Source organism: Mesorhizobium sp. B2-3-6 (assembly GCF_006442305.1).
In the GTDB taxonomy this organism is placed as follows: domain Bacteria; phylum Pseudomonadota; class Alphaproteobacteria; order Rhizobiales; family Rhizobiaceae; genus Mesorhizobium.
Window position 1 is genome coordinate 222,024 of sequence record NZ_VFVW01000008.1, and the last position, 56,213, is coordinate 278,236.

Annotated in this window: 54 protein-coding genes, 1 tRNA gene and 1 pseudogene (2 of these 56 cut by a window edge); 24 read left to right on the plus strand and 32 right to left on the minus strand. The window is 62.7% G+C overall.

The window, feature by feature from the left end:
- A protein-coding gene (locus FJ953_RS23135) for an invasion associated locus B family protein (protein WP_140498608.1) crosses the window boundary here: on the plus strand, positions 1 to 33 show its 3' end. It extends 597 nt beyond the left edge of the window; only the last 33 of its 630 coding nucleotides appear in the window; its start codon lies off the left edge, out of view; the stop codon is at positions 31 to 33.
- Positions 34 to 125: 92 nt separating this feature from the next.
- Here the strand turns inward: FJ953_RS23135 and hspQ are convergent, their stop codons facing one another.
- Together hspQ and FJ953_RS23145 are read right to left on the minus strand one after the other, a co-directional pair.
- On the minus strand, positions 126 to 449 hold the full coding sequence (gene hspQ, locus FJ953_RS23140) for a heat shock protein HspQ (protein WP_181165343.1): 324 nt from the start codon (positions 447 to 449) through the stop codon (positions 126 to 128).
- A 159-nt stretch (positions 450 to 608) separates the two neighbouring features.
- On the minus strand, positions 609 to 1,823 hold the full coding sequence (locus FJ953_RS23145) for a UbiH/UbiF family hydroxylase (RefSeq protein WP_140498607.1): 1,215 nt from the start codon (positions 1,821 to 1,823) through the stop codon (positions 609 to 611).
- 112 nt (positions 1,824 to 1,935) lie between these two features.
- Between FJ953_RS23145 and FJ953_RS23150 the strand changes: the two genes are divergently transcribed.
- From FJ953_RS23150 to FJ953_RS23185, 8 genes are all read left to right on the plus strand, one after another.
- Positions 1,936 to 2,832: a DUF2182 domain-containing protein gene (locus FJ953_RS23150; RefSeq protein ID WP_181168623.1), complete on the plus strand. Its 897-nt coding sequence runs from the start codon at positions 1,936 to 1,938 to the stop codon at positions 2,830 to 2,832.
- Between the two features lie 14 nt (positions 2,833 to 2,846).
- A complete protein-coding gene (locus FJ953_RS23155; protein WP_140515399.1) occupies positions 2,847 to 3,461 on the plus strand; it encodes a DUF1326 domain-containing protein in 615 nt (204 codons plus the stop codon).
- Positions 3,458 to 4,276 (plus strand): phosphatidylcholine synthase, encoded by an 819-nt coding sequence (pcsA, locus tag FJ953_RS23160; RefSeq protein ID WP_140498605.1) that lies wholly within the window; start codon positions 3,458 to 3,460, stop codon positions 4,274 to 4,276. Before FJ953_RS23155 ends, pcsA begins: the two co-directional genes overlap by 4 nt.
- A gap of 27 nt (positions 4,277 to 4,303) precedes the next feature.
- Positions 4,304 to 5,281: a quinone oxidoreductase gene (locus tag FJ953_RS23165; protein WP_140625140.1), complete on the plus strand. Its 978-nt coding sequence runs from the start codon at positions 4,304 to 4,306 to the stop codon at positions 5,279 to 5,281.
- 215 nt (positions 5,282 to 5,496) lie between these two features.
- A complete protein-coding gene (locus tag FJ953_RS23170) occupies positions 5,497 to 7,074 on the plus strand; it encodes an ABC transporter ATP-binding protein (RefSeq protein ID WP_181165345.1) in 1,578 nt (525 codons plus the stop codon).
- A complete protein-coding gene (locus FJ953_RS23175) occupies positions 7,071 to 8,201 on the plus strand; it encodes an ABC transporter permease (protein ID WP_140498602.1) in 1,131 nt (376 codons plus the stop codon). The genes FJ953_RS23170 and FJ953_RS23175 overlap by 4 nt, the downstream gene beginning before the upstream one ends.
- Positions 8,201 to 9,121, plus strand: a complete 921-nt coding sequence (locus FJ953_RS23180) for an ABC transporter permease (protein ID WP_140498601.1) — start codon at positions 8,201 to 8,203, stop codon at positions 9,119 to 9,121. The genes FJ953_RS23175 and FJ953_RS23180 overlap by 1 nt, the downstream gene beginning before the upstream one ends.
- Before the next feature lie 51 nt (positions 9,122 to 9,172).
- The gene (locus tag FJ953_RS23185) at positions 9,173 to 10,240 is read left to right on the plus strand and encodes a BMP family ABC transporter substrate-binding protein (RefSeq protein ID WP_140498600.1); all 1,068 of its coding nucleotides are present in this window, start codon (positions 9,173 to 9,175) and stop codon (positions 10,238 to 10,240) included.
- A 45-nt stretch (positions 10,241 to 10,285) separates the two neighbouring features.
- Here the strand turns inward: FJ953_RS23185 and FJ953_RS23190 are convergent, their stop codons facing one another.
- The gene (locus FJ953_RS23190; protein WP_140625141.1) at positions 10,286 to 11,392 is read right to left on the minus strand and encodes an acyltransferase; all 1,107 of its coding nucleotides are present in this window, start codon (positions 11,390 to 11,392) and stop codon (positions 10,286 to 10,288) included.
- A 99-nt stretch (positions 11,393 to 11,491) separates the two neighbouring features.
- The gene (rimO, locus tag FJ953_RS23195; protein WP_140498598.1) at positions 11,492 to 12,805 is read right to left on the minus strand and encodes a 30S ribosomal protein S12 methylthiotransferase RimO; all 1,314 of its coding nucleotides are present in this window, start codon (positions 12,803 to 12,805) and stop codon (positions 11,492 to 11,494) included.
- A 314-nt stretch (positions 12,806 to 13,119) separates the two neighbouring features.
- On the opposite strand from rimO, the gene FJ953_RS23200 reads away from it, so the two are divergent.
- On the plus strand, positions 13,120 to 13,545 hold the full coding sequence (locus tag FJ953_RS23200) for a hypothetical protein (RefSeq protein WP_140584412.1): 426 nt from the start codon (positions 13,120 to 13,122) through the stop codon (positions 13,543 to 13,545).
- A 29-nt stretch (positions 13,546 to 13,574) separates the two neighbouring features.
- On the opposite strand, the gene FJ953_RS23205 is transcribed toward FJ953_RS23200, so the two are convergent.
- The 5 genes and pseudogenes from FJ953_RS23205 to FJ953_RS23220 all read right to left on the minus strand — a co-directional run bounded on the left by FJ953_RS23205 (position 13,575) and on the right by FJ953_RS23220 (position 16,251).
- Positions 13,575 to 14,261, minus strand: a complete 687-nt coding sequence (locus tag FJ953_RS23205; RefSeq protein WP_140498596.1) for a TerC family protein — start codon at positions 14,259 to 14,261, stop codon at positions 13,575 to 13,577.
- 197 nt (positions 14,262 to 14,458) lie between these two features.
- Positions 14,459 to 14,866, minus strand: coding sequence for a DUF930 domain-containing protein (locus FJ953_RS23210; protein WP_140498595.1), 408 nt, complete (start codon positions 14,864 to 14,866; stop codon positions 14,459 to 14,461).
- 45 nt (positions 14,867 to 14,911) lie between these two features.
- Entirely contained in the window at positions 14,912 to 15,610 is a 699-nt protein-coding gene (locus FJ953_RS23215; RefSeq protein ID WP_140625142.1) for a DUF2161 family putative PD-(D/E)XK-type phosphodiesterase, read from the minus strand.
- Between the two features lie 47 nt (positions 15,611 to 15,657).
- Positions 15,658 to 15,915, minus strand: a pseudogene (locus tag FJ953_RS31015) (FAD-dependent oxidoreductase); the annotation flags it as partial.
- Positions 15,916 to 16,161: 246 nt separating this feature from the next.
- Positions 16,162 to 16,251 (minus strand) — tRNA-Ser (locus tag FJ953_RS23220).
- 327 nt (positions 16,252 to 16,578) lie between these two features.
- On the opposite strand from FJ953_RS23220, the gene FJ953_RS23225 reads away from it, so the two are divergent.
- The 9 genes from FJ953_RS23225 to FJ953_RS23265 all read left to right on the plus strand — a co-directional run bounded on the left by FJ953_RS23225 (position 16,579) and on the right by FJ953_RS23265 (position 26,625).
- Positions 16,579 to 17,796 carry a septal ring lytic transglycosylase RlpA family protein gene (locus FJ953_RS23225; protein WP_140625143.1) on the plus strand — a complete coding sequence of 406 codons (1,218 nt, stop codon included), beginning with the start codon at positions 16,579 to 16,581 and terminating at the stop codon, positions 17,794 to 17,796.
- 83 nt (positions 17,797 to 17,879) lie between these two features.
- On the plus strand, positions 17,880 to 19,046 hold the full coding sequence (locus FJ953_RS23230) for a D-alanyl-D-alanine carboxypeptidase family protein (RefSeq protein WP_140625144.1): 1,167 nt from the start codon (positions 17,880 to 17,882) through the stop codon (positions 19,044 to 19,046).
- Between the two features lie 183 nt (positions 19,047 to 19,229).
- Positions 19,230 to 19,904 carry a dTMP kinase gene (gene tmk / locus FJ953_RS23235; RefSeq protein WP_140561191.1) on the plus strand — a complete coding sequence of 225 codons (675 nt, stop codon included), beginning with the start codon at positions 19,230 to 19,232 and terminating at the stop codon, positions 19,902 to 19,904.
- Positions 19,901 to 20,956, plus strand: coding sequence for a DNA polymerase III subunit delta' (locus FJ953_RS23240; protein ID WP_140625145.1), 1,056 nt, complete (start codon positions 19,901 to 19,903; stop codon positions 20,954 to 20,956). Before tmk ends, FJ953_RS23240 begins: the two co-directional genes overlap by 4 nt.
- A gap of 83 nt (positions 20,957 to 21,039) precedes the next feature.
- On the plus strand, positions 21,040 to 22,593 hold the full coding sequence (gene metG, locus FJ953_RS23245) for a methionine--tRNA ligase (protein WP_140515407.1): 1,554 nt from the start codon (positions 21,040 to 21,042) through the stop codon (positions 22,591 to 22,593).
- On the plus strand, positions 22,593 to 23,387 hold the full coding sequence (locus tag FJ953_RS23250) for a TatD family hydrolase (protein ID WP_140515408.1): 795 nt from the start codon (positions 22,593 to 22,595) through the stop codon (positions 23,385 to 23,387). The genes metG and FJ953_RS23250 overlap by 1 nt, the downstream gene beginning before the upstream one ends.
- 3 nt (positions 23,388 to 23,390) lie before the next feature.
- On the plus strand, positions 23,391 to 24,212 hold the full coding sequence (locus tag FJ953_RS23255) for an MBL fold metallo-hydrolase (protein ID WP_140515409.1): 822 nt from the start codon (positions 23,391 to 23,393) through the stop codon (positions 24,210 to 24,212).
- 280 nt (positions 24,213 to 24,492) lie between these two features.
- Positions 24,493 to 24,978: a heme-binding protein gene (locus tag FJ953_RS23260; protein WP_140498580.1), complete on the plus strand. Its 486-nt coding sequence runs from the start codon at positions 24,493 to 24,495 to the stop codon at positions 24,976 to 24,978.
- A gap of 270 nt (positions 24,979 to 25,248) precedes the next feature.
- The gene (locus tag FJ953_RS23265; protein WP_181171558.1) at positions 25,249 to 26,625 is read left to right on the plus strand and encodes an ISNCY family transposase; all 1,377 of its coding nucleotides are present in this window, start codon (positions 25,249 to 25,251) and stop codon (positions 26,623 to 26,625) included.
- A 406-nt stretch (positions 26,626 to 27,031) separates the two neighbouring features.
- On the opposite strand, the gene FJ953_RS23270 is transcribed toward FJ953_RS23265, so the two are convergent.
- Positions 27,032 to 27,799: a putative nucleotide-diphospho-sugar transferase gene (locus FJ953_RS23270; protein ID WP_210239466.1), complete on the minus strand. Its 768-nt coding sequence runs from the start codon at positions 27,797 to 27,799 to the stop codon at positions 27,032 to 27,034.
- A gap of 358 nt (positions 27,800 to 28,157) precedes the next feature.
- Positions 28,158 to 28,418, minus strand: coding sequence for a DUF1127 domain-containing protein (locus FJ953_RS23275; RefSeq protein WP_181167320.1), 261 nt, complete (start codon positions 28,416 to 28,418; stop codon positions 28,158 to 28,160).
- 135 nt (positions 28,419 to 28,553) lie between these two features.
- On the opposite strand from FJ953_RS23275, the gene FJ953_RS23280 reads away from it, so the two are divergent.
- Positions 28,554 to 30,071, plus strand: coding sequence for a winged helix-turn-helix domain-containing tetratricopeptide repeat protein (locus tag FJ953_RS23280; RefSeq protein WP_181171559.1), 1,518 nt, complete (start codon positions 28,554 to 28,556; stop codon positions 30,069 to 30,071).
- A gap of 48 nt (positions 30,072 to 30,119) precedes the next feature.
- Here the strand turns inward: FJ953_RS23280 and FJ953_RS23285 are convergent, their stop codons facing one another.
- The 5 genes from FJ953_RS23285 to FJ953_RS23305 all read right to left on the minus strand — a co-directional run bounded on the left by FJ953_RS23285 (position 30,120) and on the right by FJ953_RS23305 (position 33,709).
- Positions 30,120 to 30,512 carry a GFA family protein gene (locus FJ953_RS23285; protein ID WP_140498579.1) on the minus strand — a complete coding sequence of 131 codons (393 nt, stop codon included), beginning with the start codon at positions 30,510 to 30,512 and terminating at the stop codon, positions 30,120 to 30,122.
- 78 nt (positions 30,513 to 30,590) lie between these two features.
- Positions 30,591 to 31,475 (minus strand): aldose 1-epimerase family protein, encoded by an 885-nt coding sequence (locus tag FJ953_RS23290; RefSeq protein WP_140547595.1) that lies wholly within the window; start codon positions 31,473 to 31,475, stop codon positions 30,591 to 30,593.
- Positions 31,476 to 31,680: 205 nt separating this feature from the next.
- Positions 31,681 to 32,397, minus strand: a complete 717-nt coding sequence (locus FJ953_RS23295) for a Bax inhibitor-1/YccA family protein (protein ID WP_140525179.1) — start codon at positions 32,395 to 32,397, stop codon at positions 31,681 to 31,683.
- Between the two features lie 23 nt (positions 32,398 to 32,420).
- A complete protein-coding gene (locus tag FJ953_RS23300) occupies positions 32,421 to 33,191 on the minus strand; it encodes an anti-sigma factor (RefSeq protein WP_140625146.1) in 771 nt (256 codons plus the stop codon).
- On the minus strand, positions 33,188 to 33,709 hold the full coding sequence (locus FJ953_RS23305) for a sigma-70 family RNA polymerase sigma factor (protein WP_246671044.1): 522 nt from the start codon (positions 33,707 to 33,709) through the stop codon (positions 33,188 to 33,190). The genes FJ953_RS23300 and FJ953_RS23305 overlap by 4 nt, the downstream gene beginning before the upstream one ends.
- A gap of 205 nt (positions 33,710 to 33,914) precedes the next feature.
- On the opposite strand from FJ953_RS23305, the gene FJ953_RS23310 reads away from it, so the two are divergent.
- Positions 33,915 to 35,099 carry an amino acid aminotransferase gene (locus FJ953_RS23310; RefSeq protein WP_140498574.1) on the plus strand — a complete coding sequence of 395 codons (1,185 nt, stop codon included), beginning with the start codon at positions 33,915 to 33,917 and terminating at the stop codon, positions 35,097 to 35,099.
- Positions 35,100 to 35,188: 89 nt separating this feature from the next.
- Positions 35,189 to 36,013, plus strand: coding sequence for a nucleoside triphosphate pyrophosphohydrolase (gene mazG, locus FJ953_RS23315; RefSeq protein ID WP_140625147.1), 825 nt, complete (start codon positions 35,189 to 35,191; stop codon positions 36,011 to 36,013).
- Positions 36,014 to 36,019: 6 nt separating this feature from the next.
- Here mazG and hflX read toward each other — a convergent pair whose 3' ends face one another.
- The 8 genes from hflX to dusB form a co-directional block, all read right to left on the minus strand.
- Positions 36,020 to 37,408, minus strand: coding sequence for a GTPase HflX (hflX, locus tag FJ953_RS23320; RefSeq protein ID WP_140498572.1), 1,389 nt, complete (start codon positions 37,406 to 37,408; stop codon positions 36,020 to 36,022).
- Positions 37,409 to 37,654, minus strand: a complete 246-nt coding sequence (gene hfq / locus FJ953_RS23325) for an RNA chaperone Hfq (RefSeq protein WP_006202172.1) — start codon at positions 37,652 to 37,654, stop codon at positions 37,409 to 37,411. It lies immediately after the preceding gene.
- Positions 37,655 to 37,799: 145 nt separating this feature from the next.
- Positions 37,800 to 38,663 (minus strand): D-amino-acid transaminase, encoded by an 864-nt coding sequence (locus FJ953_RS23330; RefSeq protein WP_140498570.1) that lies wholly within the window; start codon positions 38,661 to 38,663, stop codon positions 37,800 to 37,802.
- A gap of 183 nt (positions 38,664 to 38,846) precedes the next feature.
- Positions 38,847 to 40,208: a sigma-54 dependent transcriptional regulator gene (locus tag FJ953_RS23335; protein WP_140557244.1), complete on the minus strand. Its 1,362-nt coding sequence runs from the start codon at positions 40,206 to 40,208 to the stop codon at positions 38,847 to 38,849.
- A complete protein-coding gene (locus FJ953_RS23340) occupies positions 40,198 to 42,483 on the minus strand; it encodes a PAS domain-containing sensor histidine kinase (protein WP_181171560.1) in 2,286 nt (761 codons plus the stop codon). The genes FJ953_RS23335 and FJ953_RS23340 overlap by 11 nt, the downstream gene beginning before the upstream one ends.
- Before the next feature lie 129 nt (positions 42,484 to 42,612).
- Entirely contained in the window at positions 42,613 to 44,073 is a 1,461-nt protein-coding gene (gene ntrC / locus FJ953_RS23345; protein ID WP_140625148.1) for a nitrogen regulation protein NR(I), read from the minus strand.
- On the minus strand, positions 44,070 to 45,212 hold the full coding sequence (locus tag FJ953_RS23350; RefSeq protein WP_140625149.1) for a nitrogen regulation protein NR(II): 1,143 nt from the start codon (positions 45,210 to 45,212) through the stop codon (positions 44,070 to 44,072). Before FJ953_RS23350 ends, ntrC begins: the two co-directional genes overlap by 4 nt.
- Positions 45,209 to 46,231, minus strand: a complete 1,023-nt coding sequence (dusB, locus tag FJ953_RS23355; protein WP_140625150.1) for a tRNA dihydrouridine synthase DusB — start codon at positions 46,229 to 46,231, stop codon at positions 45,209 to 45,211. Before dusB ends, FJ953_RS23350 begins: the two co-directional genes overlap by 4 nt.
- A gap of 239 nt (positions 46,232 to 46,470) precedes the next feature.
- Between dusB and FJ953_RS23360 the strand changes: the two genes are divergently transcribed.
- Positions 46,471 to 47,700 carry a bifunctional 2-C-methyl-D-erythritol 4-phosphate cytidylyltransferase/2-C-methyl-D-erythritol 2,4-cyclodiphosphate synthase gene (locus FJ953_RS23360; protein WP_140625151.1) on the plus strand — a complete coding sequence of 410 codons (1,230 nt, stop codon included), beginning with the start codon at positions 46,471 to 46,473 and terminating at the stop codon, positions 47,698 to 47,700.
- Positions 47,697 to 48,203, plus strand: a complete 507-nt coding sequence (locus FJ953_RS23365) for a CinA family protein (RefSeq protein ID WP_140625152.1) — start codon at positions 47,697 to 47,699, stop codon at positions 48,201 to 48,203. The genes FJ953_RS23360 and FJ953_RS23365 overlap by 4 nt, the downstream gene beginning before the upstream one ends.
- Here FJ953_RS23365 and FJ953_RS23370 read toward each other — a convergent pair.
- The 8 genes from FJ953_RS23370 to pdhA all read right to left on the minus strand — a co-directional run.
- Entirely contained in the window at positions 48,182 to 48,637 is a 456-nt protein-coding gene (locus tag FJ953_RS23370; protein WP_140498563.1) for a type II toxin-antitoxin system RatA family toxin, read from the minus strand. The genes FJ953_RS23365 and FJ953_RS23370 overlap by 22 nt on opposite strands.
- Positions 48,638 to 48,750: 113 nt before the next feature.
- On the minus strand, positions 48,751 to 49,716 hold the full coding sequence (lipA, locus tag FJ953_RS23375) for a lipoyl synthase (RefSeq protein ID WP_140625153.1): 966 nt from the start codon (positions 49,714 to 49,716) through the stop codon (positions 48,751 to 48,753).
- Between the two features lie 135 nt (positions 49,717 to 49,851).
- On the minus strand, positions 49,852 to 50,109 hold the full coding sequence (locus FJ953_RS23380; RefSeq protein ID WP_140625154.1) for a GlsB/YeaQ/YmgE family stress response membrane protein: 258 nt from the start codon (positions 50,107 to 50,109) through the stop codon (positions 49,852 to 49,854).
- Positions 50,110 to 50,208: 99 nt separating this feature from the next.
- Positions 50,209 to 51,654 carry a dihydrolipoyl dehydrogenase gene (gene lpdA / locus FJ953_RS23385; RefSeq protein WP_140625155.1) on the minus strand — a complete coding sequence of 482 codons (1,446 nt, stop codon included), beginning with the start codon at positions 51,652 to 51,654 and terminating at the stop codon, positions 50,209 to 50,211.
- A gap of 15 nt (positions 51,655 to 51,669) precedes the next feature.
- Positions 51,670 to 52,305 carry an SGNH/GDSL hydrolase family protein gene (locus FJ953_RS23390; protein WP_140515426.1) on the minus strand — a complete coding sequence of 212 codons (636 nt, stop codon included), beginning with the start codon at positions 52,303 to 52,305 and terminating at the stop codon, positions 51,670 to 51,672.
- 123 nt (positions 52,306 to 52,428) lie between these two features.
- Positions 52,429 to 53,823: a pyruvate dehydrogenase complex dihydrolipoamide acetyltransferase gene (locus tag FJ953_RS23395; protein ID WP_140625156.1), complete on the minus strand. Its 1,395-nt coding sequence runs from the start codon at positions 53,821 to 53,823 to the stop codon at positions 52,429 to 52,431.
- An 18-nt stretch (positions 53,824 to 53,841) separates the two neighbouring features.
- Positions 53,842 to 55,233 carry a pyruvate dehydrogenase complex E1 component subunit beta gene (locus FJ953_RS23400; RefSeq protein WP_140515428.1) on the minus strand — a complete coding sequence of 464 codons (1,392 nt, stop codon included), beginning with the start codon at positions 55,231 to 55,233 and terminating at the stop codon, positions 53,842 to 53,844.
- 15 nt (positions 55,234 to 55,248) lie between these two features.
- Positions 55,249 to 56,213 carry the 3' portion of a pyruvate dehydrogenase (acetyl-transferring) E1 component subunit alpha gene (pdhA, locus tag FJ953_RS23405; protein WP_140525504.1) on the minus strand. 73 nt of this gene lie beyond the right edge of the window, so 965 of the gene's 1,038 nt are visible here — the last part of the coding sequence; the start codon falls outside the window, past its right edge; the stop codon is at positions 55,249 to 55,251.

Here is a 56,213-nt window from a genome sequence, read left to right on the forward strand (position 1 = left end):
GAAGAGCAGGACAAGGCGAAGACCGCGAACTGATCGGTTCGGGCATTCTCAAAGCCACAAAAAAGCGGGGTCATGCCCCGCTTTTTTGCTTCTGCACCTGACTCACTGATCAGTGCCTGAGGTGATCAATGCCTGGACTGCCGTTTCGGTTCGTAGCGTCCGTCCGGCTTTTTGTCGAACATTTCCTTGATCTGCGGGTGGCGGACCGGTTCTCCCGATTGGTCCTCGAGCAGATTCTGCTCGGACACATAGGCGATGTACTCGGTTTCCGAATTCTCGGCGAGCAGATGGTAGAACGGCTGGTCCTTGCGCGGGCGCACGTCGACGGGGATCGCCTCGTACCATTCCTCCGTATTGGCGAATTGCGGATCGACATCGAAAATGATGCCCCGGAACGGAAACAGCCGATGGCGAACCACCTGTCCGATCGCGAATTTGGCTGTTCTCATCGTACTCACCACTGAATTCCTTAGCTTTATTTGGCGCAGACTCCGAATCAATTCAATCCCGAAGCTTTGAGCGTCCTCAAGCTGCGTGTGATACGGAGCAAAGATTGTGGGCGAGTTGCCGGCCATCGATGCCTGCCGGCAGCAAATGTGTTCGCAAGCTCACTGCTGGCGCGCTTGCTTTCCCAAGCCACCGCCAAGCGCCGCAAACCCGCTGCCGGGACGGAGCCCTTCGCGCATGAAGAAAGCGCGAAGCGGTGCAAAACCACCAAGCACGCCGAGCCCGGCACCGCGCGCCATCTGCGCCGGCAGCAGGTCGGAAAGCAGCGACATGTTCAGTAGATTGACCGCGCTGCTGCGCGCCAGAATATCGGGCCGGCGCTTGAAGTCATAGATGGCGAGGGCTTTCGCGGCCCCTGGGTCTTCATAATTTTCATTCGCGATTCCAATAAGATCGTCGATATCCCTGATGCCAAGATTGAGCCCTTGCGCGCCGATCGGCGGAAATACGTGGGCGGCTTCGCCGACAAGCGCCACCCGGTCGCGCGCAAAACGCAGCGGCGTCGCCGTTGCAAGCGGATAGACCTGCCGGCCTGGCTCGACCGTCACCCGGCCCAGCATGGACTGCATCCGCTGTTCGACCCGCAGCGACAACGTCGCATCGTCCAGCGCGGCAAGTTCCGTGGCGGTTTCCGGCTTGACCACCCAGACCAGGCTCGAGCGGTTGCCGGGCAGCGGAACCTGCGTGAACGGACCGGTTTCGGTATGGAACTCGGTCGAGGTGAAGGCATGATCGCGGCCGTGGGAGAAGTTGAGCACCAGCGCTGCCTGGGGATAAGTCCGGGCGGCGGTCGAGATGCCCGCCGCCTGGCGCGCCGGCGACAGGCGTCCGTCGGCGGCAACCGCCAGGGATGCTTCGATCACGCTGCCGTCGGCAAGGGCCGCGCGAGCCTTATCGGCGCCGAGATGCCAGGCATCGACCATGGATGTCAGCCACGCGATCCCGGAATGCGCGGCAACCCTGCCGGCGAGCGCGGGAATGAGGACGCTATTGGGCAGGTTGAGCCCGAACTGATCCTCGTCGATCTCGCTGGCGCGGAAGGTGACGACCGGACTGCGGATCAACCGGTTGGTCGCGTCGACGATGCGCATCACCTTGAGGGGCGCGGCCTGCGGCTTGATGTCGGCGAGGACGCCCAGCCGCTCAAGCACCTTCAAGGCAGGGTTCATCAGTGCCGTCGTGCGGCCATCGCGGGCGGATGCCTCCGGCCCGACGAGCGTCACCGGAAAGCCGGCATCGGCGAAACCGAGCGCGGCGATCAGCCCTGCCGGCCCCGTGCCGGCGATGAGTATCCGTGCTGTTTTCTGATGCTCCAAGATCGACTTCCGGCTTGCGATGCGGGGCAGCGCACGCGCCCCGCCACTCGATGAGCATATAGGTCAGGTCATACGGCTTGATCAACGGGGCGATTCGGCCCATTCGAAGGTCATGACCGGCCGCCAGGACGACTTCAGCCATCTCGACAGCGCAGGCCGTGCGACGGCCGATATCGCACGCAACCCGCGTTTGACGGTGAACCTCGTTGTCGGCGCCGGCATCCTGCTTGCCTGGCTGTCCCTGGCCGCAATGGCGGTCCGCGCCGCGGAGGGACGCGCCGCGGGTATCGGCGCGCCCGGCGACGCCTTGTTGAAAACCCTGCCGCAGCTGCCGTTGCCCGATTCGCTGGCCCGGTTCTTCGCCCTCTGCCTCTCGGCCGCGCCCCTGGACGGAGATATCGGCCCGCGCGCCGGTGCGCTGACGGCAATGTGGTTCCTGATGGCGACCGCGACGATGCTGGCCTCGGCGGCGCCGATGATCCGAACCTATTGCGAGATCGCCGATACGGCCAGGATCAGGCATGAGCCGGTCGTCCATCCGCTGGTGCTGGTCGCCGGCTATCTCTCGACATGGCTGGCCGCGTCGGCTGGGTTTGCGGCGCTGACGCTCGCCATCGATGCGTTCGCCTCGTCAGGCCAGATGTTCGATCCGGTTCTGGGCATTGCCGGCGCTGTCGCCTTGCTGGTCGCCGGCCTCTACCAGTTCAGTGGCCTGAAGGAGGCCTGCCTGAAGAAATGCAGGAACCCCTTCGCGATTCTGTTTTCCAACTGGAGCGCGCGGCCTGCAGCCATTTTCCGGCTCGGCGTCGCGCAAGGCATCTGGTGCCTTGGCTGTTGCTGGGCACTGATGCTGGTGATGTTCGCCGTGGGCGTGATGAACGTCTTCTGGATGGCGCTGATCGGCCTGTTCACCCTGATCGAAAAACAAGCCGCGAGCAGGCTTCCAACCCGGCTGGCCGGTGCGATACTGCTTGTCTGGGCAGCCGCGCTGCTAGTAGTCTCGCTATGAGTGGGGGAAACTCGATGACGGATCCGAGCTGGGCAATGAAGGGGGAGCTCGTACTCTCCTGCAATTGCACGGTTTTTTGCCCTTGCGTGCTGTCGCTGGGCAGCCATCCTCCGACCGAAGGCTATTGCCAGACCTGGGCGGGTTTCCGTATCGATGCCGGTCATTTCGGAGAGGTCGACCTGTCAGGCCTTAATCTCGGGCTGATCATGGAAATTCCCGGCTATATGAGCCGCGGCAACTGGACCGCCGGCCTGTTCATCGACGTCAGAGCCTCGATCTACGCCGTCAAGGCGTTGACGAAGATCTTCACCGGCAAGGCGGGCGGGACGACGTCGCTGCTTTCGATCCTCGTCGGCAAATTCCTCGGTGTCGAACAAGTGCCGATTACCTATGAGACACGCGACAAGACGCGTATCTTCCAGATACCGAAGATCATCGATGGGGCGGTCACGCCAATTGCCGGCAAGGACCGCGACAAGGACACGGTGATCAGCAATTCCGAATATTGGATCGCGCCGGAGATCATCGTGGCCAAGTCCGACAAGAGCAAGATGCGAGCCTTTGGTCGCAACTGGAATTTCGGCGGCCGTTCAGCCGAAATCTGCAAGCTGGACTGGCAGGGCCCGTGAGCAAGAACACAACGGCCAGGAAAGCCGCCAAGAAAATCGCCGACCGGATTCCGCGGCCGAAGAAGAAAGTCACCTGGCCGCAGGCGCGCGCCTTTTCGGTGCATCTCCTGACCGCCTCCGGTTCGTTCCTGGCCTTCCTGTCGCTGGTGGCGGCGAGCGAGGAGCGCTGGACGGCCATGTTCTGGTGGCTGGGGCTGGCGCTGTTCGTCGACGGCATAGACGGGCCGATCGCGCGCAAGCTCGAGGTCAAGGAAATCCTGCCAACATGGTCGGGAGAGCTCCTCGACAACATCATCGACTATGTCACCTATGTGCTGATCCCGGCCTTCGCGCTCTATCAGCGCGGCTTCATGGGCGAGGGCCTGTCGTTCCTGTCGGCGGCCATCATCGTGGTGTCCAGCGCGATCTACTATGCAGACACCGGCATGAAGACGAAGGAGAATTTCTTCAAGGGATTCCCCGTTGTCTGGAACATGGTGGTGTTCACGCTCTTCGTCATCGAGCCGGGACAATGGGTCTCGTTCGCGGTGGTCGTGGTGGCGGGCATCCTGACATTCGTTCCGATCAACTTCATCCATCCGGTTAGGGTGGTGCGGCTGCGGCGCATCAATCTCGCAATGACTCTTTTGTGGTGCGCTTTCGGCGCGCTTGCGCTTGCGCAAGCGGCACTCGCCGCCTTCTATGACCAGATCGGCGTGCTGGGCGCGCAGGTCAGCACCTTCATAAAGATTGGCATTACCGTTACCGGGCTCTATCTCGCCTGTATCGGCGGCATCATGCAGTTCTTTCCAAATCTCGGTGCCAAAAAAGCCTGATCGGCCCATTTCTCAAGGAAGCCCACCATGCCCAAAGCAGTCCGCATCCTCGCCCATGGCGGTCCGGAAGTCCTGACCTATGAGGACACCGATCCCGGCCAACCGGGATCAGGGCAGATCCTGGTCAGACACACGGCAATTGGCCTCAATTTCATCGACGTCTATCATCGCTCCGGTCTCTATCCGCCGCCCGGCGGGTTTCCGCTCATTCCCGGCAGCGAGGCGGCCGGTTTGGTGCTGGCTGTGGGCGAGGGCGTCGACTGGCTGAAGCCCGGCGACCGGATCGCCTATGCCGTCACCACAGGCGCCTATGCGCAGGAGCGCGTCATCGATGCCAGCAAGGTCGTCAAGGTGCCGGACGGCATCAGCGACGAGCAGGCGGCAGCAATGATGCTGAAAGGCATGACCGCCGAATATCTCTTGCGCCGGACTTTCAAGGTCAAGGCAGGCGACACCATCCTGTTCCATGCGGCAGCCGGCGGCGTCGGGCTCATTCTCGGCCAATGGGCGAAGCATCTGGGCGCGACCGTCATCGGCACGGCAAGTTCGAGCGACAAGATCGAACTCGCAAAGGCACACGGCTTCGACCATGTCATCAACTACAAGGAGCAGGATTTCGTTGCCGGCGTCGCGGCCATCACCGGCGGCAAAAAATGCGATGTCGTCTACGATTCCGTCGGCAATGACACATTCCCGGCCTCGCTCGACTGCCTGAAGCCGCTCGGCATGTTCGTCAGCTTCGGCCAGTCGTCGGGACCGATCCCGCCATTCTCGATGTCGCTGCTGGCGCAGAAAGGATCCTTGTTCGCCACAAGGCCGACGTTGTTCGTCTACAATGCAAAACGCGAGGATCTGGACGCCTCGGCCGCGGCCTTGTTCGAGGTCGTGCTCAGCGGCGCCGTCGAGATCAAGATCAACCAGCGTTATGCACTCAAGGATGCGGGCAAGGCGCACGCGGATCTTGAAGGGCGCCGCACGACAGGCACGACCATACTGGTTCCCTGACGGATACTGCCCTGGTTTTCAGCTCTCTCACACAGGTGCGGGCAAGGTTTGCACGAAAAGCCGGCCCGCCGCGTGGTTGCGCGAAGAAGACTGATCTTTGCCCTTGAGTTTCCGCTGAAATTCTTGAAGCTCTTTCAAGTCGAGTGCTGCTTTCGCATGGGAGCTGGCCGCGCATACGATGCTTGCGGGAACACAGAACATATCCGGGAACCCGGATGGGAGGCACTGTGAGTGCAAATCATAACGGAGCGAATCTGCTTGAGGTTCGCGGCCTTACCAAGATTTTCGGCACGCTGACGGCGTGCGATCATGTCGACCTCGACATCGCCAAGGGTGAGATCCACGCGCTGCTCGGCGAGAACGGCGCCGGCAAGTCGACGCTGGTCAAGATGCTGTTCGGCTCGCTGGAACCCAATTCCGGCGAGATCTTCTGGAATGGCCAGGCCGTCCGAATTACCAGCCCGGGCGTCGCGAAAAAGCTCGGCATCGGCATGGTATTCCAGCACTTCTCGCTGTTCGAGGCACTGACGGCGGCCGAGAACATCGCGCTTTCCCTGGATGACGGTTCGCCGATCAGCAGCATCGCGGCCAAGGCGAGGGCGCTTTCCTACAGCTATGGCCTGCCGCTCGATCCGGAATCGCTGGTCGGCGACCTGTCGGTGGGCGAGCGCCAGCGCATCGAGATCATCCGCTGCCTGCTGCAGACGCCGCAGCTCATCATCCTCGACGAGCCGACTTCGGTGCTGACGCCGCAGGAGGCCGACAAGCTGTTCGAGACGCTCGAACGTCTGCGCTCGGAAGGCAAATCGATCCTGTACATCTCGCACCGGCTGGAGGAGGTCAAACGCATCTGCGACCGCGCCACCGTGCTGCGGCACGGCAAGGTGGTCGGCCACTGCAATCCGCGCGAGGAGACCGCCGCGTCCTTGGCCCGCATGATGGTCGGCAACGAAGTGCAGGCCGTGGTGCGCGCGCCGGTCGCGGGCATCGAAACGGCACAGTCCCTGCTTGAAATCCGCGGCCTCAGCCGCAAGCCGGCGACGCCGTTTTCGATCCCGCTCAAGAATATCAATCTCACCGTCCGCGCCGGCGAGGTGATCGGCATCGCCGGTGTCGCGGGCAACGGCCAGGGCGAGTTCTTCGAATCCGTTTCCGGTGAAGTCCTGCAGCCGGATGCCGCCTCGGTGCGCATTCGCGGCAAGGATGCGGGCAGCCTCAGCATCACCGGGCGCCGGCTGCTGGGTGCAGCCTTCGTGCCGGAGGAGCGCCTCGGCCATGGTGCCGCCCCGCGCATGCGGCTTTCGGAAAACCTGCTCCTGTCGCGCCATGCCACCGATGGCAAGACCTTCGTCGGGACGGGCGGAATGGTCAAGAGCGGCACCGTCTATGCCGCCGCCCAGCGCATCATCGAGGCGATGGACGTGCGCAAGAGCGCGCCCGATCCGGAGGCGGCAGCGCTGTCCGGCGGCAATCTGCAGAAATTCATCGTCGGCCGCGAACTCGACCGCAGGCCTGACGTCATGGTGGTCAACCAGCCGACCTGGGGTGTCGATGCAGGCGCAGCCGCCCATATCCGCCAGGCACTCATCGAACTGTCCCGCAGCGGATCGGCGGTGTTGGTCATCAGCCAGGATCTCGACGAGCTGTTCGAGATATCGGATGCGATCGCGGTGATGCACAATGGCGAACTGTCCAGGCCGCTGGCGATCGCCGAGGCGACCTTCGAAAAAATCGGCCTGCTGATGGGCGGCGCCGAACCAGGCCACGCCGAACACACGCTGGAGACGGCATGATGCGCCTCGAACTCGTCAAACGGCCGCAGCGCTCGGCGCTGTTTTCCATGCTGTCGCCATTCATCGCCTTCGCGCTGACGATCATCGCGGGCGGCATCATGTTCGCGCTGCTCGGGGTCAATCCGTTCAGCGCGTTCAACATCTATTTCATCGAGCCGGTCAGCCAGGTCTGGCAGTTGCACGAGCTGGCGATCAAGGCGGCGCCGCTGATCCTGATCGCGGTCGGCCTGTCGGTCTGCTACAAGGCCAACATCTGGAACATCGGCGCCGAAGGCCAGTTCATCTTCGGCGCCATCTTCGGCTCGGCCGTTCCGGTGCTGTTTCCTGGGTTCGAGGGCCCATTGGTGCTGCCGCTGATGCTTCTGCTGGGCATGGTCGGCGGTGCCGCCTACGCGGCTATCCCCGCATTTCTGAAAACCCGCTTCAGCACCAACGAGATCCTGACCAGCCTGATGCTGGTTTACGTCGCACAGCTCTTCCTCGACTGGCTGGTGCGCGGACCCTGGCGCGACCCGCAGGGCCATGGCTTCCCGCAGACCATCCAATTCGGCGATTCCGCCATCCTGCCGGAACTGATGCCGGATGCCGGCCGCGCCAATTGGGGCTTCGTGTTCGCGCTGGTCGCGGCGGTGCTGGTGTGGCTGATGATGAGCCGCATGCTCAAGGGTTTCGAGGTTCGCGTGCTCGGCTCCAGCCCGAGGGCAGGGCGCTTCGCCGGCTTCGGCCTCAACCGCATGGTCTTCTTCGCCTTCCTGTTGTCGGGCGCCTTGGCCGGGCTTGCCGGGATATCGGAAGTTTCCGGCGCCATCGGGCAACTTCAGCCCGTCATTTCGCCCGGCTACGGCTTCACCGCCATCATCGTGGCGTTCCTTGGCCGGCTCAATCCCCTCGGCATCGTCGCGGCGGGCCTGGTGCTGGCCCTGACCTATCTCGGCGGCGAGGCGGTGCAAAGCGCGCTCGGCATCTCCGACAAGGTGGCGCGCGTGTTCCAGGGCATGCTGCTGTTCTTCGTGCTCGGCTGCGACACGCTCATCCATTACCGCATCCGGTTGATCGGTCTGGCGCTGACCAAATCGGAGAGTGCCGCGAAGCTCGAGGCCGCGCCAAAGTTGAAGGAAGCCCGCTGATGGACATCACCGTCAACATCCTCCTGACCATCGCCACGGCGGCGACGCCGCTGCTCATTGCGGCGATCGGGGAACTGGTGGTCGAACGCTCCGGCGTGCTCAACCTTGGCGTCGAAGGCATGATGATCATGGGCGCCGTCGGCGGTTTCGGCGCAGGCTATCTGACCGGCTCGCCCTGGATCGGGCTCTTGGCGGCCATCGCCATGGGCGCGCTGTTCTCGCTGCTGTTTGCCGTCATGACGCTGTCGCTGGCCACCAACCAGGTGGCGACCGGCCTGTCGCTGACACTGCTCGGCCTCGGCCTCTCCGGCATGATGGGAACCAGTTTCGTCGGCCAGCCCGGCGTCAGGTTGCCCAATCTCGATATTCCCGGGCTCAGCTCCATCCCGGTGGTGGGCAGACTGCTGTTCGGCCAGGATCCGTTGTTCTACATCTCGATCGCGCTGACGGCGGCGGTGATGTGGTTCCTGTTCCGGACGCGCACCGGGCTGACGCTGCGCTCGATCGGCGACAGCCACGCCTCGGCGCATGCGCTCGGCATCAGGGTCATCCGCTACCGCTATCTCTCGGTGATCTTCGGCGGCGCCTGCGCCGGTCTTGCCGGCGGCCATCTCTCGCTGGTCTACACCCCGCAATGGGTCGAGAACATGAGCGCGGGCCGCGGCTGGATCGCGCTTGCGTTGGTGGTGTTCGCGTCCTGGCGGCCGTGGCGGGTGCTGGCGGGCGCCTATATCTTCGGCGCGGTGTGGATCGGCCAGCTTCATGCACAGGCTTTTGGCATTCCAGTGCCTTCGCAACTGCTTTCTTCGTTGCCCTATCTGGCGACCGTCGTGGTTCTCGTTCTAATCTCGCGCAACAAGCGTCTGACGATGATGAACACACCGGCTTCCTTGGGGCAGCCATTCGTTCCGGATCGTTGACAACAATAACAAGACGGGAAGCTCCAAGGCTTAACTCAGAGAGGTAACACGATGAAAAAACTGCTTATTGCCCTGATGACGACGACAGCGGCATTTTCGCTGGTCGCGTCCGCGGAGGCCGCCGACAAGCTGAAGGCATGCTGGGTCTATACCGGCCCGATCGGCGACTTCGGCTATTCCTACCAGCACGACCAAGGCCGCCTCGAAGTCGAAAAGGCGCTCGGCGACAAGGTCGAGACCGCCTATCTGGAAAACGTCTCCGAAGGCCCCGATGCCGACCGCGCTTTCGAGCGCTTGGCGCGCGAGGGCTGCAAGATCATCTTCGGCACGTCCTTCGGCTTCATGGATGCAGAAGTGAAGGTCGCCAAGAAGTTCCCCAAGGTGATGTTCGAGCACGCCACCGGCTACAAGACGGCGGACAATCTCGGCATCTACAACGCGCGCTTCTATGAGGGCCGCTATGTGCTCGGTCAGATCGCGGCCAAGGAATCGAAGTCCGGCGTCGCCGGCTACATCGTCTCCTTCCCGATCCCGGAAGTGGTGATGGGCATCAACTCCTTCATGCTCGGCGCGCAGTCGATCAATCCGAATTTCAAGGCCAAGATCGTCTGGGTGAATTCCTGGTTCGATCCGGGCAAGGAAGCCGATGCGGCCAAGGCCCTGTTCGACCAGGGAGCCGACATCATCGTCCAGCACACGGATTCGACCGCGGCCCTGCAAGTGGCCGAGGAGCGCAAGCTGCACGGATTCGGCCAGTCCTCCGACATGATCAAGTTCGCGCCGAACGCGCAGTTGACTTCGCTGACCGACGAATGGGGACCCTATTACATCAGCCGGGTTCAGGCAGCCATCGACGGCACCTGGAAGCCCGACAATGTCTGGCTCGGCATCAAGGACGGCGCGGTGAAGCTCGCGCCCTACACCAATATGCCCGACGACGTGAAGGCGATGGCCGAGGCGACCGAGAAGAAGATCGCCGGCGGCTGGAACCCCTTCACCGGACCGATCGCCAAGCAGGACGGCTCGCCATGGCTGAAGGACGGCGAGGTCGCCGATGACGGCACGCTGCTCGGCATGAATTTCTACGTCAAGGGTGTCGACGACAAGCTGCCGCAATAAGCTCTACGTACGTTCGTCAGGGAAGGGCGCCGCGAGGCGCCCTTTTCATTCGGCGGCTTGCGCTACCGCCGGGACATGGCGAAACCGCACCAGGCCGGCGTCCACCACGAGGCTGAGCCGGATCCTGAGCCAACGCTGCACCGGCCGCTCGAAATAGCGCCAGATCGTCCACGACACCAAAACCATGAGCGCCACGCCGGTCCACGCTGCAATCCATTTTCCGGCCAGCGGCGTCAAGGCGTTGATGAAGAGATAGCCGGCATTCTGGTGAAGGAGGTAAAGCGGGTAAGTCAGCCCGCCGAGAGCCAGCGTGAGCGGCGACGGCCTGATCCGGTGGCGCAGCAGGACAGCGCCGATCAGCGCCGCGTGCATCGCTAGGTTGGCGGCCACGAGATGGGCGGACGAGACCGCAATGCCATAATGCCCGATCATCCACTGTTGCGTCACCGACAGCGTATAGCTGGAGAGCACGAAGGCGGCCGCCAGCAGCAGCAAGGCCGGCACTGAGCGACCATGCGCGTGGAGATGATGGACCAGCATGCCGGCGGCGAAGAACGGCCCGAACTCGGTGAGAAACAGAAGCCGCGCCGCGCCGCTGCCGAGGAAGAGTTCGTTGATGGCCGAGATCGCCAGCCAGCCGAGGATCAGCCTCAATTTCCATTTCTGGAAAATGCCGGCAACGAGGGCCAGCGTCACCCATCCGTAGAAAACCACTTCAAGCACGACCGACCAGTAGACGCCGTCCATGAAAGGTTGGCCGACGGCCGGCGCGAACATTGTGAGATTGGCGAGATACTGGCTGAAGGAGGCTGGGAGCAGCGGCGTGCCGGAAAAGGCGATAACCGCGAAGCTTATCGTCATGCAGAGCAGAAAGCCCGGATATAGACGCGCGAAACGCGCGACGGCGAACTCTTCCCAGCCGCCGCCTTCCGCCGACCATGCGATGACGAAACCGCTGATCAGAAAGAAAAGATTGACGCCGAGATAGCCGTACAGAGCGAGTGGCGCGGCATGAGGATAGCCCGCCGTGAGAAAGCCGTCTGCTGCCGCGCCGCGGAAGAAATAGTGAAACAGCACGACGGCCAGCGCCGCGGCCAGCCTCAACAGGTCCAGTGTCGCGATATAGTCCTGGCGGACAGGTCTGGGGTCCATCCTAAGTTCCTGCATTTACGGTCCGGAAACCATAAAGCAGACGGCGGCCGCACAGGGTAAATGGCCGGAACTATCGCGAAATGTGGTAAATCGCAGCCCTCAGACGGCCGAACCGTAGAGATCATAGGCGTCGGCGCGATCGACCTTGACGGTGACGATGTCGCCGGCGCGCAGCGGGCGTCGCGACTGGATGTGGACGGAACCATCGATCTCCGGCGCATCGTATTTGGTGCGGCCCTTGGCCGACGTGCCATGTGCTTCGTCGATCAGCACCGGCAGGCGCTTGCCGACCTTCTTGGCCAATTGCGTCGCCGAGATCTTCTGCTGGCGCTGCATGAAGCGGTGCCAGCGCGCCTCCTTGATTTCCTGCGGCACCTGCTCAAGGCCGAGTTCGTTGGAGCGCGCGCCCCGTACAGGTTCATATTTGAAGCAGCCGGCGCGATCGATCTTCGCTTCGTCCAGCCAGTCGAGCAGCATCTCGAAATCCTCGTCGGTCTCGCCGGGAAAGCCGACGATGAAGGTCGAGCGGATGGCGAGGTCGGGACACACATCGCGCCAGCCGCGAATGCGCTCAAGCGTCTTTTCGCCATGTGCCGGCCGGCGCATGTTCTTCAACACCTGCGGCGAAGCATGCTGGAAGGGGATGTCGAGGTAGGGAAGGATCTTTCCCTCGGCCATCAGCGGGATGACGTCGGCCACGTGCGGGTAGGGGTAGACATAGTGCATGCGCACCCAGATGCCGAGCTTACCCAGTTCCTCGGACAGATCGAGGAATTTCGCCCGCACTTCACGATCACCGAACATGCTGGCCTGGTATTTGATGTCGATGCCGTAGGCGCTTGTGTCCTGCGAGATGACGAGGAGTTCCTTGACGCCGGCCTTGGCCAGTTTCTCGGCCTCGCGCAGCACATCGGCCGCCGGCCGCGAGACAAGGTCGCCGCGCAGCGCCGGGATGATGCAGAAGGTGCAGCGATTGTTGCAGCCTTCCGAAATCTTGAGATAGGCATAGTGGCGCGGCGTGAGCTTGACGCCTTGAGGCGGCAGGAGATCGATATAGGGATCATGGCTCGGCGGCGCCGCCTCGTGCACGGCCGCCATGACGCTCTCATAGGCCTGCGGACCGGTGATGGCGAGAACGTTGGGATGCTTCTCGCGAATGACGTCGGGCTCGGCGCCCAGGCAGCCGGTGACGATGACCCTACCGTTCTCCGAAAGCGCGGAGCCGATGGCATTGAGCGATTCATCGCGGGCGGAATCGAGGAAGCCGCAAGTGTTGACCACGACGAGATCGGCACCGTCATGCTTGCGCGCGATCTCATAGCCCTCGGCGCGCAGGCGCGTGATGATGCGTTCGGAATCCACTAGGGCTTTGGGGCATCCGAGACTGACGAAGCTGACACGCGGGGCGGACATGGGCAAGGTTCCAATGGACATGAACCGGAAACGCTGATCCGGCTCGAAGTCTCGACATATAACGGTTTGCACGGCTCTGGCAGGAGCTCAATTCGGGCGGCGCAATAGCACGGCTTGCCCAATCAGGCAAACAGGCAAGCTCTGCGACATCGGCGATCTCGTTGTGCAGATCGAAGCGAAGAAGCCGAAAGCCGTTGGTTCGTGGCTCTTACAAAAGCGAATTGTCGGGTAATGGCAGCCAGTCAACGCGACTTTCAGTGCTATGATTAGGATTCACTAATATGCTATAGGCAGAATGGTGAGGGGCTAGTCCTATGAGACAGTTGCTAGGACACATTGCATTGGCATGGCTTGTGCTGCCCGGCGATGCGGACGCACACGGTTGGTATACGGGCAAGACCGATCCCGTTCTTCACTATGACTGCTGCGGAAACAAGGATTGCCGCCCCATCGATTCCAACGATGTCAGGATGACCAAAGACGGCTATTTTGTCAGGCTGCACCCTACCTACTTGAATGAGCCACAAGAAGCAGAGTGGTTTATCCCGAGAGAACGTGTCCAGGCTGCGCCCGATGATCGATACCACATCTGCGAGCGTCTAGTGACGTTTTATCGAACGATCATTCCCCATATGAAGTTTGATCCTTACCAGCGATATAGGTGGACATGCTTCTTCGCGCCGATGGGCACCGGTTCAATCCCAATTAGAATGAACCACTACGCTGCAATTTCAAACTGACCAACATCGGCGGGCGCGAGGGTTCCGGCTCAGTGGCCGCTCGACCCGAACCAGGGCGCCAGGAAAGCGAATTGGTCGGGAAACTGCTGCACGGCGCCATCGAGAAGCATCTTCACGGCGACGTAAAGGATGATCAGCAGGCCGATATAGGCGATCCAGCGGTATTTGTGCAGCAGGCGCGCGACGAAGGACGCGGCGAAGCCCATCAGCGCAATCGACAGAGCGAGGCCGATGATCAGCACGGTCGGATGGTTCATGGCCGCTCCCGCCACGGCCAGGACATTGTCGAGCGACATCGAAACGTCGGCAATGACGATCTGCCAGGCGGCCTGCGAGAAGGTCTTGCGCGGCGACTTGCCGGCGATGGTCCCATCCTTGTCGAAATCGCCATTCGACAGCGCTTCGGTCGCGTCGCGCTCCTGCTCGTGGCTGACACCCAGCTCCCGCCACATCTTCCAGCATACCCAAAGCAGCAGCAGGCCGCCGGCGATGAGGAGCATGGGGCCAATTGTCAGCAGCCATTGCGTGATCAGGGCGAAGAAAATGCGAAGGACGGTGGCCGCGATGATGCCGACCAGAATGGCCCGTTTGCGCTGACTGGCCGGCAGGCCGGCCGCCGCAAGGCCGATGACGATGGCGTTGTCCCCAGCCAGCGCAAGATCGATCGCGATTACCTGAAAAAGGGCCGATAAGCCTGCGGCAGTAAATATTTCCATCGACCTGGAAGCCCTTGCCTGTTCGCCGAGTGTTTGTTGTCGATCGCCCAGCCCGCCCTAAAGGCATGGTTCCTTGCCGTCAAGACATCGCTTCGGGCAACGCCGCAAAACCGCTTTCGTTGCAGCGGCGCCATTGAGGGGATTCGACAATCACGGGCAGGCGAGCCGAAACGGCAATGAAAACCTAGTCGTAGCGCCTAATCGTAGAGATTGTATTTTGCCCAGTCGGTCTCTGGAATCTCGTCGCCGATGCGGTAGCGGAGCTGTAAAACCTCCATATGGTCCGGCGCCGTCTCGCACTTGAATTTCAGCCGGTACCATTGCCCCTTGCTGCGGAAGGCGGCTCCTGGGCTCTTAATGGCGTCGTCGCTCATGACCGGCGTGGCAAAGGCGTAAGCGACCACCCGATCCGCCTTGTACTTGCGGTCGTCATGGGTGATCCGGTCGAGGACTTCAGCATCACAGCGCTGTTCGAGGCGGGTTTGCGGGTCGAGTTTCAGGAGGCCTGCGCGCAAGGCGCTGTCCATGGCGTTGGCCGGAAAAGCCAGGGTCAAGAACGCCATGACCGTCGTGCAGAGTGTCTTCATGGGCGGGACAAGCAGCATATTTTGTCTGAAAAATCAACCAAAGGGCCGGACGTTGTCCCGCGCTCAGGCACTCGGCGCGTTCAAAATCCCGTGTCGGGATTCATCGTGCGATGGCTGCGGCCAACGCATCAGCGAGGCACGGCCGGCGTCGGTCAGATCGTATACGCCGCGGTCGACGCGCGCGAACCAGCCATAGACATTGTGCAGCAGGATTTTCGGCGCAAGCGGCGTCAGCGCCTTGAGATCGCGCGGGCGCTTGGGCCCGTCGGCCAATGCCGCGGCGCAGGCGAGGGCGCTTTGGCGGTACGCTGTCATGATGGGATTGCGCGATCCCCCGCCCGCGACCGGATCGCCGCGGCGCCGGCGGTGTTCGTCGACCAGCCGCGAGCGGCGCCGTGGGTTCTTGCGCGGCGTGACGGTGACCGGGCTCAGAAGCACCTCGACCCGGTCGCTCGCCGTTACGCCGAGCAGGCCGAAGCCAAGCCGGCGGCAAAGATTGCGAAACCGGGCGTCGCTCTCGCGTCCCTTGCCCCGGGCCGACATGCGCGCGGCCAGCCACACCTCGTCGCAGGCGGTTGCGCGGTCGACGCCTTGCAGCACCAGTTCGAGATTGAACGCCAGTTTCAACTCGCAAATGACGACGACGGGCGGCTCCCCCTCACGCAGCGCGACGATGTCGCAGCCGCCGATCTCGCCCTTCACGGCAAAGTCCAGGCTTTCGAGAAACCGCTTCACCGGCGCGTAGAGGGAGGTTTCGTTCATAGGCTCAAGGCTTAGCCGATTCGGCACGAAAAGCCTCGGGAGCAGGCCTACATGCCTTTCCGGGGTTCGCCGAACCATCGTGATGCGGCTTGAGCGGCTTCCTCCGGGTTGGGGTCATCCCCAGCGGCCCAGGCCACGAAGCCATCGGGGCGCACGAGCACGGCGCTCAGGCCCAGTTGATCCTTGGCCTTACCGGCGACGTAGGTGATCCGGTCGCCCCAGCGGCCTGCAAGCGCTTCAAGCGATGGGCGAGCGTCAAAGTCAAGGAACAGGCCCTTGCCCGGGCTGAGGAGCCCGCCGATTTTGACAGCGGCTCGGCTCCGAATGCGCGGTCTTCCTCGGATGGCGGTTCAATATCTCGGATAAGGCTCGACGCGATGGCATCAGCGGTCGCCAACTCTCGCAGGAACACCGCCAGCGCTTCCTCTTCCAGCAGACGTTTTTTCGGGGGAGCCATGTCGCACTCCATAGTCAACCAGTGGGATGAAAGTGGGGATCGGTAACGCAACCTGCGATTAGCGAAGCCATATCAACACCTTACGGCAATAATCTGGCGGAGGGAGTGGGATTCGAACCCACGGTGAACTTGCGCCCACGCCGGTTTTCAAGACCGGTGCCTTAAACCGCTCGGCCATCCCTCCAGCGACATCTCTTCGCCAACGTCACCCGATCCGATATTCGAGCCTGGCGGCGAATGAAGAGAGCCATCTTGCTGATGCTCTAGTGTGCCCGGCAAAGATCTGTCAACCGGCATGCGCGGACCGCATGTTTCCCGGCAGCCGACGCCGGGCAGGGTGGCGTCACAATCTTGCCCGGTTCCGGCCACAATCGATTAATAGCGTGATAAACAATTCCTGCGCACAAAGGACAGGGGTTCGAGGCGTCGTTGGTCTTGGTCAGGTAAGCTTTGGCTCCTGCGACGTCCAAGCCGCGGCGTTTTTGGTCGAGACTGTAGGGGACATCAGGAAATGCAAACTACGGCGCGCCCGCGTCTACGCCGTGCTTGCGCTTTCGCGCTATTCACCATGTCGGCAGCCTTGCTTGCCGCCTGCGCGTCGCAGCCTGAACCAAAAGGGATGGTCCACAAGAAGACCCGTTCCAAGGAATATTTCGCCGAAACCGAATATGGCGTGAAGGCCAGCCCTCGCGTCGCCTTCATGCGGCGTGGCGGCGGCCGCGACCAGCTCGGAAAACCCTACCAGGTTCGCGGCAAGTGGTACTATCCGAAGGAAGACAAGCACTATGCCAAGGTCGGCCTGGCGTCGTGGTACGGCGATGCCTTTCATGGACGGCTGACCGCCAACGGCGAAGTCTACGACATGAGCCATCTGACGGCGGCGCACCCGACCATGCCTCTGCCGAGCTACGCCCGCGTCACCAATCTCAAGACCGGCAGTTCGGTCATCGTGCGCGTCAATGATCGCGGTCCCTACCACCAGGGCCGCATCATCGATGTCTCGGAACGCGCCGCCCAGATGCTCGACTATGCCAATGTCGGCACGGCCGAGGTGAAGGTGGAATATGTTGGCCGCGCGCCGCTCGACGGCAATGACGACCAGTATCTGATGGCCTCCTACCATCCAGGCAACAGGATACCGGATCCGTCGGACGGCCTGCCGACCGGCGTCATGGTGGCCATGAACGGACCGTCGCCCAGCCTGCCGGTGGGCGCTGCCGCCGTGCCGTTTCCGGGTCAGCTGACGAATTCCGATATGATTCCGCAAGGGCAGGTGCCGGCACAATCGCCGGCCTTGGGTGACCTGGCGCTGCCCGACTTCGGTCCGATCGTGCCGGAGCGTCCGGATATCGGCCTGCCGCCGCAATCGCCGTTTTCGGTGGCCTCGCTCTCCTATGCCGACGAGCGCGTGCGGAGCGCCGATGTCTTTGCCGCACTTGGCGACGACGGCATGTCGCCCGCCGACATCCTGCGCTCATGGAAGAGCGCCAATCCCCAGGCGCCATCGCCGGCCTATGTCGCGGCCGGCACCTTCGATGACGCCACCGAGGCAAAACGCGTGGCGGCCGCGCTCGAGCCCTTCGGCAGGATCGAGATCCAGCGGTCCGAATTCGACGGCAAGGACTGGTATGCGGTGAACCTCTATCCGGACGGCCATGGCGGCGTCGACGATCTGCTGCAGGCGGCCTGGTCGCATGGTGCGCCGGACGCCCTGGCCGTGCGCAACTGATCTATTTTTCCGGCACGGTTGATCCTGCGGAAAAAACCCTGATAGCCTAGCCGCGCCAGAACCGGCAAACGGGTCGAGATTTCATGCAGTTGCGCGTCTTTCCGCCTTTGGCCGGATTTCTGGGATTGGCCCTGCTGCTGTTTTGTATCGCACCCGCCAGCGCGCAGCTTTTCGAGACCAAGGCAACCCAGGCCTTCATGATCGACGCCGAGACTGGAACGGTGTTGTTTTCCAAGGACGCCGACAAGCCGATACAGCCGGCCTCGATGGCCAAGCTGATGACGATGGAAGTGGTGTTCAACGCCGTCAAGTCTGGACGCCTGACCCTCGACGACACGTTCGTGGTGAGTGAAAACGCCTGGCGCAAGGGCGGCGCCCCTTCGGGAACGTCGACAATGTTTGCCAAGCTCAAATCGGCGGTCCGGGTCGAGGACCTGATCCAGGGCGTGACGGTGCAGGCGGCCAATGACGGCTGTATCGTGCTGGCCGAAGGCTTGGCCGGATCCGAGGACAATTTCGCCGCGCAGATGACCGAACGCGCCCGCCAGATCGGCCTGGCCAAATCGACTTTCGTCAATTCGACCGGGCTGCCGGCGGAGGGCCAGCAGACGAGCGTGCGCGAACTGGCAATGCTGGCTTTGCATCTGTGGCGCGACTATCCGGATCTTTATCGCTACTACGGCCTGAAGGACTTTACCTGGAACAAGATTTCACAGAGGAATCGCAACCCGCTGCTGGCGATGGACATCGGCGCCGACGGCTTGGCGGTCGGCAGCAGTGAGGTGTCCGGTTTCGGCATAGTCGGCTCGGTCAGCCACAATGGCGCGCGGGTGATCGCGGCGATGAGCGGGCTCGCCAGCGACAAGGAACGCGCCGAGGAGGCGCGCAAGCTGCTCGAATGGGGTGCCCGTTCCTTCGAGAAGACGCAAATCTTCGCCAAGGACGAGGTGGTGGGCCAAGCTCAGGTTTTCGGCGGCATTAAAGCCGGCGTGACGCTGAAGGCGAAAGGGCCGATCGCCATCTTCCTGCCGGTAGCCAACCGCGACAAACTGACGGCGAGCATCGTCTATGACGGACCGGTTGCCGCACCTGTGGAGGAGGGGCAGCCGGTAGGCGTGCTGCGGGTCTGGATCGGCGATACGCTGAGCCAGGAGACGCCGCTGTTCGCCGCCGAATCGATCGGCATCGGCACGCTGCCGCAACGCGCCCTCGACGCCGTCAAGGAACTGGCCGTCGGCTGGCTCCGCTAAAGCGCGTCGCGCTGAACCGGATTCACGCGATGCGCTTTAGCGTCTTTGTTTATGCATGTCGTTCTCTCAAAGCCGAGCTCACTTTTGAGCGACTGCGATAACTCCGGCGGCATGGACGTTTCCCCGAACGCGGACTATCTAGAGCGCTAGAATCCATTCAAATAAGGGATAAAGGCCTTTCGATTGGCACGCGGATTTTTCATCACCTTCGAAGGCGGCGAAGGAGCAGGCAAGTCGACGCAGATCGAGCGGCTGGCGGGAAAGATGCGCGCCAAGAAATACGACGTCCTCGTCACCCGCGAGCCGGGCGGCTCGCCGGGCGCGGAAGCGGTCCGGCATGTGCTGCTTTCGGGCGCCGCCGAGCCGTTCGGGCCGAAGATGGAAGCGCTGCTTTTCGCCGCGGCCCGCTCCGACCATGTCGAGCAGGTCATCCGCCCGGCGGTCGAGCGCGGCTCCATCGTGCTATGCGACCGCTTCCTGGATTCCTCGCGCGTCTACCAGGGCGTCACCGGCGGCCTCGATCCGGTGTTCATGGAGACGCTGGAGCAGGTCGCCATCAATGGCATGATGCCCGACATGACGCTGATCTTCGACATCGATCCCACGGAAGGCCTGAGACGCGCAACAGTGCGTCGCGGCGCCGGCGCCGGCCCCGATCGCTTCGAAAAGGAAACGCTTGCCATCCACCAGGCGCGCCGCGAGGCGTTCCTGGCGATCGCCGCGGCCGAGCCGGAGCGCTGCGTTGTGATCGACGCATCCGCCGCTCCCGATGCGGTGGAAAATGTCGTCACCGCCACGGTGTTCGCGGCACTGGAGGCGAGGGCGCCCATGCGCAACAGACAGACCGCACCCGCATGATCTTCGAACGCATCGCGCCGGAACAGCATGACACGCTGGACGGCGTCCCTGAACCGTCCGAAACGCCACGCCTGGTCGGGCACGGGCAGGCCGCCGCCATGCTCGCCGCCGCCTATCGCGCTGGAAAGCTGCCGCACGCGCTGATCTTCACCGGACCGCTCGGCATCGGCAAGGCGACGCTCGCGTTCCATCTGGCGCATCATCTCCTGAAGCATCCGGCCTTCGAGCAGGCGCCGGAGACGCTCGCCGTTCCCGATCCGGCGTCCTCGCTGTTTCGCCAGATCGCCACCGGCGCGCATCCCGGCGTGCTGCACCTGACGCGGCCGCTGAACGACAAGACGAAGAGCTTCAAGACGGTCGTCACCGTCGACGAGATCCGCAAGGTCAATCGCTTCCTGTCGATGACTTCGCATGACGGCAGCTACCGGGTGGTGATCGTGGACCCGGCCGACGACATGAACACCAATGCAGCCAATGCCTTGCTGAAGAATCTTGAGGAGCCGCCGGCGCGAACGCTGTTCATCCTCATCGTCCATGCACCGGGCAGCCTGTTGCCGACGATCCGCTCGCGCTGCCAATTGGTTCGGCTGTCGCCGCTCGATGCCGACGAGCTGATGGCGGTGCTGGAAACCGCCGAGTCGCCTCCGCCGGACGATCCGGCCGCGCGGACAGCCCTTGCCGCGCGGGCAGGGGGCAGCGCCCGCAATGCGATCCTCCTGACGCAGTATGGCGGGTTGGAGATCGCCGAAACGCTGGACGCCCTGGTGAGCGCCGGCAAGAGCGACATCGCCGGCGCCTATCGCCTTGCCGAAGTCGTGGCCGGGCGCGACCAGGCGATCCAGTTCGATATCTTCAACCGCCGCGCGCTCGATCTGTTGTCCGATGCGGCGAGCCGGGCGGCGCTGGCCGGCGATCTCGCACGAGCCAAAACGCTGTCGGACACTTGGCATGAGGCGCTGGACGCTATATCTGAGACTGATACCTACAATCTCGACAAGAAGCAGCACGCCTTGACCATGATCGACCGCCTGAAGTCTGCAATGCGAATGTGATGGTTCCCTCGGGATGGCAATCGCCACCCCGATGCGATATCCACCGCCACGCCTTCCATTCAGACATTCATGACGGTTCATTCATGTCACGCGATACATTCTACATCACGACCGCGATCTCTTACCCCAATGGCAAGCCGCATATCGGCCATGCCTACGAATTGATCGCCACCGATGCGCTGGCCCGCTTTCAGCGGCTCGACGGCAAGCAGGTCTTCTTTCTCACCGGCACCGACGAACACGGCATCAAGATGCTGCAGACGGCGAAGAAGGAAGACATTTCTGCGCGCGAACTGGCCGACCGCAATTCGGCTGAGTTCAAGCGCATGGCGACCGCGCTCAACGCCTCCAACGACGATTTCATCCGCACCACCGAAGAGCGGCACTACGCGGCCTCTCAGGCGATCTGGAAGGCGATGGCTGCCAATGGAGACATCTACAAGGGCGGCTATGCCGGCTGGTACTCGGTGCGTGACGAAGCTTATTACGGCGAGGAGGAAACCGAGGTTCGTCCCGACAATATCCGCTATGGCCCGCAAGGAACGCCAGTCGAATGGGTCGAGGAGGAAAGCTATTTCTTCCGGCTTTCGGCCTATCAGGACAAACTGCTGGCGCTCTATGAGGGCCAGCCGGATTTCATCGGCCCGGCCGAGCGGCGCAACGAAGTGATGAGCTTCGTCAGATCGGGACTGAAAGACCTGTCGATCTCGCGCACGACGTTCGACTGGGGCGTGCCGGTGCCCGGCGACGAAAAGCACGTGATGTATGTCTGGGTCGACGCGCTGACAAACTACATTACCGGCGTCGGCTATCCCGATGAAAAAGCAGATGATTGGAAATTCTGGCCGGCCGATGCGCACATCATCGGCAAGGACATCGTGCGTTTCCACGCCGTCTACTGGCCGGCCTTCCTGATGTCGGCAGGCATTCCGCTGCCGAAGCGCGTCTTTGGCCACGGCTTTCTGTTCAACCGCGGCGAGAAGATGTCGAAATCGGTCGGCAACGTCATCGACCCCTTCACCATGATCGAGCACTACGGGCTCGACCAGGTGCGCTATTTCTTCCTGCGCGAGGTGCCGTTCGGCCAGGACGGCAGCTACAGCCACGAAGCGATCGTCAACCGCACCAATGCCGACCTTGCCAACGGCATCGGCAATCTGGCGCAGCGCTCGCTGTCGATGATCGCCAAGAACTGCGGCGGCGTGGTGCCGACGCGCGGCGAGCTGACGGATGCCGACAAGGCAATCCTCGATCAGGCGGCGGCCGCTCTTGCCGCCGCGCGCAAGGCAATGTCCGAGCAGGGCATCCATCTGGCGCTGGCATCGATCTTCGGCGTGGTGGCCGAAGCCGACCGGTATTTCGCCGGACAGGAACCCTGGGCACTGAAGAAGACCAACCCCGAGCGCATGCAAACGGTGCTGTGGACAACGGCCGAAGTGGTGCGGCGCGTGGCGATTCTGTGCCAACCCTTCACTCCAGGATCGGCCGCGAAGCTGCTTGACCTGCTGGCGGTGCCGGCAGACGAGCGCGATTTCGTGCATCTCCACGCCGACCATGCGCTTGTGCCGGGCAGAGCGTTGCCTGTGCCAGAAGGAGTGTTTCCGCGTTATGTCGATCAGCCGGAAGCGAACGGCTGATGCTCGTCGACAGCCACTGCCATCTGGATTTTCCGGACTTCGCCGAGGAACGGGCGGCCGTCGTCGCTCGCGCCCTGGCCGCCGGGATCGGCCGCATGGTAACCATTTCGACGCGCGTGAAGCGATTTCAGCAAATACTTGAAATCGCTGACGCTTTCGACGAAGTGTACTGTTCCGTCGGAACCCATCCGCACAATGCCGCCGAAGAGCTTGACGTGACGACGGCGGATCTCGTGCGCCTGTCCGCCCATCCCAAGGTGGTGGCGATCGGCGAAGCCGGGCTCGACTATTTCTATGACAAAGCGCCCCGCGATGCGCAGGCGCAGGGTTTGCGCAACCACATCGCCGCTGCTCGCGAGACGGGCCTGCCGCTGGTCATCCATTCGCGCGACGCCGACGACGACATGGCTCATATCCTTGAGGAAGAAACGGGGAAGGGCGCCTTCCCGTTCGTCCTGCACTGTTTTTCGTCGGGACGCAGGCTGGCCGAGGTCGGCGTCTCGCTGGGCGGCTATGTTTCGTTTTCCGGCATCCTGACCTTCAAGAATTCGGCCGAAATACGCGCCATAGCCGCCGACCTGCCGCACGACCGGCTGCTGGTGGAGACCGATGCGCCATATCTCGCGCCGATCCCATTTCGCGGCAAGCGCAACGAACCCGCTTATGTCGCGCACACGGCCAGGGTTCTGGCCGAGACGATCGGCGTCAGCGAAGGTGAAATCGCAGCTTTGACGACCGATAATTTCTTCCGGCTGTTCGGCAAGATGCCGCGCCCCGCCGAGCAAAGCGCCTGAACGATGACAGACCGGCTGCGCCTCACCATTCTCGGCTGCGGCTCGTCACCGGGCACGCCGCGCATCACCGGCGACTGGGGCAATTGCGATCCGCAAAATCCGAAAAATCGGCGCATGCGCACGGCAGCCCTTGTGGAGCGGATTGCCGAGAGCGGCGCCCGCACCACCGTCGTCATCGACACAGGACCGGATTTCCGCCAGCAGATGCTGATGGCCTCGGTCAAGCGCATCGACGCCGTCGTCTACACCCATCCACATGCCGACCACATCCACGGCATCGACGACCTGCGCGGCTTCGTGCTCGACCAGCGGCAGCGGATCGATATCCATGCCGACCAGCCAACGATGCTGCGGCTGCGCCAGGCCTTCGGCTACTGTTTCGAGACGCCGCCAGGCAGTTCCTATCCACCGATTGTCGACGCCCATATCATCGATCACACAAAGCCGGTCGTGATCGAAGGCGAGGGCGGTGCCCTCACCCTCGAGCCGCTGCCGCAGGTCCATGGCGACATCATATCGCTCGGTTTCCGCATCGGCGGACTAGCCTATTGCCCCGACATCAGCGATTTTCCGGCTGCCACCGCCGAGCGGCTGCGTAATCTTGATGTCCTGATCGTGGACGCGCTTCAGTACAGGACGCACCCGAGCCATCTGTCGCTCGGCGAGGCGCTTGAGTGGATCGAGCGGCTGGCCCCGAAACAGGCTGTGCTGACCCATATGCATGGGCCGCTGGACTACGCTACCGTGATGGCTGAGACTCCGGCAAATGTCGAGCCGGCATTTGATGGCATGGCGCTTGAAATTCGTTATAGATCAGACAGATAGAATATTCTCTTCATAGCTGATGGCACTGATCGCCTGGCAGTGAGCCGCCGATACAGGTCCGATGTCGAGATCTTGCACCTGGGATCGCCACACGGCCGCCGCCAGTTCGCTGTCGCTTCAAGATTGCAAAATGCCAAAAGAGGATTGCATTGTCAGGCCGGTGGATGCTTGTCGATCTGCATTGCAGGCCTGACAGGCAGTCTATGTGATGGCTTCCTAAAATATACATTGAGAGCAAGAGGCGCTAACCTTTGCCCGTTAGTTGGAAAGGAGAGGCCCGATGATTCGCAAACTCATACTTACAGTGACGCTTCTTGCTCCTATCGCTGCCACAGCGCAGGAATTGCCAACCGCCCCTTACTTGCCGCTTGAGCGGGCAACCAAGGCAGCACAAGCCGCGCTGGAGGCCTGCGCTGCCGAAGGCAGCAATGTCAGCGTCGCCATCGTGGCGCGGAGCGGCGCGACGCAAGTGCTGCTCAAGGCCGATAATTCCGGCGCACACACCGCATCCAGCGCCGAAGGCAAGGCCTTCACCGCGGCAGCCTTGGGTCGCGACACTGCGGGGCTCGCCGAATTCATAGCCTCCAAGCCGGCAAATGACGGCATGCGTGACATGGATCCTCGCATGGTGATCCAGGCTGGCGGCTTGCCGGTCAAGTTCGGCGATGCCTTGGTGGCCGGCATTGGCGTCGGCGGTGCTCCTTCGGGCGATATCGACGCCAAATGCGCCGCCGCCGGGCTCAAGGCGATCGGCGCCGCCGAGTAAACTTGCCTAGGATGTGCCAACGCAGCCCGCCCAAGGCGGGCTGCTCCGTTGAACGGGGTTCAGTCTGTGAACCCTGTCTCCACACCGGAACCGGCGGACGTAAGATCGCATTCGACCGGCAACCGACGGCCGATCCTGAGACCCGAGCTGGAAGCTTAGTTCCATAATCTATCTTATGCAACTTTCGGCTATTGCCGCAAAATAGAAATGTCTTGATTCCGCAAAGTAGGAATGTCGCCCTGCTCGCCGATGAGCGAGGGAGACGGCGGGTTGGGACTGATCTTAATGAGCGAGCGCGAGCTGCAACGCATCGAGGTGCTGTCGAAGGTTTTGGAGCGGCGCATGACGGTTGTCTCGGCGGCGCATGTCCTGGATATGACAACGCGCCAGGTCCAGCGTCTGCTGAAGGCGTTCCGGACTGAAGGCGCCGCGGCACTTCGGCACAAGGCTCGAGGACGACCGTCGAACCATCGATATGTCGCCGGCATCGGTGAGTTGGCGGTTCGGCTGGTTCGGGAACACTATCTCGACTTCGGGCCGACCTTGGCGGCCGAGAAGTTGGCGGCGAACCACGGCCTGATCGTGTCGCGAGAGACGTTGCGCAAATGGATGGCGGAAGCCGGAATCTGGCTGTCGCGCAAGCAGCGCCGGACATTCCATCAGCCTCGTTTGCGTCGAGAATCTTATGGCGAGCTGGTGCAGATCGACGGCAGTGATCACCGTTGGTTCGAGGAGCGGGGCGATCCATGCACCCTGCTCGTCTTCATCGACGACGCCACGAGCAAGCTCCAGCAGCCTCGCTTTGTGAAGTCGGAGAGCACCTTCAGCTACTTCGAGGCGCTGGAACTCTATCTGAAGGCACACGGCTGCCCAGTCGCATTCTACTCCGATAAGCACACTGTGTTTCGTGTCGCCAAGAAGGATGCCAAGGCAGGCCGCGGCATGACCCAGTTCGGCCGCGCCTTGTCAGAACTCAACATTGAGATCCTGTGCGCCAATTCGAGCCAGGCCAAAGGCCGGGTCGAAAGGGTCAATCGGACGCTGCAGGACCGTCTTGTGAAGGAACTGCGCCTCGCCGGCATATCGGACATCGAGGCGGCCAATGCGTTCCTACCGGCGTTCATGGTCGACTTCAACGAGAGGTTCGCCAAGGTCTCTGCCCGACCGGACAATCTGCATCGCGCGTTGAATGTTGCGCCGGATCGGCTGCGTGACGTGCTGTGCAAGCGGGAGCAGCGCTATGTCGGCCAGCAATTGTCATTCTCCTACGAGCGCAGGCAAATCATGCTGGAGAAGAACGAGCTTTCGTGCGGACTGGTCGGCAAATACGTCGATATCTACGAGTTCGCCGACGGTCGGCTGGACGTTCGGTGGAGAGCGTGTTCCCTGCCCCACACCGTCTTCGACAAGGAGCAGCGCGTCACGCACACGGCGATCACCGAGAACAAGCGGCTCGGCGAAGTGCTGACCTGGATCAAGGCTCAGCAGGACGAGGCGCGGCCTCCGCCGAAGATCAAGACCAACAGCGAGCAGAGCGCCTACAAGAAGCGCGGAACGAGGCCGGGTCGCAGGACGGATTTCATGAACGATCCTGCTGTCATCGCGCGGCGAGAACAGGCACTGGCAAGGTTGGCCGCAGCCGAGTGAAGCGGCTCTCAAAGCCAAAGCCGAGGGGACCTACTGGAACCGCACCCGATCGGGCTGCGCAACCCCGACCAGCTTACGCCCGATCGGGCGCTCCGTCGGCGCCAGGGTCCGCCTAATTGTCGCATTTCTAACTTGCTGCACCCTGCCCTTTGGAACGGCCAATGCGACATTTCTACTTTGCAGAACCGGCGACATTTCTACATCGCCGCCACATCGGCAAGGTAGGAATGTCGCTCCTGCTTGTGCGCAGCCAATCTCCCCACCTCAACTCTCCTGACACGGTTTTTGGTGCCCGTTCTGCTAAACTGGTGAATTGGAATGAACGCTTTGCAGATCACGGGCCACATGGCAGCCGCTTCGTCACCGCCCGCGAGGGCGTCGAAGCTGCAGCAATGGCTGTCGTCGGCTACCTGCGTAGCCGCTCTCTGTGTTCGTCAAGAATGCGCTCAATGGTCCGGACTCGGTCCTGCCGACGGTTGAGACCTCTGCGTGCTTTGCCGCGAGCGTGCCGCTCATAGATTTCCCGGCTCGCCTGGAGCTGCTCGATATAGACCTTATCGGGCTTCCCATTCTCAAGGCGGTCGAACACCCAGCAGAACGGCGCCGGGAGCTGGCCTTCGCGATAGCGCGGGCTTGCCGAGGCCTGATCTTCGTCGAGGATTTCCTGCAGCACGACCTGATCCCAGACTTCCGGGTTTTCATCGCTGCGCTTCTTCCACAAGGCGAGGATCTCGCGAGCAGCCGGCGTATCGTTGATGAGGATGGTTCCAGCCATCAGCCGGCCACTTTCGCGATAGACCGCGATGTCGCAATCAAAACCGGCGAGCTCCGGCCAGGGATCATGATGGAAGACCGTGTCGACGTCCACATACAGCAGCGGTCCCTGAAGCCTCCTACGCATATTGACAAGGAATGTCGGCTTCAGGCTCGCGTTGCGCACCCAGGATCCAGCGTCGGCGAATGGCCGGGCTTGGACAGAAAGGCCAAGACGCCACGCTGACGCGGTCATGCGAGCGGCTTCTGTCTCATAGAAGGAGTTGATCGTAAAGAACGCCACGATTTCACCGGCCTTGTCCGGGTTGCCGGACGGCTGTGGGTTTATCGGGAAGGGAGCGAGCATTTCCCGGTGCCTGTGTTTGGTGGCCCGGAACAAATCAAGAATGTGGGTGAGCAACGCGAAGCCTTATTAGGATATGAATATTTAGACGCCAAGCATATAGCAATAAGTCCGAATAGCCTCGCAATGCGATAAAGTCATCGGTAGCGGCGCAGAAAACATTGGGCCACAACCATTTTGTTGACGAGGGGCGCCAGCTGGGCCGAGGCCGCGGTCTGGAACTCCTGTCCTTGCGCTCAACCAGATCATTTCGCCGGCCATGATGCAGCCGTAAGGATCCACCTGGTCGATGACCTCGGCGAGTTCGTGCTTTGGATCTGGCGACGCGCTGCTGGTTTGCCCCCGGCTTCTCGAGGCAACCTCCCTACCCCAGAACTTTCAATGAGCTCCGCTCGCTCTGGTTGCAGCATTCGGCCTACCGTTGCCAGAAGGGCTTTGCCAGCTCTGCCTCGACCTGTCGTCTCGTCAATCCGATGTCGTCGATCAGATGGGGATTGTCCTTCGACATTCGCTCAAGCTCCCAGCGAAAGCGTATCCGCTCGCGCCAGGTCCGATCGTGCCAGGCCGCGACAATGCTTCGCAGGGTCGCCAAGTACCGACGCGACGCTTCCGCCAGCACTACAGGCATTCTCGGCCGCACGGTCGGACACCGCGTCCATGCAAGAGTATCGTTCATGGCAACCTCCTATGGTTTGAGGGTGGGTCCTCGACTTGGGACCTCGACCTGAAAGAGGTTGAATTGTGCCGGATGCGAACAGTGCCGTAATTAAGCTCTCCCAAATAGTTCTCAAAATTTCCAAACGGGCTATAGATGCGCCTTATGCAGGGATCGCGCTTTGCCTTCGGTCCGTTCGTGCTTGATCCGGATGCGGGAACGCTGCTTCGGAACGATGATCCTGTTGCCGTCGGCTACCGCGGGCTGAAGCTGTTGGCGGCGCTCGTCGGGCGGCCTGGCGAAATCCTCGACAAGGCCAAGCTGATGGATGCGGCGTGGCCGGGTACGGCCGTCGAGGAAGGCAATCTCACCGTCCAGATCGCGCAGCTGCGCAAGCTGCTTGGTCCGTCCGCCGACGGCGGTGAATGGATCACCACTGTTCCGCGCGTCGGCTACCGCTTCACGGGGATCGTCGAACCCCTCGATGGCGCGAACCGAAAAGCTTTGCCGCTGCCCGACAAACCGTCGATAGCCGTGCTCCCCTTCGTCAATCTCAGCAACGACCCCGAACAGGAGCCCTTCGCCGACGGATTGACCGAAGACCTGATCACCGACCTGTCCAGGGCCTCGGGTCTGTTCGTCATCGCGCGCAATTCGACCTTCGCCTACAAGGGAAAGGCGGCGGACGTGCGCGAGATCGCCCGGGAGCTTGGCGTGCGCTACCTCCTGGAGGGCAGCGCAAGACGTGCCGCGGGGCGCGTGCGCATCAACGCCCAGCTGGTCGACGCGGCGAGCGGCGATCACCTGTGGGCGGAACGCTTCGATCGCGGCCTGGACGATATCTTTGCCGTTCAGGACGAGGTGACGGCCAAGATCGTGGAGGCGCTGCTTGGCCGGCTGCGCGCGCCGCCGCCGCGCAATCGGCCCAAGACTCTCGAGGCCTACGATCTGTGCGTGCGGGCGCGCAAGCTGATCGACGATTCGCCGCAGACCGCGCGGGAGGCGCATCTGATGCTGACGCGCGCGGTCGCGCTCGATCCGGACTATGCCGAGGCCTATCGCTGGCTTGCCATGAACCACTGGATGGGATGGGTGCATTGGGGCGAGCCGGTGGAACCCAACCGCCGTATTGCCCTGGAGCTGGCGCGCAAGGCGGTGGCGATCGATCCCAACGACGCCGGCTGCCGATGGGTGCTCGGCAACCTGCTTGCCTATGAACGCAACTTCGCCGAGGCGGATGCCGAGTTCGCCAGAACGTTCGAGCTCGACCCCAACGAGGCCGATGCCTGGGCGACTTTGTCTGACATCTCCGTGCTGGCCGGGCGGGTCGAGGAAGGACTCGAACAGATCCGCAAGGCGTTCCGGCTCAACCCGTTTCCGGCAAGCTGGTACTATCTGACGCTCGGCGCGGCGCAATATGCGGCGCGCGACTACGAAGCCGCCGTCAAGACACTGCGCCGGGACGAGACTTACCGCACCAGCTCACGCCGCTTCCTGGCGGCCAGCCTCGCGCAGCTCGGCCGGCTCGACGAGGCGCGCGCGGAAGTCGAACTGTTCCTCGTCGGCAATCCGCATTTCACCACCAGCCATTGGGTCTGGACGGAGCCCTTCCGCGATCCGGCGATGCTCGACCATTTCGTCGATGGCTTCCGCAAGGCCGGCCTTCCGGATTGAAGCGCCGCCGGTCCCTTGGTCATGGCGCCTTCCCGCCGTTCGTGCCGCCTACTCTTCGAACCGACCCGTGGCGTCACGATCGCGCTCATATCGTCTCGTGAGCGGAAACGGCGGCAACCAGGTTTCGCGACGGACGATCCAGCTTTCGTACGTTGGCGTCAGTTGGTCCGGGGCATCCAGGGATCCCAGGTTCACTTCGATTTCGTCGGCGGTGCGACCAAAAATGGTCGAGCCGCAACGGGGACAGAAGAACCGCCCGGCGTAGTCACGGGTTTCGCCATCGATCGTCACCGCATCCTGAGGGAAAATCGCGGAAGCATGAAAAAGCGCCCCGTGATGCTTGCGGCAGTCGAGACAGTGACAAAGGCCCACCCGGTATGGGCGTCCAGTCGCCACAATTCGGACGTTGCCGCACAGGCAACCGCCGGTGAATCGGTCCATGCTGCATTCCTCCAAATCAAGCGAGCTGGATGTTTACGAACAACTCCACCATCCATGAACGCGACGCCAGCCTTTCAGCTAATGCGTCTGCGGTTGAAGTTCGATCCGATAGCCGAGCACGCGCCTTCCGGCCGGCTCGATCAGCATCACTCCTGGCTTGTCGGCGAATTCGCCATCGAAATCCACCGGGCTGGCGAGGCCGTGCCAGGGTTCGATGCAGAGGAATGGCGCGCCGCCCGGCTTTGACCAGACGCCCAATTCCCGGAATCCGTTCCAATGCATCTCGATCGCCGGACCACGATCGGCACCGTAACGCACAGCGGTGCTGGAAGGCTGGTCCAGGATCAAGGCATCCTCGTCAAACAGCCGATCCGACAAAGCGAGAATGTTGCCCTCGATGGGCGTCGGCTGCCTTGCCGCCAGCAGTAACCCGTCCTTGAGACGGCGGATCGGCGCATGCTCGGGCTTTGCAAAGGTCAGGCGGTAGGCCTCCTTGGGCAGGTCCGGCAGCAGCGGCCAGTTGAATGCCGGGTGCGCCCCGATCGACGCCGGTAGCGGCTCGTCGCCGGTGTTGGTGATCTCGAACGTGACGCCAAGCTGCCGGCCGTCGAGAGTGTAGGTTACCGCCAGACGGAAGGCGAAGGGGTAGTGCGTTCGGGTCTCCGCGTCGTCGGTGAGCACCAGCATGCAGGACCGAGAACCCCTCTCCGCCCAGGCAAACGACTTATCGCGGGCGAAGCCGTGCTGCGTCATCGGATAGGTCTGGCCGCGATGGCGCAGTTGGTCGCCCTTCAGCCGGCCGACGATCGGAAACAACACCGGGGAATGACGGCGCCAGGCCGGTCCGGCCTGCCACACAAGCTCCAGCCCATCCGCATCCCGCAGCGAGACCAGTTCGGCCCCCTGCCCGACTATAACGGCCGAGATGTCGTCGCCATGAAGTGTCTGGCTGTCCTGTGCCATATGTTCTCGCGGTTTGTCTTTGCTTGGCCGGCAGGCTAGCAAATGGCCAGGCGTGAACTCAAGGCGGCGGTTTGCATTGCGTTTCACACAGTCACGATGAACGTGCGATGGCACAAGCGGGCAAGGCGCCGTCTCAAATGAAGAGTGGCCGGAGATTTCCCTCCGGCCACGGCAAGATGCAAGGTGTTGCCTGCTACAGTTCGGACTATTCCCGCTCGCCGGTGAAGTTCAGCAACAGCTGGAAGATGTTGACGAAGTTGAGGTAGAGCGAGAAGGCGCCGAAAACGGCCAGCTTCTGCCGCGACTCCGCGTCGAAGTTCTCCGCATACTGTTCCTTGATCGACTGCGTGTCCCAGGCGGTCAGGCCGATGAACACGGCGATGCCGATCACCGAGATGGCGAACTGCAAAGCGGTCGAGCCGAGAAAGATGTTGACGATGCTGGCAATCACCACGCCGATCAGGCCCATGATCAGAAAGGACGAGAACTGGGTCAGGTCACGCCGGGTCGTGTAGCCGTAGAGGCTGGTGGCGCCGAACATGGTGGCGGCGATGAAGAAAGTGCGCGCGATGCTGGTTCCGGTGAAAACCAGGAAGACGGAGGCCAACGACAGACCCATGACCGCACAGAAGGCCCAGAACATCGCCTGCGCGCTTGCCGCCGACATCGTCTGCATCTTGAACGAGAACAGCAGGACGAAGGCGAGCGGCGCCAGCATCACCACCCATTTCAGCGGGCTGGAAAAGATTGGCACGTAGAGCGCGGGCGTCGACGACACCATGAACGCGATGAGGCCGGTGACCACGAGGCCGAGGCCCATATAGTTGTAGACGCGCAGCATGTGCTGGCGCAGGCCCTCGTCGTAGAGGGCGCCGCTTTGGGCGCCGGTGCCGACGCGGTATCCCAGGTTGGGCGTGTTCATTTGCATTCTCCTTTGTGAACGGATCAGTAAAGCGTTCTCGCAAGCGTCTCGGCGGCGCGGTCGAGGTCGCGGACCTGGCTTTGCGCGACCACCGCATAAGCGACCTCGCCGATCTGGAAATAGGCCGAGGAAATGTCGCCCGAGGGCGCGACGGTCGGCTTGACCACGTCGAAGGTTCCCGGCCGTATCGCGAACAGCGACACCAGGCCCATCTCCTTGGTCTCGACCGCCATCTCGACGCTGGGGCCGAAGCGCGATGGATAGACCTGCACGTCGCGGACCTTCCAGTCCTTGGGCAAGGACGGCATGACGATGGCCGTCGCCGCGCGGATTTCGCCGGCATTGTAGTTTGGCGCCTCGGCCTGCGAAGACATGCTTTCGCGCACAAGGGTCGTCCTGTGCGCGCGCACCGCCTCGTCGACATAGGCGGGCGGCTGCGGCGAGGCGACGACCCTGGTCACAGACATCGGCCCGACGAAGCCGTTAGCCAGCCAGCCGGCAGCGACGAAAGCGGCCACCGCCGCGGCACGTTGCAAGACGCCGAAGATGCGGCCCCGGGCAAGTCCCCTCTCCAGGCGCCGCGCGGCATCGGTCGTCACCGGCCTCGCCATGCCTGATCCGGCCAGCGCCACGCGCAGTTCGTCCCGCATCCTGAGATCAGACATCACACGCGCGGCCTCTTCCGGCCGGGCGGAGAGGAAGGCCTCGACTTCGATACGGCGCGAGACGTCGAGCTGATCGTCGACATAGGCGTCGAGATCAGCGTCCGTCACGGGGTCGATAGTTCCTGTCATGACGGGCCTCCAACGATCCTGAGGTGATTTTTCGCCTTCGTCGGAGCCCCCTCCTCCATCTTCCGAAGCGCGGCGCGCGCCCTACCGATGCGCGACATCAGTGTTCCGAGTGGCACGCCGCTGGCATCGGCCGCCTGGCTGTAGGAAAGGCCCTCAATGGCGACGAGATGCAGGGCCGAGCGCTGTTCTTCGGGCAGGCTGAAAAAAGCATCGCGCACCTGGCCCAGGCGCACCGAATGCTCCTGCGGCGCCGGCGCGCTGCCATCCGCAAGGTATCCAGCCTGTTCGATGCGCGCTGCTTCAGAGCGTCGCGAGCGCATGCGGTCGACGAACGTGTTGTGGACGATGGACAGCAGCCAGGCGCGCAAATTTCCGCCCGAGCGGAAGGTGCCGCGCCGCTCATAGGCGCGCACAAGAGCGTCATGCACGAGATCCTCGGCATCGGCACCGTCGCGCGTCAGCGAGCGCGCGTAACGCCTGAGCGAACCGAGTTGTCCGACGATATCGAAGCGTGGCATCGACCGTTTCATGCCCTGTTTACGGAACATGTGGGGGTTTTAATCCCGGCCCTGCAGATTTTTTCGCGAAACGCCGCAGATATGCAGCCGCGGAGGTGGCTCGCAGCGATGCCAGGCTATGCGATTCAGGCTGGCGCGAGTTAAAACCGCTGGTGCAAGGGGTTCGATTTGCGTATCACTCCGCCGCGCCAACGGAACCATGCAGATGTTTGAAAACCTTCAGCCGGCTGCCGCCGACAAGATCCTTGCCCTGATCGGCCTCTATCGTGCCGATCCTCGACCCGACAAGGTCGACCTCGGTGTCGGCGTCTACAAGGATCGCGACGGCAAGACGCCGGTCATGCGGGCCGTGCGCGAGGCGGAGAAGCGGCTGCTGCAGGGTCAGGACACCAAGACTTATCTCGGCCTCGCCGGCGACACCGGGTTCAATACCGTGATGGCCAGGCTCGCCTTCGGTGCGGACGCAGACATGACGCGGATCCGTGCCGCGCAGGCGCCGGGCGGCTCCGGCGCATTGCGGCTGGTGGCCGAGCTTTTGAAGCGAACCCGCGCCGATGCGACGGTCTGGTTGTCCGATCCCACCTGGCCGAACCACATGCCAGTGATGCGCGCCGCCGGGCTGCAAATCCGTGAATATCCCTATTTCGACGCGACATCGGGCGCCGTTCGCTTCGACGACATGCTGGCAGCACTGCGCACGGCGAAGGGCGGCGACGTGGTGCTGCTGCATGGCTGCTGCCACAACCCGACCGGCGCCAATCTGGACATCGCGCAGTGGGCCGCTGTCACCGATCTCGTCGTCGAGCGCGGCCTGCTGCCGTTTGTCGACATTGCCTATCAGGGCTTTGGCGATGGCCTCGAGGCCGATGCCGGCGGACTGCGGCTGCTGGCCGAAAAAGTTCCGGAAATGGTCGTCGCGTCCAGCTGCTCGAAGAACTTCGCCGTCTACCGCGACCGTGTCGGCGCGGCGATGATCCTGGCCAGGGACAGCGCGCAGGCCGACGTGGCGCTGGGCCAGATGCTGTCGGCGGCTCGTGCCATGTATTCGATGCCGCCGGACCACGGCGCAGCGGCAGTGCGCATCGTGCTCGAGGACGCGGTCTTGCGCGCGGACTGGGAAGCCGAGCTCGAGGAGATGCGCCTGCGCATGCTGAGACTTCGGGTGCAATTCGCTGAGGCGCTGCGCCGGCAGTCCAATTCCGACCGCTTCGATTTCGTCGCCAGCCATCGCGGCATGTTTTCCCGGCTTGGGCTCACGGAAGCGCAGGTCGAACGGCTGCGCGCGGAATATGGCGTCTACATGGTCGGCGACAGCCGCATCAATGTCGCCGGCCTGCCGGAAGACGGCATGGACAAGCTCGCCAAGGCGATCGTTTCCGTGCTCGACTGACTGGACTTGTCCGGCGCAGTTGTGGACAAGCCCGCTTCGCCCGCCGACAGCATTGGCCGCGCGGCGGACCGCGCGATAGCATCCGCCGCATGAAGCCATCGAAAGACATTTCGCGCCTGATCGAAATCATGGCGGCGCTGCGTGCGCCAAAGACCGGCTGTCCCTGGGATATCGAACAGGATTTCTCGACCATCGCGCCTTACACGATCGAGGAGGCCTATGAGGTGGCCGACGCCATCGCGCGCGGCGATCTCGACGATCTGCGCGACGAACTCGGCGATCTCCTTTTGCAGGTCGTGTACCACGCGCGGATGGCTGAGGAAGCCGGCGAGTTCGCTTTCGGCGACGTGGTCCAGGCCATCACCACGAAGATGATCCGCCGCCATCCACACGTCTTCGGCGACGAACAGGCCCGCAGTGCCGGCATGGCCAAGGGCATGTGGGAGAAGATCAAGGCACAAGAGAAGACCGAGAAGCGTAGCGCCCGTCTCGCGCGCGGACTCGACCCGGAAGACAACGGCAAGGGGTTTCTGGACAGCGTGCCGGTCGCCCTGCCCGCACTGACGCGGGCATTGAAGCTTCAGGAGAAGGCCGCCCGCGTCGGTTTCGACTGGAGCGAGGCAGCCCCCATCCTCGACAAGATCGAGGAAGAGATCCGCGAATTGCGCGAGGCGCTGGCCAAAGGCCAAACCGCGGAGATCAAGGATGAATTCGGCGATATGCTGTTTGCCGTCGTGAATCTCGGCCGTCACCTGAAGCTCGATTCGGAAGCAGCGCTAAGCGGCACCAACGAGAAATTCCGTTCGCGCTTCCACTATGTCGAGCAGGCCCTGGAGAATTCCGGCAGCTCGCTGGAAAAGGCTGATCTGGACGAAATGGAAGCGCTCTGGCAGGAAGCGAAGAGCGCGAAATAACTGGCGTTAGCCGTTATTCTTGCGACGCAATCTGCTTTCGATCTCTTCGCGGGCACTTTGCGTGGCCTTGAGGGAGATGGTGGCGCTGCCGTCGTCATTGTCGGTTCGCGAAACGACATCGCCATTGCGGTAAAGCCAGTCGACAAGGCCGAACTGCGCCGGCCCGATCGTCACCGTCAGATCTTCAAGCTCGCCGGACATGCGTGTCTCGATGATCGCGTTCAGCGCGTCGATGCCTTCGCCCGTGACAGCCGATATGGCGACGGGAGGCGCCTTGGCATCCGTACTCTCGGCAAGCAGCCGTGCGCGATTGCCTTCATCGAGCAGGTCGACCTTGTTCCAGACCTCGATGACCCGCTTGGTATCGCCGGCGTCGACGCCGAGATCGGCCAGGATGCGCTCGACGTCCTCGGCCTGGGCGGATGTGTCAGGATCGGAGATGTCGCGCAAATGGATGATGAGATCCGCCTCGACCACCTCTTCAAGCGTGGCGCGGAAAGCCGCGATGAGATGCGTCGGCAGGTCCGAGATGAAGCCGACCGTGTCCGAGAGGATGATCGGCGTGCCGTGCGGCAGCCGCACGCGGCGCAGCGTCGGATCGAGCGTGGCGAACAGCATGTCCTGCGCCAGCACCCCTGCCCCGGTCAGCTTGTTGAACAGCGTCGATTTTCCGGCATTGGTGTAGCCGACGATGGCCACCACCGGAAACGGCACCTTCTTGCGCTTGGCACGATGCAGGTCGCGGGTGCGGCGCACCGTCTCCAACTCGTGCTTCAGCTTGACGATCTTGTCCTGCAGGACGCGCCGGTCCGATTCGATCTGGGTTTCGCCGGGGCCGCCGAGGAAGCCGGCGCCGCCGCGCTGGCGCTCGAGGTGGGTCCAGCTGCGCACCAGCCGGCCCTTCTGGTAGTTGAGATGGGCAAGCTCGACCTGCAGCGTGCCTTCCTTGGTGCGGGCGCGCTCGCCGAAGATCTCGAGGATCAGCCCGGTGCGGTCCAGCACCTTGGCGTTGAATTCCTTCTCGAGGTTGCGCTGCTGCACCGGCGTCAGCGGATGATCGACGATGACCACCTCCGCATGCCCTTCCTTGACGATCTCCGCCAACTCCTCGACCTTGCCGCTGCCGAGCAAGGTCGCCGGACGTGGATCGTTGACGGTAACCACGGCCGTGTGGATCAGATCGAGATCGATGGCGCGGGCAAGACCGACCGCCTCGTCGTGACGGGCCTCGGCTGAGCGCGTCAGCCGCGGACGGTTGGTGTCGTCCTCGCCGCGCGGCTGGCGGGTAAGCACCGGCACGATGACAACTGCCCGGGTCGGACCCTCGGCCTCCGTCCCCGGCTGATGTGCTGATTTTCCGCGAACGCTGCGGTCCGGGTCCTTCTCACGTGCCAATCAGGCGCCCTGGCTTTCCTCGCCATCGAACATCTGAACCGGCTGGCTCGGCATGATCGTGGAAATGGCGTGCTTGTAGACGAGCTGGGAGTGGCCGTCGCGGCGCAGCAGGACGCAGAAATTGTCGAATGAAGTGACGACGCCGGTCAGCTTCACGCCGTTGATGAGAAAGATGGTGAGCGGGTTCTTGCTCTTGCGAACAGAGTTCAGGAACAGGTCCTGAAGGTTTTGCGATCGTTCCGCCATTGTTCTTGTCTTTCGCCGATCCCCTTCGGTTTGCAGGCCAATGCGCCAAATTAACCAGCACATGTCAAGCGCGCAAACACCGTCTTGTCGTCAGTAACGACAAGCAGAACGAGATATATTGATGTTCATTCCACCTGTGCGGTTATCAGGCTGGACTTTTTTCCGCAATGTCAAAAAAGGCTTGCCGCAACGAAAGTGTTATCGAGCCGGGGTGGCCGTTGGCGATCGGGTCGCCGTCTATGGCCACGACCGGCATGGCGATCGTGGTCGCGGAACTGATGAAAGCCTCCCTCGCCGCCTTGGCCTCGGCGACGGAAAAACCGCGTTCCTCGATCTTGAGTCCGAGCTTGGCCGCCACTTCAAACATGGTGGTGCGGGTTATGCCGCGCAGAATACCGTGCTCGGCGGGCCTGGTGACCAGAACGCCGTCCCTGGTGACGATCCAGGCATTCGACGACCCGCCTTCCTTGACGTTGCCGTCCGTATCCACGAACCAGGCTTCCTGCGCGCCAGCTTCCTTGGCCTTCTGCTTGGCTAACACATTGGCTAGCAGGCCGGTGCTCTTGATGTCGACGCGATCCCAGCGATTCTCGGGCACGGTGATGACGGCGATACCGGTCTCGGCCCGCTTGGCTCCAGCAGCGGGATCCAGCTTCCTGGCGGTGATCACCAGCGACGGCCTGGTATCAGCCGAGGGGAAGGCGAAGTCGCGGCTGGCGACGCCGCGTGTGACCTGAACGTAAACCAGGCCGTTGACGACATGGTTGCGATTGACCACTTCGCGCATGATGAGCGGCAGGACGCCTGGGGTGACGGGCCAGCCGATCGACAGCTCGCTCAGCGAACGGTTCAGCCGGGCGAGGTGACGCGGCATGTCCACGATGAAGCCGCGCGCCACTTCGCAGACCTCGTAAACGCCGTCGGCGAACTGGTAGCCACGGTCTTCGATATGCACAGCGGCATCGGCATGAGCGGTGTAGCGCCCGTTCACATAGGCAATACGCGGCATTTGTCACCTCGGGGGATCTGCTTCGGCTTGTTTAAGCGATTCCGCCTCAACAGTGATGGATAATCGCGTGGGCCACTGAAGCAACTCCAGAAAGCGTGTAACGGTTTTCCGGCCGGAACTGCTTGAGCAAGGTATCGAACCGGGCCGGCAATGCATCAAACGCCGAACCGCTCAAGATATCAGTCAGACGCCGAGCGACTTCAGCTTGCGGTGCAGCGCGGAACGCTCCATGCCGATGAACTCGGCCGTTTTCGAAATGTTGCCGCCGAACCGGTTAATCTGGGCGATCAGATAGTCCTTCTCAAATTGTTCGCGCGCCTCGCGCAGCGGCAGCGCCATGATGTGCTGGTCCGACTGGTTCGGCGTGCGGGGCATGACATCGCCGATTTCGGATGGCAACAGGTCGGCGGTGATCGGCGCATCGACATCCTCGCCGCGCGCCAGGATCATCAGCCGTTCGACATTGTTGCGCAATTGGCGAACATTGCCTGGCCAATTGTGCGCCTGCAGCACCGCCATGGCGTCATCGCCGATGCGGCGCGGCTTGATTCCGGCCTGACGGGCGATCTGCTTCATGAAATTGTCAACGAGATAAGGAATGTCCTCGCGCCGCTCGGCAAGTCCCGGCACCGTCACCGGTACCACCGCAAGGCGATGGTAAAGATCCTCGCGGAAACGGCCATCGGCGATCATCGCCTCCAGGTTCTGCGACGTCGAGGAGATGATGCGGACATCGACCTTGACCCGTTTGGTGCCGCCGACGCGCTCGAACTGCTGTTCGACCAGCACACGCAGGATCTTGTTCTGCGTCTCGCGCGGCATGTCGGCCACCTCATCGATGTAGAGGATGCCGCGATGGGCTTCCTCCAGGGCGCCGACCTTGCGCTCGACGCCGTTCGATTCGGTGCCGAACAGTTCGATCTCCATGCGTTCGGGCGTGATGTTGGCGGCGCTCAGCGTCACGAAAGGCGCGCTCTTGCGCGCCGACAGCGTGTGGATGGCGCGCGCGGCCAGCTCCTTGCCAGATCCCGAGGGGCCAATGATCATGACGCGGCTGTTGGTCGGCGCGACGCGCTCGATGGTCTGGCGCAACTGGCTCATCGCCGACGACATGCCGATCAGGTCGAAGGTCTCGCCGCTGCGCAGCTTGAGATCGGAAACCTCGCGCCTCAGCTTGGAGGTTTCCAGCGCACGCTCGGCAATCAGAATCAGCCTGTCCGCCTTGAAGGGCTTCTCGATGAAGTCATAAGCGCCGCGTCTGATGGCGGAGACCGCAGTTTCGATGTTGCCATGGCCCGAAATCATCACCACCGGCAGGTTGGGGTGCATGGTCTTGATCTCGTCCAGCAAAGCCAGGCCGTCCAGGCGCGAACCCTGCAACCAGATGTCGAGGAAAATCAGCCGCGGGGCTCGGTCGGCGATGGCCGCCAGCGCGGTGTCGGCATCGGATGCCGTGCGGGTTTCGTGACCTTCGTCGCTCAGTATGCCTGCGACGAGCTCACGGATGTCTTCCTCGTCATCGACGATCAGAATATCAGACGCCATTACCGACCTTTTCAGTTTCTCTTTCGTGTTCCGTCCTGCTTTCGCCGCGCGCTGGCGCCACGGCCGCAGGTGGCAGGATGATGCTGATCATCGCGCCGCGCCCGCCGTGGAAATCCGCAGGCGCATCGTGGAGCTCCAGCCTACCGCCATGGTCCTCCACGATCTTCTTGACGATGGCGAGACCAAGGCCCGTGCCCTTCTCACGCGTGGTCATGTAGGGCTCCAGCAGCCGCTGACGATTCTCCCGCGGCAGGCCTTTGCCATTGTCGATGACATCGATGCGAATCGCGCCATTCTGACGTCCGGCTTGAATCCGGATTATGCCGTGCGAACCGTCCTTCTGTTCCAGCCCGTCGATCGCTTCGGCAGCGTTCTTGATCACGTTGCCGAAGGCCTGCGCCAACAGGCGGCTGTCGAAAGTACCCTTGAGCGGTTCGTTGCCGAATATGCGCTCGAACGTGATGTCGGAACGGCTCACCTCGACCAGGAAGGAGGCCTCGCGCAGGGATTCACGCAGGTCTATGGACTTCATCTCGGGCTTCGGCATGCGCGCGAAAGCGGAGAATTCGTCGACCATGCGACCGATATCCTCGACCTGCCGGATGATCGTGTCAGTGCACTGGTCAAACACCTCGCGGTCCTCGGTGATGACCTTGCCGTAGCGGCGCTTGATGCGCTCGGCTGAAAGCTGGATCGGCGTCAGCGGGTTCTTGATCTCATGGGCGATGCGGCGCGCCACGTCGGCCCAGGCAGAGGAGCGCTGCGCCTGGACCAGATCGGTGATGTCGTCGACCGTCACGACGTAGGATTTCTCCTCCGTGCCGTTATCGCCGGCCTCGATGGTGATCTGCACGTTGAAAGTCCGCTCCGTGCCGGCGCGGAAAAACGTCACCTGCTCGCGATAGACGGGCTTGCCCGATTGGCGGCCGATCTCGAAGACGCGGCCGACATGCGGGAGAATGGCGGAAAGGTTCTGCCCCAGCGCCGCACTGGCCGAAATGGCCAGCATGGACTCGGCCGAGCGGTTCACGATGGTGACGATGCCATAGGGGTCGACGCCGATGACGCCGGCGGTGACACCGGCCAGCACCGCTTCCGAAAAGCGCCGTCGCTCGTCGATCAGATCCTTGGCCGACAGGATCTCGTTGCGCTGCGATTTCAATTCCTGCAGCATCTTGTTGAAAGTATTGCCGAGCGAGGCAACGTCGCCGTCGGACGGCCGCACCGGCACGGCGACGTCAAGATTGCCGGTCGCGACCTCGTCGGCAGCGCCGATGAGCTGACGAATCGGCCGCACCAGCCGGTCGGCCACGGCAATGCCGGTCCAGATTGCCGATAGGATGATAATCAAAGTCAACGACAGATAAGGCAACGCGAAAGCCACCTGCGAAGTGCGCCTGTTGTCTTCGAGATTGCGATATTCGTCGGTGTTCGATCTGACGATCTGGCGCGCCTTTATCACCTCGGGATCGACCAGCCGGATCGTGTAGAGGTAGAGCCCCTCGATCTCACGCAGCTTGACGATGGCGCCCATGATGTTGCGCGTGCGCGGCTCGATCAGAACCGGCTTGCCGTCCGTGGCGCTGGCGACCGCTCCCTCCGGCGGTTCCGGCATGGCGAAGTCGGCATCGGTCTTGGCGCTCATCACGAAGGAGCCGTCGGGCTTGATCAGCGCGGCATGCGCCAGCGAGCGGCCCACCGCCTCCTTGCTCATCAGATCGAGGAAGCCAATTCGGTCGAGGCCGTAAAGCGTGCGCGACGCGTCGAGGTCATAGGCCATCGACAGCGTCGTGCCCTGCAGGTTGCGCGCGTTTTCCTGCACATAGGCATCGGCGATGGAAAGCGACGAATTGACGATCGTCTTGGTGCGAATCTCGAACCAGCGGTCGAGACCGATATCGAGCGTGATGGACGCAATGATCGCCACCATGATGGCGGGGATGGCGGCGACGAGCGCGAACATGGCCACGATGCGCACATGCAGCCGCGAGGCTGCCTTACCATGCCGGCGCGCCATGACGATGCGATGCACCTCCCGGCCGATCAGTGCGCTCAGCAACAGGACGAAGACGGCGTTGAGCGCGATCAGCGCCCAGGTTGTCCTGGCGTCGGGCGCAATGGGCGTCGCGCCGACCAGAATAGCGAACGAAATGGCCGCCATCACCAGCGCACCGACGACCGCCACCACGCCGGGCAGCGCCAGCAGCCGGCGCCCGTCACGCGTGCCGGGGTCGTTGAAAAGCGGTTCGTTCGGTGTCGGAGCCTGCGAAGCCATGTCGCCGTCTAGAGCCAGTGATTGCGTCGGATCTATGCAACGCATTGTGGCGATTATGCAACAAGTGTGGCCTGGACGGAAATCTTTCGCTGACAGTCCCCCGGAAAAGCGCTTCGGCTCTATCCCGGCTCAGGCCTGGCGTGACGATTTGTAGACGTTGACGCCCAGTTCGCGAATCTTCTTGCGCAGCGTGTTGCGGTTGAGCCCCAGCAGTTCCGCGGCTTTGATCTGGTTGCCGCGCGTCGCGGTCATCGAGGCCAGCACCAGCGGATACTCGACCTCCGAGAGAATGCGCTGGTAGAGGCCGGCAGGCGGCAATTCGCCGGCAAACGAGGTGAAATAGCGCTGCAGGAAATGCTCGACCGCCTGGCCGATGGACAGGTCGTCGGGAATGAGGTTGCCGCCGCCCGGCACCACGGGACGCTCGCCGGTCTTGAGTTCCGCCTCGATGATCTCGGAGGAAATCTCGTCCTGTGAATAGAGCGCGGCGAGCCTGCGGACCAGGTTTTCCAGTTCGCGCACATTGCCCGGCCAGGGATAGCGCTTCATCAATTCGATGCCGCCCGACGAGATACGCTTGGTCTGGAGACCCTCCATCTCGCCGAGCTTGAAGAAGTGCCGGACGAGGTCCGGCACGTCCTCGGAGCGCTCGCGCAGTGCCGGGAGCCTGAGGGGCACGACATTGAGGCGATAGAAAAGATCCTCGCGGAAGAGCCCCTGGTTGATCAGCGTGCGCAAATCCTTGTTGGTGGCGGCGACGATACGCACGTCGGTCTTGATCGGCGTGCGGCCGCCGACGGTCGTGTATTCGCCCTGCTGAAGCACGCGCAGCAGGCGCGTCTGCGCTTCCATCGGCATGTCGCCGATCTCGTCAAGGAACAGCGTGCCACCTTCGGCCTGTTCGAAGCGGCCGGTTGAGCGGTTCTGCGCACCGGTGAAGGCGCCCTTCTCATGGCCGAACAGTTCCGATTCGATCAGGTCGCGCGGGATGGCCGCCATGTTGATGGCAACGAAAGGGCCGCCACGGCGGCGGCCATATTCGTGCAGCGCACGCGCCACCAGCTCCTTGCCGGTGCCCGATTCGCCCGAAATCATCACCGTCAGGTCGGTCTGCATCATGCGCGCCAGCATGCGATAGATGTCCTGCATGGCGGCCGAGCGGCCGACCAGCGGCATGGTCTCGGGCTGCTCTTCTGGCCGCACGTCGATCTTGGGGCGCCGCGGCTCCGACAGCGCCCGGTTGACGATGTTGAGGAGCTCGGTGAGATCGAACGGCTTCGGCAGATATTCGTAGGCGCCGGTCTCGGAGGCACGGATCGCCGTCATGAACGTATTCTGGGCGCTCATGACGATGACGGGCAGCTCCGGCCGTGCTTTCTTGATACGCGGCAGCATGTCGAATGCGTTCTCGTCCGGCATCACCACGTCGGTGATGACGAGATCGCCCTCGCCCGCCGCCACCCAGCGCCACAGGGTCGAGGCATTGGAGGTCACGCGCACCTCATGGCCGACACGCGAAAGGGCCTGATTGAGGACCGTACGGATCGCCGCATCGTCGTCGGCGACGAGAATATTGCCGCGAACGGTCATTTGGGGTCTCCTTCAGCGTCTTCATCGGCGCCCAGCGCCGTTTCCTTCCAGGCCGGCATCAGGATGCGGAACATCGTCGCGCGCGGCGTCGATTCGCATTCGATGATGCCGCCATGCTCACCGACGATCTTGGCCACCAGCGCGAGGCCCAGTCCCGAGCCGTTCGGCTTGGTGGTGATGAAGGGATCGAACAGGATCGGCAGGATGTCCTCCGAAACACCGGAACCGTTGTCGCGCACGCAGAACTCGAGCGGCAGCGACACACGATCCTGAGTGCCTGGAACCGAAACGCGAATGCCCGGCCGGAAGGCCGTCGACAGGACGATTTCACCTTGGGGGTCGCCGCCGATCGCCTCGGCGGCGTTCTTGACCAGGTTTAGGAACACCTGGATGAGTTGGTCGCGGTTGGCGAAAACCGGAGGCAATGAAGGATCATAATCCTCCAATATCTTGATTTTTTTAGCAAAACCGTTCTTTGCGATCGCCTTCACATGGTCGAGCACGACATGGATGTTGACGGGATAGCGGTCGATCGGCCGCTCGTCGGAAAACACCTCCATGCGATCGACCAGCGACACGATGCGATCGGTCTCGTCGGTTATCAGCCGCGTCAGCGCGCGATCTTCGTCCGAAGCGGACAGTTCAAGCAGCTGGGCAGCGCCCCTGATGCCGGAGAGCGGGTTCTTGATTTCGTGAGCCAGCATCGCCGCCAGACCGGTCACCGAGCGCGCCGCGCCGCGATGCGTCATCTGCCGGTCGATCTTGTCGGCCATCGACCGTTCCTGGAACATCACCACGACGGAGCCTGGAAACTCCGGCACCGGGGCAACATAGAGATCGACCACCTTCTCGATGCCGAGACGCGGAGACGACACGTCGACCCGGTACTCGTTGACGGGGGCCCGGCGCTCGCGCACCTGGTCGACCAGCGTCAGCAGCGGGCTGCCGAAGGGGATGAGCTTTGACAGCGTGTTGCGGGCGAGCATCGTCGCGCTTGAGCGGAAGAAGTCCTCCGCATCGGCGTTGGCGAAGGTGATGAACCCCTCCGAACTGATCATGATGACCGGACGGCGGATGGTGTTGAGCACGATCTGGGCAGCATCCGCCATTTCCGGGCCCTGGCTGACGGAGGCGTTCATGCGGCGCTCCGCATGGGTGTTTGCTCGGCGGCGGAAAACACCTCGCGAAGCAAGGTAATCGTCCGCGCGGGGTCGAAAGACGTGAGAATGGCCTTGCGCTTTTCGTCGGCAAGGGCGCCGGCATGGCGGTCCAGATACCAGCCGAGGTGCTTGCGCGCCTGGCGCAGGCCGCTCTCGACGCCGTAGAGCGCAAGCATGTCCTCGTAATGGGCAATGATGTAGTCGGTCAGTTCCGCAGCGCTTTCCGGTAGCCGGGCAAGCTCGCCTGCCGCCGCGGCCGCGATGGTTCCGGCGGTCCAGGGCGCGCCGTAGTGGGCGCGGCCCACCATCACCGCATCGGCGCCGGATTGCTCCAGAACAGCGGCTGCTTGCGCAGGCGAAGACACATCGCCATTGGCGACGACCGGGATCGACACGGCAGCCTTGACGCAGGCTATTGCGCGCCAATCAGCCTTGCCCTGATAGAACTGGCAGCGCGTGCGGCCGTGCACTGTCACCATCTTGACGCCCGCCTGCTCGGCACGGCGCGCCAGGTCAGGCGCGTTGAGCGCCGTTTCGTCCCAGCCGAGCCGCATCTTCAGCGTCACCGGCACACCGACCGCGCCGACCACGGCGTCGACCAGCGACAGTGCATGATCGAGGTCTTGCATCAGTGCCGAGCCGGCATAGCCGCCGGTCACCTTCTTGGCGGGGCAACCCATATTGATGTCGATGACGTCGGCGCCCTCGCCGACGGCGATGCGTGCGCCTTCCGCCATGTGTGCCGCCTCGCGGCCGGCAAGCTGCACCATATGGACGGGCAGGCCCGAATGACGTATGCGCAGGTCGCATCCGGCCCTGCCTTTGGCGAGCTCGCCGCTTGCCACCATTTCGGATACGACCAGGCCGGCGCCATGCGCATGGGCGCGTCGCCGGAACGGCTCGTCGGTAATTCCCGACATCGGCGCGAGGAACACGCGATTGCGGATACTCACGCCGCCGACGTCGAGAGGTGCGGTCAATTTGGTCAGGTCAAGCATGCACAAAAACCAAGCATGTTCATTTGCTGCACATTCTCTAGCCATATCGGCCGCAATGTGCAACGCGGAATGACGCCACATTACGGCGCAATTGGGAAATGCCGAGCTCGGCTGCAGTCCCGAGCAAAGCGCCGCGCCTTGCACGAACACGCAATGGACGTTTTAGGGCTTCCTGTTCGGCCTACAATCTCTCCGAAAACCGATTACACTTTTGGGGATCGTGCGCTAAGCCAATCGGCATGACTGACGCGAGCGAAAATCAGGCTTTGGAGGCCAACGGCAAGGTCGCGGTGGTTATTGTTGCGGCCGGCCGCGGCGCGCGTGCCGGACAGGCCGATGGCCCGAAGCAATATCAGCAGATCGGCGGTCGCGCCGTCATCGCCCACGTCATCGATATTTTCCTGGCGCATCCGCGTATCGGCCCGCTCGTCGTGGCAATACACACCGAGGATCACGAACTTTTTCGACATGCCGTCGGCGCACACTCCAATCGCGTCACGGCAATTGCGGGTGGCCCCACCAGGCAAGACTCGGTTCGACTCGGACTGCAGGCATTGAGAAGCTACGCACCGGACAAGGTTCTCATCCACGACGCGGCGCGCCCCTTCGTCGACGCGGATCTGATCGACCGTACGATCGCAGCCATCGGCGAGCGCGAGGGCGCGCTCCCGGCGCTGCCCGTCGCCGATACGCTGAAACGCGAATCCGCCGCCGGGATGGTCGCCGAAACGGTTTCCCGGAGCGGGCTTCACGCGGCGCAAACGCCGCAGGGTTTCCCATTCCTGGCGATTATGGCCATGCATGAGGAAGCCTATAACAGCGGCAAAACCGACTTTACCGACGACGCCGCGATCGCCGAGTGGATGCAGATGCCGGTCAAACTCGTTCCCGGCTCGCCGGACAACGTCAAACTCACCTGGGCACGGGACATCGCCATGGCGGACCAACGACTTTCCAGCGAGCGCATGCGCTTTCCCGATATCAGAACCGGCAATGGCTACGACGTCCACGCGTTCGAGCCTGGCGACCACGTCACGCTGTGCGGCATCGCCATTCCGCATGACAAGAAACTGTCCGGCCATTCCGATGCCGATGTCGGGCTCCATGCCCTTACCGATGCGCTGCTGGCGACCTGCGGCGCCGGCGATATCGGCACGCATTTCCCACCCTCCGACCCGCAGTGGAAGGGTACTGCCTCCCGGATTTTCGTAGAACATGCGGCAAAGCTGGTGCGCGCGCGCGGCGGCCGCATCGCCAATGCCGACATCACGCTGATCTGCGAGGCGCCACGCGTCGGCCCACATCGCGAGGCGATGACGGCTGCCCTGTCGCAGATGCTAGCCATCTCTGCGGACCGCATCTCCATCAAGGCGACAACCAACGAGAAGCTCGGTTTCGTCGGCCGCGAGGAAGGCATTGCGGCGATCGCCACGGCGAGCGTGGTGTTTCCCGGCGAGGTGCCGGAATGAGCAACAGCGAACTGGCAAATGCATTGCTGCAAGCCTGCCAGAAGCGCGGCATCATGCTTGCGACGGCGGAAAGCTGCACCGGCGGCATGATCATCGCCGCGCTGACCGACATCGCCGGCTCTTCCGCCGTGGTCGATCGCGGCTTCATCACCTATTCCAATGAAGCCAAGTTGGACATGCTCGGGGTTTCCGCCGCCACGCTGGAGGCTCATGGCGCGGTTTCACGCGAGACAGCGATCGAAATGGCAACCGGCGCGCTGGCGCGCTCCCGTGCCGGGCTCAGCCTCGCCGTTACCGGCGTTGCCGGACCGGGCGGCGGCTCGCCGGAAAAACCGGTCGGCCTGGTCTGGTTCGGGATTGGCCTAAGCGGCCGGCCGGTGACGGCCGAGCGCGTGCTGTTCGCCGATGAAGGCCGTGATTTCATTCGCCAGGAGACCGTCAGCCATGCACTCAAGCTGGGATTGCACGCGCTTGGGCATGCTCACGCCGGTTTTGCACCGTAGATGACATCAGCACGCTTCTCGAATGCCTCGGAAAACATACGGAAAGCACGGTCGAACATCGTGCCCATCAGGGCGCCGAGGATGCGGCTTTTGAACTCGTAATCGATGAAGAAGCAGACGGCACAGCCGCCGTCGGCAGGGTCGAATCGCCAGACATTGGTCAGATATTTGAACGGACCGTCGATGTATTTGACGTCGATCGCACGCTCGTCGGGCTTCAGCAGCACCTGCGTGGTGAAGGTCTCGCGAATCGCCTTGTAGCCGATGCTCATATCGGCGACGAGGATAGTGCGCCCGTCACGCTCCTTGCGCGAGCGCACCGTCAGTGCCTCGCAAAGCGGCAGGAATTGCGGATAAGCTTCGATGTCGGCGACCAAGGCGAACATCTGTTCCGGTGTGTGGGAAACGCGGCGGGTGGCTTCGAATTTCGGCATGAACCGGCTCTAAAGCGCGTCTCGTCGACACAGACTCATGCGACGCGCTTTAGAGTCTTTGTTTTCGTGCATGCCGTTCTCCCAAAACCCGAAGTCACTTTGGGCGACATGCATCAGAGCGATTTCTCGAGCTGCGCTTGGCGCGCGGCGCGCAGCTTGGCGAAATCGTCGCCGGCGTGGTGAGAAGAGCGCGTCAGCGGGCTCGACGCCATCAGAAGAAAGCCCTTGGTCCGGCCGATCGTCTCGAAGGACTTGAACTCCTCCGGGGTGACGAAGCGGATTACCGGGTGGTGTTTTTTCGACGGCTGCAGATACTGGCCGATGGTCATGAAGTCGACATTGGCTGAACGCAGATCGTCCATCAGCTGCAGGATTTCGTTCCGCTCCTCGCCCAGTCCAACCATGATGCCGGACTTGGTAAAGATCGAAGGGTCGAGCTCCTTTACCCGCTGCAACAGCCTTATCGAATGGAAATAGCGGGCGCCTGGCCGGACCGTCAGGTAGTTCGACGGCACGGTTTCCAAATTGTGATTGAACACGTCCGGCTTGGCGGCCACGACGATCTCCAGGGCGCCGTCCTTGCGTAGGAAATCAGGCGTCAGGATCTCGATCGTGGTCGAGGGCGTCGCTGCGCGGATCGCACGGATGACGTCGGCGAAATGCTGCGCGCCGCCATCAGCGAGGTCGTCGCGGTCGACAGAGGTGATGACGACGTGGCTGAGGCCCATCTGCTTGACCGCGTGGGCGACCCGTGCCGGCTCGTCCGGGTCGAGCGCGGTCGGGATGCCGGTGGCAACGTTGCAGAAGGCGCAGGCACGTGTGCAGATCTCGCCCATGATCATGAAGGTGGCGTGCTTCTTGTCCCAGCACTCGCCGATGTTCGGGCAGCCGGCCTCCTCGCAGACCGTCACCAGCTTGTGCGATTTCACGATCTCGCGGGTTTCGGCATAGCCTTTCGACACAGGCGCCTTGACGCGGATCCAGTCAGGCTTGCGCAGCACGTCCTGGTCGGGCTTGTGCGCCTTCTCCGGATGCCGCAGCCGCGGCGCATTGGCGATCGTGTTGAGGACGGTGACCATCGGAACCCTGGTTTTCTTTGCGATCGCCGCCGGCGATCGTCACTTACACGTCATCTAGGACTTTTCAGCACAAAGAAAAAGGCTGCGGCGGTACATGCCGCCACAACCGTTTTCGCATGGCGGAAACGATACCGACTAACGGCGCACCAGACGCCCGGCCCAGATCAGCAGGCAGGCGCCGATGAAACCGGTGATCAGGTAGGCGGTCCAGCCGACGCCAAATACGCCGATGTTCAAGGCTCGCAGGATCGCGTTCAGCACCACTGCGCCGGCAATACCTAAGATGATGTTCATCAAGACGCCGGCATTGCTCTTCATGACCATTTCGGCAAACCAGCCCGCCAGGCCGCCGATGATGATGGCTGCGATCCAGCCCACGCCATTCACGTCCATATGCCTTCTCCTTGCTTGAGAAAAAACGCATCCGGAACCGAACTAACTTGCGGTCGAGCTCCTGCGGCTTTCGCATCTGAGTCTCGTGCGGCCAATCTATCATGCGTTCAACGCACGGCCATAGGCGTCGAGCACGCTTTCCTTCATCATCTCCGACAGCGTCGGGTGCGGGAAGATCGTGTGCATCAGTTCTTCCTCGGTCGTCTCGAGGTTCATCGCAACGACAAAACCCTGGATCAGTTCGGTCACTTCGGCGCCCACCATGTGGGCGCCAAGCAGTTGGCCGGTGTTCTTGTCGAAGATGGTCTTGATGAAGCCCTGGTCCTCGCCGAGCGCGATGGCCTTGCCATTGGCGGCGAACTGGAAGCGGCCGACCCTGACATCCTTGCCCTCGGCCTTGGCTTTCGCTTCTGTCAGGCCGACCGAAGCGACCTGCGGATTGCAATAGGTGCAGCCAGGGATCTTCAGCTTGTCGGTGGCGTGCACGCCGGGGAAATTGGCGATCTTCTCGACACAGACGACGCCTTCATGCTCGGCCTTGTGGGCGAGCATCGGCGGGCCGGCGACATCGCCGATGGCGTAGATGCCGGACACATTGGTCTTACCGTAGCCGTCGACGACGACGCAGCCGCGCTCCGTCTTCACGCCAAGCGTCTCCAGGCCGAGGCCCTCGATATTGCCTTGCACGCCGACGGCCGAGATCATGCGATCGGCCGTGATCTTCTCCACCTTGCCGTCCTTCATTTCGACATGCGCGGTGATCGAGTTGGCGCCTTTCTCGACCTTGGTTACCTTGGCTTCGAGAATGATTTTCATGCCCTGCTTCTCGAACTGCTTCTGGGCGAATTTCGACACCTCGGCGTCCTCTACAGGCATTACCGCCGGCAGCAGTTCGACGACCGTCACGTCGGCGCCCATGGTGCGGTAGAACGAGGCGAATTCGATGCCGATGGCGCCCGAACCCATCACCAGCAGCGACTTCGGCATTTCCTTGGGCACCATGGCCTCGAAATAGGTCCAGATCAGCTTGCCGTCCGGCTCGATGCCCGGCAGCGCCCGCGGCCGGGCGCCGGTCGCCAGTATGATGTGCTTGGCGGTGTAGGTGCCCTCGCCCTTGACGCCTTTCGGCACAGGCGGCTGCGGCTCCATCGGCTTCTTGGCCGTCTTGGAGACGACGATCTCGCCCGGTTTTGTCAGCTTGGCCTCGCCCCAGATGACGTCGACCTTGTTCTTCTTCATCAGGAAGGCGACGCCGCCATTGAGCCGCAGCGAAACCTTGCGCGAGCGGTCGACGACGGCCGACGTGTCGACGCTGACCTTGCCGTCGAGCTTCAGTCCATAGTCCTTCAGATGATCCGAATAATGCATGATCTCGGCCGAACGCAGCAACGCCTTGGTCGGAATGCAGCCCCAGTTCAGGCAGATGCCGCCGAGATGCTCGCGCTCGACGATCGCCGTCTTGAAACCGAGCTGCGCGGAACGCACTGCCGTGACATAGCCGCCGGGACCGGAGCCGATGATGATGACGTCGTAGTTCTCAGCCACGGTTTTCTCCTTCAATCACAATTCCAGCATGACGCGCACGAGCGGCGTCAACGCCTCGCCGATGTTTCGCGTATTTTCGGCATCGAGATGGACGCCGTCGAGCGGCGTGGTCTTGGCCACAGTGCCGGCATCGAAGAAGCCGCAGCCAGCCTCATCGGCAAGCGCGGAATATTGCGGCGCAAGCTCTTTGGAGGCATCGTCACCGCCGGCAAACATCGCCTTGAACTCGGCATCTTCGGTGCGACTGACGAGAGGCGGCGAGACGATGAGGATCTGCGGCGGCGGCCAGTCGAACGGATAGTCGTGGCCGCGCACGATGTCGATCAGGCGCTGGATGCCTTGTTTGGCCGCAACGGGATTGCCGTGGATCCAGGGCTTCATGTCGTTGGCGCCGAGCATGATGACGATGACGTCGATCGGCGCATGCGTGGTCAGCACCGTCGGCAGCGTTCTTGCGCCATTGCGGTCGGCGCCTGCCAGGTGATCGTCGAACGCCGTTGTGCGGCCATTCAGCCCCTCGGCAATGACATGCACGCCGTCACCTAGTCCGGTCTGCAGCACGCTTGGCCAGCGATCCTCGAGCGCATGACGGCCACCCTCGGCATTGTAGCCCCAGGTCAGTGAGTCGCCGTAGCAAAGAACCGTCTTCATCTTGCTCAACCCGCCCTTGCGAGGGAGTATTCTTCCTCGGCGTTGGTGACGACGGCGAATTCCTGCGCCTCCAAGCCGCCGGCGAAGAGGCCGGTGAAGAATTTCCGCACCGCCTTGTTCTTCCTACACCAGCATGCCTATCGGGTTCTCGATCAGCTTCTTGAAGGCGACCAGCAGTTCGGCACCGAGCGCTCCGTCCACGGCGCGATGGTCGGTCGACAGCGTCACCGACATCACGGTGGCGATTCTGATCTCGCCGTTCTTGACCACCGCCCGCTCCTCGCCGGCGCCCACCGCCAGGATCGTCGCATGCGGCGGGTTGATGACGGCGGCGAAATCCTTGATGCCGAACATGCCAAGGTTCGACACCGCCGTGGTGCCGCCTTGATATTCCTCCGGCTTCAGCTTGCGACTGCGCGCGCGGCTGGCCAGGTCCTTCATCTCGTTGGAGATCACCGACAGCGTCTTTTCATCCGCCTTGCGAATGATCGGCGTGATCAGGCCGCCGGGGATCGAGACGGCAACGCCGACATCGGCATGCCTGTGCTTGACCATGGCGCTTTCGGTCCACGAGGCATTGGCATCCGGCACCGCTTTCAGGGCCATGGCCATCGCCTTGATCACCATGTCGTTGACCGAGAGCTTGTAGGCGGGCGCCTCGCCCTTGTCGGTCTTCTTGACCGGTGCGGCCGCATTGAGCTGCGTGCGCAGCAAAAGCAGCGCATCGAGCTCGCAGTCGAGCGTCAGGTAGAAATGCGGGATGGTGGTCTTGGCCTCGACCAGCCGCCGCGCGATGGTTTTGCGCATATTGTCGTGCGGGACGAGTTCATAGGAGCCTTCCTCGAACAGCTTCAGCACCTGATCGTCCGACATCGCCTTTACCGGCGCGGGAGCAGCGGCCGGCGCGCCAGCCGGAGCTTTGGCAGCGGGTGCCGCCTTGGCGCCGCCGCCGGCTATGGCGGCATCGACATCGGCCCTCACCACCCGGCCATGCGGGCCGGTGCCGGTCACGGCAGACACATCGACGCCCGCCTCTTTGGCAATACGGCGCGCGAGCGGCGAAGCAAAGGTGCGCCCTTCACCCTCCCCCTTGTGGGGAGGGTCGGCAGGCCTTCCGGCCGGGGTGGGGGGCGCGGCGGTGGGTTCATCCGCGGCGCGACCTCCCCCATCGGACGGAGAGGTGGGAGTCTCGGTCTTCGATGTCTCAGCCTTGGGAGGCTCCGCTTTCGCCGGTGCGGCATCGCCACCGCTTTTCGCGGCGGCACTTGCCTCCTCACCCTCGGCGGCAAGCACGGCGATCAGCGCATTGACCTTGACGCCTTCGGTGCCGGCGGGAACGACCAGTTTCGCCACCGTGCCCTCATCGACGGCTTCGACTTCCATCGTCGCCTTGTCGGTCTCGATCTCGGCAATGACATCGCCGGGCGAAACCTTGTCGCCCTCCTTCACGAGCCACTTCGACAGATTGCCCTCTTCCATGGTGGGCGAGAGGGCCGGCATGGTGATGTTGATTGGCATTGTGTCCTCCCGCCCGGTTCAGCGATATGAGACGGCTTTGACGGCCTCGATGACTTCGCCGACATTCGGCAAAGCCAGCTTTTCGAGATTGGCCGCATAGGGCATCGGCACGTCCTTGCCGGCAATGGTGATGACCGGCGCGTCGAGGAAATCGAAGGCTCGCTGCGACACCTGGTTGGCGATATGGTCGCCGACCGAGTTCTGCGGGAAACCTTCTTCCACCACGACCAGCCGGTTGGTCTTCTTCACCGAGGCGATGATGGTGTCGAAGTCGAGCGGACGGATGGTCCTGAGATCGATGATCTCTGCGTCGATGCCCATGCCGCGCAGTTCCGCTTCGGCCTTGACCGCATAGGTCATGCCAATGCCGAAGGAGACGATGGTGACGTCCTTGCCTGACTTATGGATGCGCGCCTTGCCGATCGGCAACACGAAGTCGTCCAGCTTCGGCACGTCGAAGGACTGGCCGTAGAGGATTTCGTTTTCGAGGAAGATGACCGGGTTCGGATCGCGGATCGCCGCCTTGAGCAGTCCCTTGGCGTCTGCGGCGGTATAAGGCATCACCACCTTCAGGCCCGGTATGTGGCTGTACCAGGCGGCATAGCATTGCGAATGCTGGGCGGCGACGCGAGCCGCAGCACCATTCGGCCCGCGGAAGACGATCGGCGCGCCCATCTGTCCGCCGGACATGTAGAGCGTCTTGGCGGCCGAGTTGACGATCTGGTCGATCGCCTGCATGGCGAAGTTGAAGGTCATGAATTCGACGATCGGCTTCAGGCCAGCCATCGCCGCACCGACCCCGACGCCGGCAAAGCCGTGCTCGGTGATCGGCGTGTCGACGACGCGACGCGGTCCGAACTCCTGCAGCAGGCCTTGGGTGATCTTGTAGGCGCCCTGGTACTCGGCAACTTCCTCGCCCATGACGAAGACATCGCCGTCGCGGCGCATTTCCTCCGCCATGGCATCGCGCAGCGCTTCGCGCACCGTGGTCGAGACCATCTCGGTCCCGGCGGGTATGTCAGGATCGGCGGCGACTTCCGTCTTCGGCGCGGCCGCCACAGGCGCCGCTGCCTCGCTCTTGGCCGCGGCGGGTGCCGGTGTCGGCGCCTTTGCCTCAGTCTTGGCGGGCTCTTCACCGATGCCTTCGCCGGCCTTGTCGACATCTTCGCCATCGACAGCCAGCACGGCGATCACCGCGTTGACCTTGACGCCTTCGGTGCCTGCGGGAACCACGATCTTGGCAAGCGTGCCCTCATCGACAGCTTCGACTTCCATCGTCGCCTTGTCGGTTTCGATCTCGGCGATGACGTCGCCGGCGACGACCTTGTCGCCCTCGTTCTTCAACCACTTGGAAAGATTGCCCTCTTCCATGGTCGGCGAAAGGGCGGGCATGAGAATTTCGATCGGCATGTCCTTGCCCTCCCGTTACAATACGATGTCGGTCCAGAGCTCGGACGGATCCGGCTCGGCGTCGTGCTGGGCAAACTCGGCGGCATCGGCGACGACGTCGCGAACCTCCTTGTCGATGGTCTTCAATTCGTCCTCGCTTGCCCACTTCTTCTGGATCAGCCGCGCTTTGACCTGCTCGATCGGGTCATGCTCGGAGCGCATCTTCTGCACTTCTTCCTTGGAGCGGTATTTCGCCGGGTCGGACATCGAATGGCCCCGATAGCGGTAAGTCTGCATTTCGAGGATCAGCGGCCCATTGCCGGCACGGCACCATTCGGTAGCGAGATCGCCGGCGGCCTTGACAGCACGCACGTCCATGCCGTCGACCTGGATACCGGGAATCTTGAACGAGGCGCCGCGATTCGAGAAGTCGGTCTCCGCCGAGGAGCGCGATACCGAGGTGCCCATGGCATAGCGGTTGTTCTCGATGATGTAGATCACCGGCAGCTTCCAAAGCGAGGCCATGTTGAAGCTTTCGTAGACCTGGCCCTGGTTTGCGGCCCCGTCCCCGAAATAGGTCAGCGTGACATTGTTGTTGCCGCGATAGCGGTTGGCGAAGGCCAGGCCCGTGCCGAGCGACACCTGCGCGCCGACGATGCCGTGGCCACCGTAGAAATGCTTCTCCTTGGAGAACATGTGCATGGAGCCGCCCTTGCCCTTCGACAGGCCGCCTCGGCGGCCGGTCAGTTCGGCCATGACGCCACGCGGCGACAGTTCCATCGCCAACATATGACCGTGGTCGCGGTAGGCCGTGATCATCTGGTCACCGTCGATCAGCGCCATCTTCATACCGGTGACGACCGCTTCCTGGCCGATGTAGAGATGGCAGAAGCCGCCGATGAAGCCCATCCCGTAAAGCTGGCCGGCCTTTTCCTCGAAACGGCGAATAAGCAGCATGTGCCGGTAGGCGGCGAGCTCCTCGTCCTTGGTGAATTCCACTG

Excerpts from the sequence above, each read along its gene's own strand:
- hspQ (WP_181165343.1), bottom strand. The coding sequence starts at position 449 with ATGAGAACAGCCAAATTCGCGATCGGACAGGTGGTTCGCCATCGGCTG.
- FJ953_RS23150 (WP_181168623.1), top strand. The coding sequence starts at position 1,936 with ATGACCGGCCGCCAGGACGACTTCAGCCATCTCGACAGCGCAGGCCGT.
- FJ953_RS23155 (WP_140515399.1), top strand. The coding sequence starts at position 2,847 with ATGACGGATCCGAGCTGGGCAATGAAGGGGGAGCTCGTACTCTCCTGC.
- FJ953_RS23165 (WP_140625140.1), top strand. The coding sequence starts at position 4,304 with ATGCCCAAAGCAGTCCGCATCCTCGCCCATGGCGGTCCGGAAGTCCTG.
- FJ953_RS23170 (WP_181165345.1), top strand. The coding sequence starts at position 5,497 with ATGGGAGGCACTGTGAGTGCAAATCATAACGGAGCGAATCTGCTTGAG.
- FJ953_RS23175 (WP_140498602.1), top strand. The coding sequence starts at position 7,071 with ATGATGCGCCTCGAACTCGTCAAACGGCCGCAGCGCTCGGCGCTGTTT.
- FJ953_RS23180 (WP_140498601.1), top strand. The coding sequence starts at position 8,201 with ATGGACATCACCGTCAACATCCTCCTGACCATCGCCACGGCGGCGACG.
- FJ953_RS23185 (WP_140498600.1), top strand. The coding sequence starts at position 9,173 with ATGAAAAAACTGCTTATTGCCCTGATGACGACGACAGCGGCATTTTCG.
- FJ953_RS23190 (WP_140625141.1), bottom strand. The coding sequence starts at position 11,392 with ATGGACCCCAGACCTGTCCGCCAGGACTATATCGCGACACTGGACCTG.
- rimO (WP_140498598.1), bottom strand. The coding sequence starts at position 12,805 with ATGTCCGCCCCGCGTGTCAGCTTCGTCAGTCTCGGATGCCCCAAAGCC.
- FJ953_RS23200 (WP_140584412.1), top strand. The coding sequence starts at position 13,120 with ATGAGACAGTTGCTAGGACACATTGCATTGGCATGGCTTGTGCTGCCC.
- FJ953_RS23205 (WP_140498596.1), bottom strand. The coding sequence starts at position 14,261 with ATGGAAATATTTACTGCCGCAGGCTTATCGGCCCTTTTTCAGGTAATC.
- FJ953_RS23210 (WP_140498595.1), bottom strand. The coding sequence starts at position 14,866 with ATGCTGCTTGTCCCGCCCATGAAGACACTCTGCACGACGGTCATGGCG.
- FJ953_RS23215 (WP_140625142.1), bottom strand. The coding sequence starts at position 15,610 with ATGAACGAAACCTCCCTCTACGCGCCGGTGAAGCGGTTTCTCGAAAGC.
- FJ953_RS23225 (WP_140625143.1), top strand. The coding sequence starts at position 16,579 with ATGCAAACTACGGCGCGCCCGCGTCTACGCCGTGCTTGCGCTTTCGCG.
- FJ953_RS23230 (WP_140625144.1), top strand. The coding sequence starts at position 17,880 with ATGCAGTTGCGCGTCTTTCCGCCTTTGGCCGGATTTCTGGGATTGGCC.
- FJ953_RS23240 (WP_140625145.1), top strand. The coding sequence starts at position 19,901 with ATGATCTTCGAACGCATCGCGCCGGAACAGCATGACACGCTGGACGGC.
- metG (WP_140515407.1), top strand. The coding sequence starts at position 21,040 with ATGTCACGCGATACATTCTACATCACGACCGCGATCTCTTACCCCAAT.
- FJ953_RS23250 (WP_140515408.1), top strand. The coding sequence starts at position 22,593 with ATGCTCGTCGACAGCCACTGCCATCTGGATTTTCCGGACTTCGCCGAG.
- FJ953_RS23255 (WP_140515409.1), top strand. The coding sequence starts at position 23,391 with ATGACAGACCGGCTGCGCCTCACCATTCTCGGCTGCGGCTCGTCACCG.
- FJ953_RS23260 (WP_140498580.1), top strand. The coding sequence starts at position 24,493 with ATGATTCGCAAACTCATACTTACAGTGACGCTTCTTGCTCCTATCGCT.
- FJ953_RS23275 (WP_181167320.1), bottom strand. The coding sequence starts at position 28,418 with ATGAACGATACTCTTGCATGGACGCGGTGTCCGACCGTGCGGCCGAGA.
- FJ953_RS23280 (WP_181171559.1), top strand. The coding sequence starts at position 28,554 with ATGCGCCTTATGCAGGGATCGCGCTTTGCCTTCGGTCCGTTCGTGCTT.
- FJ953_RS23285 (WP_140498579.1), bottom strand. The coding sequence starts at position 30,512 with ATGGACCGATTCACCGGCGGTTGCCTGTGCGGCAACGTCCGAATTGTG.
- FJ953_RS23290 (WP_140547595.1), bottom strand. The coding sequence starts at position 31,475 with ATGGCACAGGACAGCCAGACACTTCATGGCGACGACATCTCGGCCGTT.
- FJ953_RS23295 (WP_140525179.1), bottom strand. The coding sequence starts at position 32,397 with ATGAACACGCCCAACCTGGGATACCGCGTCGGCACCGGCGCCCAAAGC.
- FJ953_RS23300 (WP_140625146.1), bottom strand. The coding sequence starts at position 33,191 with ATGACAGGAACTATCGACCCCGTGACGGACGCTGATCTCGACGCCTAT.
- FJ953_RS23305 (WP_246671044.1), bottom strand. The coding sequence starts at position 33,709 with ATGCCACGCTTCGATATCGTCGGACAACTCGGTTCGCTCAGGCGTTAC.
- FJ953_RS23310 (WP_140498574.1), top strand. The coding sequence starts at position 33,915 with ATGTTTGAAAACCTTCAGCCGGCTGCCGCCGACAAGATCCTTGCCCTG.
- mazG (WP_140625147.1), top strand. The coding sequence starts at position 35,189 with ATGAAGCCATCGAAAGACATTTCGCGCCTGATCGAAATCATGGCGGCG.
- hfq (WP_006202172.1), bottom strand. The coding sequence starts at position 37,654 with ATGGCGGAACGATCGCAAAACCTTCAGGACCTGTTCCTGAACTCTGTT.
- FJ953_RS23330 (WP_140498570.1), bottom strand. The coding sequence starts at position 38,663 with ATGCCGCGTATTGCCTATGTGAACGGGCGCTACACCGCTCATGCCGAT.
- FJ953_RS23335 (WP_140557244.1), bottom strand. The coding sequence starts at position 40,208 with ATGGCGTCTGATATTCTGATCGTCGATGACGAGGAAGACATCCGTGAG.
- FJ953_RS23340 (WP_181171560.1), bottom strand. The coding sequence starts at position 42,483 with ATGGCTTCGCAGGCTCCGACACCGAACGAACCGCTTTTCAACGACCCC.
- ntrC (WP_140625148.1), bottom strand. The coding sequence starts at position 44,073 with ATGACCGTTCGCGGCAATATTCTCGTCGCCGACGACGATGCGGCGATC.
- FJ953_RS23350 (WP_140625149.1), bottom strand. The coding sequence starts at position 45,212 with ATGAACGCCTCCGTCAGCCAGGGCCCGGAAATGGCGGATGCTGCCCAG.
- dusB (WP_140625150.1), bottom strand. The coding sequence starts at position 46,231 with ATGCTTGACCTGACCAAATTGACCGCACCTCTCGACGTCGGCGGCGTG.
- FJ953_RS23360 (WP_140625151.1), top strand. The coding sequence starts at position 46,471 with ATGACTGACGCGAGCGAAAATCAGGCTTTGGAGGCCAACGGCAAGGTC.
- FJ953_RS23365 (WP_140625152.1), top strand. The coding sequence starts at position 47,697 with ATGAGCAACAGCGAACTGGCAAATGCATTGCTGCAAGCCTGCCAGAAG.
- FJ953_RS23370 (WP_140498563.1), bottom strand. The coding sequence starts at position 48,637 with ATGCCGAAATTCGAAGCCACCCGCCGCGTTTCCCACACACCGGAACAG.
- lipA (WP_140625153.1), bottom strand. The coding sequence starts at position 49,716 with ATGGTCACCGTCCTCAACACGATCGCCAATGCGCCGCGGCTGCGGCAT.
- FJ953_RS23380 (WP_140625154.1), bottom strand. The coding sequence starts at position 50,109 with ATGGACGTGAATGGCGTGGGCTGGATCGCAGCCATCATCATCGGCGGC.
- FJ953_RS23390 (WP_140515426.1), bottom strand. The coding sequence starts at position 52,305 with ATGAAGACGGTTCTTTGCTACGGCGACTCACTGACCTGGGGCTACAAT.
- FJ953_RS23395 (WP_140625156.1), bottom strand. The coding sequence starts at position 53,823 with ATGCCAATCAACATCACCATGCCGGCCCTCTCGCCCACCATGGAAGAG.
- FJ953_RS23400 (WP_140515428.1), bottom strand. The coding sequence starts at position 55,233 with ATGCCGATCGAAATTCTCATGCCCGCCCTTTCGCCGACCATGGAAGAG.